We start from the raw sequence: 43,401 nt of genomic DNA on the forward strand, positions 1-43,401 counted from the left end.
CGGTCGGTGAGCACCGCCGGGTGGATGCCGCGGGCCAGGTCGCGCAGCTCCTGCAGGGCCAGCTTCACCTCGCCGTGCGCGTTGTCGACCATCTTCGCGGCGGCCGCCATGTCCTCCTCGGACTCCACCTCGCGCAGCCGCTCCTTGGCCATGCCGAGGTCCATCGCCAGCGCGACCAGCCGGGCCTGGGCACCGTCGTGCAGGTCGCGCTCGATCCGGCGCAGGTCCGCGGCGGCCGTGTCGACGACGGTGCCGCGGTCGTCCTCCAGCTCGCGCACCCGCTCGGCCAGGGCGCCGGGGAAGAGCAGCGACTCGATCAGGATCCGGTCGGTCGCGGCCATCGCGCGGATCATCCAGGGCAGCACCGGCCACATCACCACGACCGAGACCAGGGTCAGGGTGAAGCTGAGGATGCCCCACGGCAGCATCAGCACGTTGTAGAGCGCTGTGCGCCAGTTCAGCAGGTCGGTGACCTGGGCGATGGTGAAACCGACCACGCCCGGTCGGCGCGGGCGCACCGGCTCGGGCTCGTCGATCGCGGACCCGTAGGCGGTCCGCGCCCGGCGGCGGCCCAGCGCGCCCAGGGTGCGCTGGGCGGACAACCCGGCGGCCAGCAGCGGCAGGCCGACCACGGTGACGGCCAGCCCCAGGCCGACCGAGAGCGTCAGGACGGCGAGGACGAAGCCGGCGATGCCCAGCGGCAGGTTCAGCAGCAGCTGCCCGGCCTGGCGCCACATCCGCGCGCCGTACAGCGGCGGGCGCTCCATCCGGGCGTCCTGCTCCTTGATGGCGTCCACGGCGCGGCGGTGCAGCGGCTTCATCCGGTTCTACCGTCCCTCTTGATCGTGCGGCTGGACCAAGCTTCCCGAACCGGGGGCGGTGGATGCCATGGGGGTGATACATCTTCCCGGCCGGGGGTTATCCCCACCCCCCGTCCCGCCCGCCGGGCGTCCACCGGGGTGTCCACGGGCCGTCTTGCGGAGCGGGCAGGGTTCGGGCGGACCGGAGCCGTCCCCTTAGACTCACGCATTGGCCATGGTTGTGATCGTGGTTATGACCGTGCGAGGAAACGTCGTAGAACTGCCTTGAGGGGCGGGTTCACGACCGAGGTGGAGGCGAAGACATGGAGGGGCAGCACGCGGCTGCCGTCGTGGCCGACCCCGCGGTCGGCAGCGGCTACTTCGACGCGTACGCCGCGATGGGCCTGCTGGCCGTCGTCGGGGTGCTCTTCGTCACCGTGGCGTTCACCGCCAACCGTCTGCTGCGGCCGGTGGTCCACTCGCCCGAGAAGCTCCTCGCCTACGAGTGCGGCGTGGACCCGGTGGGCGAGGACTGGGCGCACACCCGGATCCGCTACTACGTGTACGCCTTCCTGTACGTGATCTTCGCGGTCGACGCGATCTACCTGTTCCCGTGGGCGACCGTCTTCGCCGCCGCCGGGTACGGCGCCGGAACGCTGATCGAGATGTTCCTCTTCATCGGCTTCCTCGCGGTCGGGCTGCTCTACGCCTGGAAGAAGGGCGTTCTGGAATGGACGTGACGCACTCCCACTCGCACGGCGCGCAGGGCGGCCCCGTCCCGCTCGGCCTGCCGGACCCGGCGCGCCCGGGCGCCGCCGTCGAGCGCCGCGGCATCGGCCCGCTGGCCCGGCTCGCGCCGGACCCGGTCAAGGTGGTCCTCAACTGGGGCCGCCGCTACAGCCTCTGGTGCTTCAACTTCGGCCTGGCCTGCTGCGCGATCGAGTTCATCGCGGCGTCCATGGCCAAGCACGACTTCATCCGGATGGGCGTCATCCCGTTCGCGCCCGGGCCCCGTCAGGCGGACCTGATGATCGTCTCGGGGACGGTCACCGACAAGATGGCGCCCGCCGTCAAGCGCCTGTACGAGCAGATGCCGGAGCCGAAGTACGTCATCTCCTTCGGCGCCTGCTCCAACTCGGGCGGCCCCTACTGGGACTCGTACTCGGTCACCAAGGGCGTGGACCAGATCATCCCGGTCGACGTCTACGTGCCCGGCTGCCCGCCCCGGCCCGAGGCGCTCCTCCAGGGCATCCTCAAGCTGCAGGAGAAGATCGCCGAGGAGTCCCTGCCCGGCCGCTACACCGCGCCCGCGGCGGCGCTGCGCCGACCGCCGGTGGCGGGGCCTTCGGAGCAGGGAGGGGTCTCGTGAGCGAGCACCGCGAGCGAACCGTCGAGCGGCTCACGGCCGAGCAGTACGCGGCGTCGGTCGGGCAGTGGGCGACCGGCGCCGAGGCGTACGGGTTGGTCACCGTCGACGTCCCGGCCGAGAACTGGATCGAGGCGCTCACCAACGCCCGGGACGTCCTCGGCCTGGCCTACTTCGACTGGCTGAGCGCCGTCGACGAGCTCGCCGAGGGCTTCTCGGTGGTCGCGCACCTGGCCGCCGTCGACGCGCCGGGCGTGCGGCACCTCGCGCTGCGCACCCGGGTGCCGCGCGACGGGGCGGCGCTGCCGACCGCCGTCCCCGTCTACGCCGGTGCCGCCTGGCACGAGCGCGAGACGCACGAGATGTTCGGCATCGACTTCCCCGGGCACCCCCACCTGGCCACCCTGCTGCTGCCGGACGGCTTCGAGGGGCACCCGCTGCGCAAGGAGTTCGTGCTCGCGGCCCGGGTCGCCAAGGACTGGCCGGGCGCCAAGGAGCCGGGCGAGTCGGACCACGGCGGAGGGCCGGCCCGGCGCAAGATGCAGCCGGCCGGTGTGCCGGACCCGAACGAGTGGGGGCCGCTCAAGGGCACCCTGCCGCCGGTCGCCGAGCGGCCCGCGCGCGGTGCGCGGGCGGCGGGCGCGGCGGCGCGCACGCCCCGGGCGGCTGCGGCCGCCGCGGGTGCCGGTGCCGGGGCCGCCGGTTCGGCCGGCGAGGGCGCGCCGGTACGGGCGGACCGGCCGCGGCGCACCCGCTCGGTGTCGGAGGGGTCGGCGAGCCAGGCGGCTTCCGACGCCGCCGAGGCCGCTGCTTCCGACGCCGCTGCTGTCGGCGCCGTCGGCGCGGCGGGCCCCGAGCAGGCGCCCGCGGTGCGGGCGGACCGGCCGCGGCGGACCAGGTCGGTCTCCGACGGGTCGGTCAGCCAGGCCGCCGACGAGCCGAGGACGCCGGTGCGTCCCGCTCCCGCGCGGCCCGCGTCCTCCGACGCGCCCTGGCACAACCCGGTGCCGGCCCACGACGAGAAGCCGTCGGGCGGCAAGCCGTCGGCCGAGGAGCCCTCGGGTGAGCGGGCGTCGGGCGACGCGCCCTCGGGCGACGCGCCCTCGGGCGGCGAGCCCGCAGCCGAGCCGGGCGCCCCCGAGCAGAAGGACGAGACGGCGGCCGCCCCGGCCGACCGGGACGGAGACGGCGCGTGAACCTGCTCGACACGGTGCTGCGCTGCGTCGCGACCCTCGTCGTCTTCCTGGTGTTCCCGCTGGTCATCGGCCAGACCGAGCACAAGGTCATGGCGCACATGCAGGGCCGGCTCGGCCCGATGTACGCGGGCGGCTTCCACGGCTGGGCGCAGCTCGTCGCGGACGGGGTGAAGTTCGCGCAGAAGGAGGACATCGTCCCGGCCGGGGCGGACCGCCGGATCTTCCAGCTGGCGCCCGCCGTCTCGCTGCTGCCGTACCTGTTCGTGCTGCTGGCGATCCCGGTCGGCCCGAACGGCCTCGTCGGCCAGGCGATCGACGCCGGACTGTTCTTCGTGCTGGCCGTGATGGGCGTCGGCGTGATCGGCAAGCTGATGGCCGGCTGGGCCTCGGCGAACAAGTTCTCGCTGCTCGGCGGTCTGCGGACGGCCGCCCAGCTGATGTCCTACGAACTGCCGATGGTGCTGGCGGCGGCGTCGGTGGCGATGGCCGCCGGCACGCTCTCGCTGCCCGGGATCCTGGACTCCTGGCAGTGGTACTGGCTGCCCTGGCAGATCATCGGCGCGTTCGTGTTCTTCACGGCCGGCCTGGCCGAGCTGCAGCGCCCGCCGTTCGACATGCCGGTGGCCGACTCGGAGATCATCTTCGGTGCGTACACCGAGTACACCGGTCTGCGGTTCGCGCTGTTCCTGCTGTCCGAGTACGTCGGCATCCTGGTGGTGTCCGCGCTGACCGCGGTGCTCTTCCTGGGCGGCTGGCACGGGCCGATGGCGGACCAGCTCGGCTGGCTCTGGATGATCCTCAAGACCTTCGCGCTGGCCTTCGTGGTCATCTGGCTGCGGGTCACCTACCCGCGGCTGCGCGAGGACCAGCTGATGCGCTTCGCGTGGACGGTGCTGATCCCGCTCGCCCTGGTCCAGCTGGCCCTCACCGGCATCATCAAGGTGGCGATCTCATGAGTTTTCCCGGTGCCGGCCTCGCGAAGGGCCTGGCCGTGACGCTGCGGACGATGACGAAGAAGAGCGTCACCGCGCAGTACCCCGACGTGCAGCCGGCGCTGCCGCCGCGTTCGCGCGGCGTCATCGCGCTGCTGGAGGAGAACTGCACGGTGTGCATGCTCTGCGCGCGCGAGTGCCCGGACTGGTGCATCTACATCGACTCCCACAAGGAGACGCTGCCCGCCGCCGAGCCGAACGCCCGGGCCCGCACCCGCAACGTGCTGGACCGGTTCGCCATCGACTTCTCGCTCTGCATGTACTGCGGGATCTGCATCGAGGTGTGCCCCTTCGACGCGTTGTTCTGGTCGCCGGAGTTCGAGTACGCCGAGACGGACATCCACGAGCTCACCCACGAGCGGGACAAGCTCCGCGAGTGGATGTGGACCGTCCCGGCGCCGCCGGCGCTGGACCCGGCGGCCGAGGAGCCCAAGGAGATCGCCACCGCGCGCAAGGCCGCGGACAAGCTGGCCGCGGCCGCCGCCGCGGCCCTGGAGGAGAAGGGTGACGACGCATGAGTCCCGCCGGCACGCTTCTCGCGGCGACCGGCTCGTTGGAGCCGGCCGCCCGTTCGTTCCTGTCCCCGACCGGCCAGGAGATCGTCTTCCTGCTGGTCGGCATCGCCGTGCTCGGTTCGGCCGTCGTCGCCGTCACCACCAAGCAGCTGGTGCACGCCGCGCTCTGGCTGGTGGTCGCGCTCGGCGGGCTGGCGGTGGAGTTCCTGCTGCTCACGGCCGAGTTCATCGCCTGGGTGCAGGTGCTGATCTACCTCGGTTCGGTGGTCGTCCTGGTGTTGTTCGGGCTGATGCTCACCAAGGCGCCGATCGGCCGCTCCCCGGACGCCGACTCCAAGAACCGCTGGGTGGCCCTGGTCGTGGCACTGGCCTCGGCCGGGACCCTGGTCACGCTGGTGGTCGACGCCTTCCGGAGCTCCTGGATCGACCTCGGTGCGGGGGGCGGCTCCGCCTCCGTCACCGGGGCCGCCCTGTTCCGGAACTGGGTGCTGCCCTTCGAGGCGCTCTCCGTGCTGCTGCTGGCGGCGCTGGTCGGCGCGATCGTGCTGTCGCGCGGGGACAAGCGGCGGGTGCCGGCGCCGCGGGCGGGCCGGCTGCGGGCCGGGCGGCCGGTCGGGTCGAACGGGACCGTCGCCTCGACGGCTCCCGCGCAGGCCGCGACGGCTCCCGCGCAGGCCGGGTCGGGCTCGGCCGGGTCGGGCTCCGCCGAGTCGGAGGAGAAGAGCTGATGCACCTCGCCTACCCCGTCGTCCTCGCCGCGCTGCTGTTCAGCGTCGGCGTGTACGGCGTGCTCGCCCGGCGCAACGCCGTCCTGGTGCTGATGTCGGTCGAGCTGATGCTCAACGCCGTCAACCTCGACCTGGTCGCCTTCGACGCCTGGCTGCGCGACTCGCTGCACGCCGGACAGGCGCTCACCCTGTTCACCATCACCGTCGCCGCCGCCGAGATCGGCCTGGGGCTCGCCATCGTCCTGCTGCTGTTCCGGGCCCGGGGCACCGCGGACATCGACCGGGCCACCGCGCTCGGCGACCCGGCCGAGACCCTCGCCACCGAGGAGGCGCCGACCGGAGCCGAGGCGCTGAAGGGCCAGGCCGCCGCATGAACCTCGCCCTGCCCGCACTCGTCCCCGCGCTGCCCGCGCTCGGCGCGGCCGCGACCCTGGCCACCGGCAAGAAGGCACCCGGGCTGGCCAGGCCGCTGGCGATCGTCCCGGTCGCCGTCTCGGCGGTGCTCGCCCTGGTGGTCGCCCTCCGGCTCGGCACCGGCCAGACCCTCGACGCGGCCACCCGGCTCACCCCGACCGGCGGCCCGGACATCGCGCTCGCCCTCCACCTGGACGGCTTCAGCTCGCTGATCTCGGTGCTGGTCGGGCTGGTCGCCACCTGCGTCCAGGTCTACTCGACCGCCTACCTGAAGCAGGACCCGCGCTACCCCTCGTACGCCGCACTGGTCTCGCTGTTCACCGCGGCGATGTTCCTGGTGGTCTACTCGGGCGACCTGATCGTGCTGCTGGTCGGCTGGGAGGTCATGGGCCTCTGCTCGTACTTCCTGATCGGCCACCACTGGGAGACCGCGGACGCCCGCTCGGCCTCGCTCAAGGCGTTCCTGGTCACCAAGCTCGGCGACGTGCCGTTCCTGTTCGGGATCTTCCTGCTGGGCGCGGACGCCGGCAGCTTCCGGATCCCGGACGTGCTGGCCGCCGCGGGCGAGGGCCGGCTCGGCCACCCGACGCTGATCGCGCTGCTGCTGCTCGCCGGAGTCGCCGGCAAGAGCGCGCAGTTCCCGCTGCACACCTGGCTCCCGGACGCGATGGCCGGCCCGACCCCGGTGTCCGCCCTGATCCACGCCGCCACCATGGTCGCGGCCGGCATCTACCTGGTCGCCCGGCTGCTGCCGGTCTTCCTGCTGTCGGGGGCCGCGCTGGTCGTGCTCGCGGTGATGGCCGCGGTGACGATGATCGGCTCGGCGCTGTGCGCGCTCGCCCAGGACGACCTCAAGCGGGTGCTCGCCTACTCGACCGTCGGCCAGCTCGGCTACATGGCCGGCGCGCTGGCCAGCGGCGACCGCGAGGCCTCCGTCTTCCACCTCGTCAGCCACGGCGCGTTCAAGGCCCTGCTGTTCCTGGCCGCCGGCGTGGTGATCCACGCCGCGCACACCAACTCGATCTCCGCGATGTCCCGGATCCCGGGGCTGCGCGGGCGCGTCCCGGACGCCTACTGGACGATGGGCATCGCGCTGGTCGCCCTGGTCGGGCTGCCGCCGTTCTCCGGTTTCTTCAGCAAGGAGGCGGTGCTCTCCGCCGCCGAGCACGCCGCCAACGGCGAGGCGCTCACCAACGGCCTCGGCCCGGCCTCGGCCGTGCCGCAGACGGCCGGGTGGATCGTGCTGATCTCCGCCGCGCTCACCGCGCTGCTCACCGCCGCGTACGCGACCAGGCTCTTCCTGGTGGCGTTCCACAGCCCGACCGGTGCCGCCGCGGCCGCACCGCAGGTGCTGCCCGCCGCCGACCGGGCCACCGTGGTGGGCGACCACGAGGCGGACGCGCCGTACTCGCCCGAACTCGACGAGGCCGACCCGGGCAGCGCCGAGCCGTCCGCGATGCGCTGGCCGCTCTGGGTGCTGGCCGTTCCGACCATGGGCTTCGGCGTCGCCGGCCTGCGCTCGGACTGGCTGCCCGCCCTGCTGGACGGCGGCACGCTGCGGCCCTCCGGAGTCACCGCCGTCACCGGCACCGGGCTCGCCGTGGTCGGCGTGCTCGCCGCGTACGGCGCCTGGCGCTCGGCGACCGCCCGGCTGGGCACCGGCAGGCCCGCCCCGGCCGCCGCCGGCCGGGTGCCCGAGCAGGCCGGAGCCCCGGCCGCCGAGGTGATCGTCGCCGACCCCGGGCGCACCCTGCTCGGCCCGCTGTTCGGCCCGGCGCGGCACGGATTCGGCGTCGACCGGCTGTACCGGGCAGTGTTCGTCCGCCCGGTGCTGGGCGCCGCCCGCCTGGTCCGCTTCCTCGACCGCGAGGTCGTCGAGGGCTACGTGCAGGGCAGCGGCATCGGTGCCAACCTGCTCGGCCGGGCCGTCCGGCTCGCGCAGACCGGCAACGCGCAGACCTACCTCAGCGCCCTGCTGGCCGGCGTCGTCCTGCTGGCCGTCCTGGTGGCGGTGTAGCCGGTGCCGTCCTCCACCCCCGCCCCCTCGACCGCCGCAGCACCTAGGAGCCCCCGATGAACGCGGTCCTCATCGCCCTCCTGGTGCTGCCACTGCTCGGCGCCGCGCTCACCCTGGCGCCGGTGTTCGGGCCGGACCGGGCCGTCGCCGACCGGCGGGCCCTGCGGCTGAACAGCGTCGTCACCGGCGCGGTGCTGCTGCTCACCGTCGCCCTCGCGGCCGGCTTCGACCACGACGAACCCGCCCGGATGCAGGCCACCACCGACGTGTCCTGGATCCCGGCCCTGCACGTGCGCCTCCACCTCGGCGTGGACGGCATCTCCTTGCCCCTGGTCGTGCTGACCGCGCTGCTCACCTTCCTCTGCGCGCTGTACTCGGAGAAGCGGCTGCCGGACGGGGAGGGCGTCCCCTCGGCGCAGGCCTTCGTCGGGCTGTTCCTCCTCCTCGAAGTGGGCATGCTCGCCACCTTCGCGGTGCTGGACCTCCTGCTCTTCTTCCTGGCCTTCGAGATCGTGCTGATCCCGATGTACTTCCTGATCGCCCGCTGGGGCAGCGGCGCGAAGACCCCGGCCGCCAACCGGTTCATCCTCTACACGCTGCTCGGCTCAGCCGTGATGCTGCTCGGCTTCCTGCTCATCGGTAGCAAGGCCGGCACCTTCGACATGCAGGCCCTGGCCGCCGCGCACGGCAGCGGCCTGAGCCACACCACGCAGGTGGTCGCCGCCCTGGCGATCCTGGTCGGGCTCGCGATCAAGGCCCCCGCCTGGCCGCTGCACAGCTGGCTCCCCGACGCGCACACCGCCGCCCCGACGGTGGGCTCGGTGCTGCTCGCCGGCGTGCTGCTGAAGATGGGTACGTACGGTCTGGTCCGCGTCCTCCTCCCGGTCGTGCCGGAGGGCACCACCACGCTCGCGCCCTACCTGGGCGCCTTCGCGGCCGTCGGCATCGTCTACGGATCGCTGGCCTGCCTGGCGCTGGCGCGCCCCGGCGCCAAGGGCGACCTCAAGCGCCTGATCGCGTACTCCTCCGTCGGCCACATGGGCTTCGTGCTGCTCGGCATCGCCTCCCTCACCCCGGTGGGCGTCAACGGCGCGCTGTTCGCCAACATCGCCCACGGTCTGATCACCGGTCTGCTGTTCTTCGTCGTCGGCTCGCTCAAGGACCGCTACGGCACGGCGGACCTGGACACCCTCTCCGGGGCGACCGGCGCCGCCCTGTACGGCCGGGCGCCGCGACTCGGCGCGCTGCTCGCCTTCGCCGCCGTGGCGAGCCTCGGCCTGCCCGGCCTGGCCGGCTTCTGGGGCGAGCTGCTCGCCATGTTCGGCGCGTTCGACCCGGCGGCCGGCCTGTCGCGCCCCGCCTTCGTCACCTACATGGTCCTGGCCGGGCTCGGCACCCTCCTCACCGCCGCGTACCTGCTGATCATGGTCAAGCGCGTCTGCATGGGCGACCCCGAGCAGCCCGCGCCGGTGGCCGAGGTGGCCGACGTGCGCCCGTACGAGGCCGTCAGCTGGACGCCGCTGGCCGCGCTCACCCTGCTCGCCGGCCTCTGGCCCGCGCTGCTGCTCGGCCTCTCGAACCCCGCCGTCAAGCACCTCCTCGGGGGTGGCTGACCGTGCTCGCCGCCCAGACCGCCGCACTCGGACCTCACTCCACGGGGCAGCACACTGTGACCTCCCTCGCCGTAGCCAACCCGGGCAGCCTGATCCAGTCCGTGGACTGGGTGGCGATCGCGCCCCCGCTGATCGCCGCCGTGGCCGCCCTCGCCGTGCTGGTCACGGACCTGTTCCTGCCCGAGCGGCACAAGAAGTGGCTCGGCCGCATCACCGCGGCCGGACTCGCCCTCGCCCTCATCGCGCTCCTCCCCCTCACCGGCGGCTCACCCCGAGCGACCTTCTGCGTGCAGAACGTAACAGGGGCCACTGACACTCCGTCGATCGGCGGCTGCTCGTACGTCGCCGACCACTTCGCGCTGGTGTTCCAGCTGCTCGTCCTCGGCGGCGCGCTGATCGCGGCGCTGCTGTCGGCCCACACGGTCGAGGACGAGAAGCTCCCGCGCGGCGAGTACTGGTTCCTGCTGCTCTCCAGCGCCACCGGCGCCGCCCTGCTGCCCGCCTCCCGCGACCTCGCCACCCTGGTGATCGCCCTGGAGGTCGCCTCGCTGCCCGCCTTCGCCCTGGTCGCGCTGCGCCGGGACGGCCGGGGCGCCGAGGCCGCGCTCAAGTTCTTCGTCTCCTCGGTGACCGCGACGGCCGTGATGCTGCTCGGCATCGGCTTCGTCTACGCGGCCGGCGGCAGCCTGCACCTGGGCGCCGTCGCCCAGGGGCTGGAGCACGCCCCCGCACAGCTCAAACCGCTGGCCGAGACGGGCGCGGTGCTGACCCTGGTCGGCTTCGCGTTCAAGGTCGCCGCCGTCCCCTTCCACTTCTGGGTGCCGGACACCTACACCGGCGCCCCGCTGCCGGTGGCCGGCTACCTCTCGGTGGTCGGAAAGGCGGCCGGCCTCTCCGGGCTCGCGCTCGCCACCACCATCGCCTTCCGGCCGTACGCGCACACCTGGGGCCTGGTGCTCGCGGTGCTGGCCGCCGTCACCATGACGGTCGGCAACGTCGGCGCGCTGCGGCAGCGCTTCGACACCCGGTACAGCGCGGTGCGGCTGCTCGCCTGGTCCTCGGTCGGCCAGGCCGGGTACCTGCTGGTGCCGCTCGCCGCGGCCGGCTACGCGCCCACCGGCGCCGACGCCCTCGGCGCCACCGCCGCGTACGCGCTGATCTACGGCGTGGTGAACCTCGGAGCCTTCGCGGTGGTCGCGGCGGTCGGCCGGCGGGCCGGGACCAGCGTGGACGACTTCCGCGGCCTGTTCGCCCGCCGCCGCTGGACGGCGCTGGCGCTCGCCTTCTTCCTGCTCTGCCTGGCCGGACTGCCGCCGGGCGTGATCGGCCTGTTCGGCAAGGTCGTGGTGTTCCGCGCGGCGGTCGACGCCGGACTGGGCTGGCTGGCCGTGGTGATGGCCGTCAACGTGGTCGTCGCTCTGTACTACTACCTGCTCTGGACGGCCCGGCTGTTCGCCCCCGCCGGAGAGCCGGCGGGGGCCGCGACCGCGACCGCGACCGTCACTGCGGCCGAGGGCCGACTGCCGGTGAGCCTCACCGCGACGCTGGGCCTCACCGCCGCGGTGGCGGTGGTCCTCTCGGCGGCGCCGCAGCTGGTGCTGCAGGTCGCCGGCGGTTCGCTGTTCTGAGCCGGCGCGCCTCGTCCGAACCGGGGCCGCTCCCGGGCGGCGCCGTCCGTCCGACGAGGGGGTCGTTCCGCCGGGCTGCCCCCGGCCCCGGTCGGCGGTGCGGCGTGGCCCCGATGCCGTCGCGGTGCCGCGGCGGTGGTGCCGCAGCGGTGGGGCCGCGTCGGCGGCGGTGCCGCTCGGGCGGTGTGGCGGCGGCGGTGTCGCCTCGGTCACAAGGGAACAAGGTCCCCGGCCCCACCCGTTGAGCGGGCAAGAGGGACGAGGCAGAAAGGGCTTCCCCACCGCACCATTGGAGGGCCTGACGTGCACCGCCGGCACAACGGACTGAGGACCGCCGTCCTGCTCGGCGGCCTCTCGGCGCTGATCCTGGTGATCGGCAGCTTCTTCGGCCGCACCGGCTTCGTGATCGCCCTGCTGGTCGCCCTCGGGACCAACGCCTACGCGTACTGGAACAGCGACAAGCTCGCGCTGCGGGCCATGCGGGCCCGGCCGGTCAGCGAGTTCGAGGCCCCCCAGCTGTACCGGATCGTGCGCGAGCTCTCCACGGCCGCCCGCCAGCCGATGCCCCGCCTCTACATCTCCCCGACCCCGGCCCCGAACGCCTTCGCCACCGGCCGCAACCCGCGCAACGCCGCGGTCTGCTGCACGGAGGGCATCCTGCGCCTGCTGGACGAGCGCGAGCTGCGGGGCGTGCTCGGGCACGAGCTGAGCCACGTCTACAACCGGGACATCCTGATCTCCTCGGTCGCCGGGGCGCTCGCCTCGGTGGTGATGTTCCTGGTGAACTTCGCCTGGCTGGTGCCGTTCGGCCGCGACGAGGACGACGACGGGCCGGGCCTGGTCGGGATGCTCGCCATCATGATCCTCGGGCCGCTCGCCGCCGGGCTGATCCAGATGGCGGTCAGCCGCTCCCGCGAGTACCAGGCCGACGCCGACGGCGCCCGGATCACCGGGGACCCGCTGGCCCTCGCCGGCGCCCTCCGCAAGCTGGACGCCGGCACCCGGCAGCTTCCGCTGCCGCCCGAGCCGCAGCTCCAGACGGCGAGCCACATGATGATCGCCAGCCCGTTCCGCCCCGGCGAGGCCGGCGCCCGGCTCTTCTCGACCCACCCGCCGATGGCCGAGCGGATCGCCCGCCTGGAGCGGATGGCGGGGTACGGGCGGTAGCGGTCCGCCGAGGCGTTCCCGCGCCGGGGGCGGCTCGGCTCGGCCCGTCGTCCTCGTGTGAGCCGGTCAGCCCCTCGTCTCCTCGTACGCCAGCCGGAGGCGGTGCACGCCCTCGGCCACCTGGGCGGCACTGTCGGCGGCGGCGTAGCTGAGGCGCAGGTGGGGAGCCGGGGGCTCGGCGGCGTGGTACGGGCGCCCGGGGGTGACCTGGACGCCGGCGCGCCGGGCGGCGGCGGTGAGGGCGCCGTCGTCGGTGCCGTCCGGGAGGCGCAGCCACAGGTGGTAGCCGCCGGGGCGGTGGTGGTCGAGGAGGCCGGGCAGCTCGCGGTGGAGGGCGGCGACGGCGGCGGTGCGGCGGTCGCGCAGTTCGGCGCCGAGGGCGCGCAGGTGGCGGGCCCAGCCGGGGTCGGAGACCAGCTCCAGCGTGGCCTCCTGGAGCGGGCGGGGCACGAAGAAGCTGTCCACCACCTGGGTGGCCCGCAACCGGGCGAGGGCCGGGCCGCGGGCGGTGAGGGCGCCGATCCGCAGGTTGGGGGAGGCGGCCTTGGTGAGCGAGCGCAGGTGCACCACGACCCCGTCCCGGTCGTCGGCGGCGAGCGGGCGCGGCAGCGCGGGGGCGTCCGCGTGGACCAGCAGCCGGGCGAAGTCGTCCTCGACCACGAACGCCCCGGCCGCCCGGGCGATCCGCAGGACCTCCTCCCGTCGGCCGGGGGAGAGCACCGCACCGGTGGGGTTCTGGAACAGCGGCTGGCAGACGAAGACCCGCGCCCGAGTGGCGGCGAAGGCGTCCGCCAGCAGGTCGGTGCGGACGCCGTCGGCGTCGACCGGGACGGGGACGGGGCGCAGCCCGGCGGCCCGGACGACCGCCAGGATGCCGGAGTACGTCGGTGACTCCACCAGCACCGGCGAGCCGGGGGCGGCCAGGGAGCGCATGGCCACGGTGAGCCCGCCCTGCCCGCCGGAGGTGATCAGGACGTCCCCGGTGCCGATCGGCCCGCCGTGGCCGCCGATGTCGCGGGCGAACCAGCCGCGCAGCTCGGTCAGGCCGTCCACGGGCGGGCGGTCCCAGGCGCCGGGGCGCCGGCCCGCCCGGGCGAGGGCGGCGGCGAGCAGGCGTTCGGGCAGCAGGGAGGAGTGCGGGTAGCCGCTGTTGAGGTCGATGACGTCGGGCGGCGGCACCCGGAGGGTGGCGAGGACCGGCTCGGCGAACAGGTCCCGCGGGCCGGAGTCGGCGCTGAGCGCGATCTCCTGCCAGGAGAGGTCGCCGCTGCGGCCGGGCGGCGCGGCGGGGGCGGCCGGGGCGGCGGCGAAGGGGGCCGCCCGGAAGACCCCGGCACCCGGCCGGGAGACCACCAGCCCCTCGGCGACGAGCACCGCGATGGCCCGGGAGACGGTCACCGGGCTGACCTGATGGCGTTCCATCAGCACCCGGCTGGCGGGCAGCTTCCGCCCCTCCGGGTAGCGCTCCACTTCTCGCCGCAGGCTTTCGGCGAGTTCGGCCACACTGCTACGCTCGGTCATGAAGACACAAGATAGCGCTATCCCCGTCCGGGCGATAGCACCGTCGACGGCCCCTCGGTACGGCGCGGCCTCCGGCACCGCCCTCGCCGCTCTCGCAGTGGCCTCCTTCTCGCTCAGTTTCCCGGCCACCGCGTGGTCCCTGAGCGGCTTCGGCCCGTGGTCCGCCACCGGTCTGCGCGGTGCCCTGGCCGGGGTGCTGGCCGCGCTCTACCTGCTGGCTGCGGGCGCCCGGCTGCCGGAGCGGCGGCACTGGTCCGCCCTGCTGGTGGTCTCCGGCGGCTGCGTCCTCGGCTTCCCGCTGCTGACCACGCTCGCCCTGCGGACCTCCTCGACCGCCCACTCGGCGGTGGTGATCGGCGTCCTGCCGCTGGCCACCGCGGTGGTCTCGGCGCTGCGCACCGGCCGTCGGCCGTCCCGGGCGTTCTGGGCGGCGGCGCTGGCGGGCGCGGCGGCCGTGCTCGTCTTCACCCTGGTGCAGAGCCACGGCCGGCCGACCGTCGCGGACCTCTTCCTCTTCGTCGGGCTGGTGGTCTGCGCGGCCGGGTACGCCGAGGGCGGCCGGCTCTCCCGGGACCTCCCGGGCGCCCAGGTGATCGCCTGGGCGGTGGTGGCCGCGCTGCCGGTGATGCTGCTGACCTCCGCGTTCGGGCTGGCCACCGAGCCGGTGCAGATCGGGCCGAAGGCGCTCGCCGGGCTGGCGTACATCGCGGCGGTGTCGCAGTTCGGCGGGTTCGTGCTCTGGTACCGGGGGATGGCCGCGATCGGCGTGCCGCGGGCCAGTCAGCTGCAGCTCGGGCAGCCGCTGCTGACGCTGGTGTGGTCGGTGCTGCTGCTCGGCGAGGACCTGCCGGCCGCCGCGCCGGTCACCGCCGCCGTGGTGCTGGTCTGCATCGCGGTGACCCAGCGGGCCCGGGCCTGAGCCGGGGGCGGCGGGGGCGGATACGGGACTGGTGGGGGCGGTGCTGAGCAGGGGGCGGGGGCGGGGCGGGAGCGGTGACCGGGGCCGGTGACAGGGGGCCGGTCGGGCTCCGTCCGGTCCGGGCGACGGGGCCCGGTCCGTCCGGGGGAGCGCGCAGGGGCGTCCCGCCGGGCGCCGACCCCACCGCCCGTGCGCCCCACCGCCCGTGCGCCCCACCGCCCGTGCGCCCCAGGGCCCTTGCGCCGACCGGTCCGGTGCCGACCCTCGCTCGTTAGGATGAAGCTGCGCCCGTCGGTCCGGGCGCGGCATCCGGAGGGAGTGGGCCGCCATGGCAGACGAGAGGGACGCCCCGGCCGCCGGTGACGCGCCGGCCAGACGCCGCGGCCAGGGCGAGCTGGAGGCGCAGGTGCTGGCGGTGCTCCAGCAGGCACCGGGCCCGGCCACCGCGGGGTGGGTCCAGGAACGTCTGGAGGGCGACCTGGCGTACACCACGGTGATGACCATCCTGTCCCGGCTGCACGCCAAGAACGCCGTCTCGCGCAGCCGTTCCGGCCGCTCCTACCTCTGGCAGGCCTCCTCCGACGCCGCCGGCCTGGCGGCGCTGCGGATGCGCCGGATGCTCGACGGGGAGGCGGACCGGGACGCCGTCCTGGCCAGCTTCGTCAGCGCGCTGCTGCCGCACGACGAGGAACTGCTCCGGGCGCTGCTCGACGCCGCCTCCGCCGATCCGGCAGCGACCGACCGTGAGAGCTGACCCGTGGGCTTCTTCGTCTTCCTCCCGCTCGTCCTGCCGCTCACCGCGGTCCCGATCGCTCGGCTGACCGAGCAGCACCTGCACCCGCGCGGCGCGACCCGGCTGATGACCGCGATCAGCGCGGTGATGGCGGTGTGCAGCGTGCTCTGCCTCGGCCTGATCGGCGTGGTGGGCACCGCGCAGATCCCCGGGAACCCGCTGCCGGACAGCTGGTCCGATCCGGAGGTGCGGGCCGCGCTGCCGTACCACGAGACGGTCGGCACGGCCGCGATGTGGCTGCTCGCCCTGGTCGGCATCGCCTGTGGCCGGACGGTCGTCCGGCACCTGCGGGTGCGCGCCCGGGCCCGGCGGGCGCTGTCCGGGCTGCCCGCGGCCGCCGCGCCGTGCGACGACCTCGCGGTGCTACCGGACCTCAGCCCCTACGCCTACGCCCTGCCCGGTTCGCCGGGGCGGGTGGTGGTCTCCACCGGGATGCTGGACGGCCTGGCGGCGGACGAGCGGGAGGCGCTGCTCGCGCACGAGCGGGCGCACCTGCGCCACCGCCACCACCGGTACCTGCTGACCACCCAGCTCGCCGCCTGCGTCAACCCGTTCCTGCGGCCGCTGCAGAACGCGGTGGCGTACAGCGCGGAGCGGTGGGCGGACGAGGACTCGGCCCAGGTCGTCGGGGACCGCCGGATCACCGCGCGGGCGGTGGCCCGGGCGGCCCTGGTCTCGCGCACCGCCCCGGCGCCCGGCTTCGCGGCCTTCGCCGCCCCGGGCGCGGCGGCCGGGCCGGTGCCGCGCCGGGTCGCCGCGCTGCTCGGGCCGGTGCCGACCTCCCGCAACTGGCCGCCGGCCAAGACCCCGGCGGGCCTGGCGGCGATGGTCGCCGCGATCGGCACGGCGGCGTCGGCGCTGTGCGCGCTCAACGCCGCCGTGGCCCTGCTGGTGGTGCTGAAGGCCGTCACCCCGCTGTAAGGCGTCACCTCGCTGTAAGGCGTCGGCCCGTTGTAGCCGTCATCCCGCAGTAGGTGTCGGCCCCCGCTGCAGCCGTCATCTCGTTGTGGATGGCGGCCCCGGCTGCAGCCGTCACCGTCGCCTTGCCCGGCCGGTGGACGGCGCGGGCGGCTCAGTCCGCGATCCGGACGAGCATCTTGCCGGTGTTGGCGCCGCGCAGCATGCCGAGGAAGGCCTCCACCACGCGGTCGAAGCCGTCCACGACCGTCTCGTCCGGGACGACGGCGCCCGACCGCAGGTGCGGGACGAGGAAGTCGTACAGCTCGGGCCGGGCGTCCAGGTGGTTGCTGACCAGGAAGCCCTCCAGCCGCAGGCTCTTGCCGACCACGTCGTAGAGGTTGCGCGGCGCGGACGGCGGGTCCTGCAGGTGGTTGTACTGGGCGACGGCGCCGCACCAGGCGATCCGGCCGTGGTCGCGCAGGGCGCCGATGGCCGCCTCCAGGTGGTCGCCGCCGACGTTGTCGAGGTAGACGTGCAGCCCCTCGGGGGCGGCCTCGCGCAGCCGTTCGGCGATCGGGCCGTCGTGGTAGTCGAAGGCGGCGTCGTAACCGAGGTGCTCGGTGAGGCGGGCGGCCTTGGCGGCGGAGCCGGTGCTGCCGACGATCCGCCCCGCGCCCAGCAGCCGGGCCAGCTGTCCGGCGGCGGTGCCCACGCCGCCGGCGGCCGCCGAGACGAACACCGTCTCGCCGGGCTGGAGGCGGGCGATCCTGGTCAGGCCGACCCAGGCGGACAGGCCGGTGCCGCCGAGCACCGACAGGTGGGCGCTGAGCGGGACCCCGGCGAAGTCGGGCAGCAGGTTCGCCCGCTCGGCGGTGACCACCGAGTGGGTGCGCCAGGCCTGGCGGTGGAAGACCACCGCCCCGACGGGCAGGGCGTCCGACCGGGACTCCACCACTCGGCCGAGGGTGCGGCCCTCCAACGGGGCGTGCAGCTCCCAGCCGCCCTCGTCCATCAGCTCGCGCATGTACGGGTCGACGGACTGGTAGAGGTTCTCGACCAGGGCCTCACCGGCCGCGAGCGCCGGGACGGTCTCCTCGACGAAGGCGAAGTTCTCGGCGGTCGGCGCACCGGCGGGGCGGGAGACCAGGTGGACGGCGCGGGCGGTGGGGCGGGACATCGGGTGCTCCGGGCTGCTCAGGACGGCGGGACGTGATCACCGTAGGAAGCGGGGGAGCGGCCGGGCAGGGGGCCGGGTCGATGGAACGGCGCCTTCCATGAACGGTATCGATGGATCGACCCAAGGATCGGGACTGGCGGATCGGGACCGACGGATCGGACCGAAGGATCGGCATCGATGGACCGGGGCTAGATTCGGGCGCATGACCGATCTCGCCCCGCAGGAGCTGCGGATCCTGGTCGCCGTCGACGAGGAGCAGAGCTTCACGGCGGCCGCCGCGCGCCTGGCCACGACCCAGTCCGCCGTCTCGCACACCGTGCGCGTCTGCGAGCGGAAGCTCGGCGCGGTGCTCTTCGACCGCGGGCGCCACGGCGCGCGCCCCACCGAGGCCGGTGCCAGGGCGGTCGCGTACGCCCGCCGGATCCTGCGGCTGCTGGACACGATGGGCCCCGAGGTGCGGCGCGCCGGAGCGGACGGTCCGTTGACCGGCACCCTGCGGATCGCCGCTTTCCGCAGTGTCGCCGCCCACCTGCTGCCGGCCGTCCTGGCCCGGCTCGCCGAGAGCCACCCCGGGATCGGCGCGCACGTCCGGATCGTCCGGGAGATCGGCCGCGGCACCGCCGGGGAGGTCGCCGACGGCCGCGCCGACCTCGGGCTGGCCACCCTGGACGCCGACGGCCCGTCGCCCGTCCCCGGCCTGGTCGCGGTGCGCCTGTACGAGGAGACGTACGCGCTGGCGCACCCGCAGGGCCACCCCGCGCCGCGCGAGCTCCCCCTGGTCGACTGGGACGAGAACTGCGGCTCGTACACCCGGGACTGGTGGCAGCGGCAGGACTGGATCCCGCCCGCGACCGTGGACGTGGAGGACGACACGGTGGCCCTGTCGCTCGTCGCCCAGGGCCTCGGCATGGCGATCATGCCCCGGACGGCCCTGCTCGGTGCCCCGGCCGGGCTCGCCGTCACCGATCTCGGGCCGCGCCCGCCCAGCCGCTTCGTCGGGTACGTCACCACGCCCGAGCTGGCCGGGTCGGCGGCGGTCCGGGCGTTGATCCGCGAGCTGCGCGAGGTCCGGCTGCCGGCGGGGCTGGCGCCCGTCGGGGCCCCGCCCGCCCGCACCGCGCCCGCCGGGGCCCCGCCCGCCCGGACCGCGCCCGCCCGCACCGCGCCCGCCCGCACCGCGCCCGCCCGCACCGCGCCCGCCCGCACCGCGAGCGACGGCCGGTGAGCACTCGCCGACGGCCGGGCCCTCGGCGGCCGGTCAGCTCCGGACCGCTGCTCAGCCCCGGAGCGCTGCTGCCCCGCACCGCTGCTCAGTCCTCGTCGTCGGCTGAGCCGTCGACCGCCTCGCGCAGGGTCCGGAACTCCGCCGCCAGCCCGTCCAGGGTGTAGTGCGCGTTGAGGCCGCTGGGGTTGGGCAGCACCCACACCTCGGTGTCGCCGATGCCCTCCGGCTGGCGCCCGATCGCGGCCCGCCGCTGCCCGAAGGCCGTCCGGTAGGCGCCGATGCCGAGGACGGCCAGCACGCGCGGGCGCAGCCGCAGCACCCGCGCGCGGAGCGCGGCGCCGCCTTCGCGGAGCTCCTCGACGGTGAGCTCGTCCGCCTTGGCGGTGGTGCGCGGGGCGACGTTGGTGATGCCCAGGCCGAGCGCGAGCAGCTGGTCCTGTTCGTCCGGGCGGTACTGGCGCTCGGTGAAGCCGGAGCGGTGCAGGGCCGGCCAGAAGCGGTTGCCGGGCCGGGCGAAGTGGTGCCCGGTGGCTCCGGACCACAGGCCCGGGTTGATGCCGCAGAACAGCACCCGCAGCCCGGGCCCGATCACGTCCGGGATGGTGGTGTCCTTGGCGGCGAGCAGCTGTTCGGCGGTGGGCTTCATCGGCGCCGGGGCGGCTTTCCGCGCCGGGACGGTTCCAGGGGCGGGGGCGGGCTGGACCGGGGCGGGCTGCACCGGTTCTCCGGAGGGGTTCGTCGGTGTCTGCGGCTTCACCGGGCCAAGTCTGCCGTGCCCGCCACCGCCACCGCCGCCGTACGGCGGTTGCGCAGCCACCGCAGTCCGAAGACCACCGCGGCCGCGTACGCCCAGCCGACGAAGACGTCGATGATGAAGTGCTCCGCGCCGTAGACCAGGGTGAACGTCATCGCGAGCGGATAGGCGACCAGCACCGCGCGCAGCCAGGGCCGGGCGGTGGGCCAGAAGAAGAACAGCAGCATCGCGGGGTAGGCGGAGTGCAGCGAGGGCATCGCGGCGACGTCGTTGGCGAACTGGCTGCCGTTCTCCAGCAGCGAGTCGGCCTGCGGCAGCCCGCTCACCGAGATCACCTCCCAGACCACCCGGGACAGGTGCGGCATGTTGCCCTCCTGGGCGACCAGCCAGGGCGGGTCGGCCGGGTAGAGCAGGTAGGTGGCGAAGCCCGCGAAGGTGAGCGTCAGGTAGCAGCCCAGCAGCTGCCGGAACCGGTGGTGCGCGCGTCGCCAGAGCACGGCGAGCAGCAGGAAGACCACGAAGAAGTGCGACAGGTAGACGCACACCGCCGCGTAGTCGTACCAGTGCGGCGATCCGGGGGTGTAGAGGGCGTGCTGGAGCCGGACGGTCCAGGTCTCGCCGAAGCCGAGCACCTCGTCGAAGCGCAGCTGCGGCAGCCAGTGCGGGGCCCACGGGGTGTGCGCGCCGAAGCCGCGCAGCAGCGAGTACGCCCAGACCACGGCCATCACCGGCACCCAGTCGCGCAGCACCAGGAGGAAGCCGCGCCGGCCGTGCCCGCTGTGCACGGCGGCGGTGAGCAGGGCGCCGATCAGCCAGAGGAACAGCACGTCGTTGGCGGACGGGATGCCCTCGACGCTCAGGAACCGGGCGAGGCCGGCCAGGTAGAGCGGCCACGCCAGGAAGCGGAGTCTCGACCAGCCCGTCACGCGGGGGCGGGGCGGAGGCACCGGGCGCGGCTGCCCGGTCCGCGGGGTCCGCGGGGCCGGGGAGAGGGTCTTGGTCATGCGCACCGAAATTAGCAAGCCAAACTTGAAGGACTCTGGATGAAGTATGACCGGATCGTAAGAACGCCGGCTCCGATCACCCGAGCAACGGGCATCGCGGCCAGTCCATCCGGGCGCCGGAGCGACCGCATGCGGGCACGTCCGAGCGGGTGACCGTGGGGGCGGCGGCCGTCGGCGGGGTGCCGGTGCGCCCCGGTCGTGGGGGCCGTGGGCACCGCGTCTTCCTGGCCGCGGTCCGTCCGGAACATGACGGTGCTCAGCCTGCTCTACGGTCTCCGGCCGGGCACGGAATCATAAATTCCGGGCCGACTGTCAGTGCGGTGGGACAGCATGTCCGGCATGTCCTACGAACTCCAGGCGCTGATAGGAACATTGGAGCTGCTGCGGGTGGCTGCCGCAGAGGTTCCGGCGGCCCGGCTGGTGCCGCTGGCCCAGGGGCTGGCGCTGATCCCGGTGACCTCCGGAGTCCTCGCCGCGCTCCAGGGCGACGACAGCGTACGGAAACCGGCCGGTGGGGCCGGGTCCGGCTGGTACTCGGACGGCTTCGAACTCCGGCTCGCCGCTTGGTCGAAGGCCGGTCCGGTCGCGTGCGTGGAGGCCGCGTACGTCGGCGGCAGCGGCAGCCAGCGGGCCGCGGTGTGGTCGGACGGCCGCGTCGTCCTCGGCCCGCTCGCCCTCGGCGAGTTCGAGGCCGCGCCGCCCGAGGGGGCCCCGATCTCCCGCGCCCTGCGCCGTCTCGGCGCGCGCACCGAGGAGGGCCGGGCGGACGAGTTCGACTCGGTCGGCCTGGGCGCGTACCGCAGCACCGCGGGCTGGGCCGCCGCCGGCTGAGGCGCCGCGCACCGTTCGGCGTACCAGCGGTGGCCGGGGCAGGACTGCTGCCCGAGCGTGTGATGCAGGCGATCTCGCCTGATCCACAGTGAGAGGAAGCAGTACCCATGCGTGCCATCCGGATGGCCGTCGTGCTGACCGCAGCGTTCGCGCTGACCACGGTCGCCACCGCGTCCGCCACCGCCGCCGGCAGCGAAGCCCCGGCCTCCCGTACCACCGCCTCCACCCGGGCCGTTCCGGCCATGCCCGCGCTGCCCGCCATGCCCGCGCTGCCCGCGATGCCCGCGATGCCCGCCGCGCTCGCCTCGTCCGTCAGCCCCGTGACGGTCCCGGCCGCACCGGACACGCTCCCGGCCGCCGACCCGGCGACCCCGGCGCTCCCGGTCGCGGACCCGGCCGTCCCCGACCTGCCGGCCCTCCCGGCCACGCCGGACCCGAGCGCCGCCCTCGGGGCGGTCGACGACATCGTCAAGCTGGTCACCGGCCTGCTCTCGACGGTGACCTCCGCCGTCCCCGACCTCGGGGCCCTCCAGCAGCTCATCGCCTCCCTGCAGACGATCCTGCAGGGGCTGCTCGGGCAACTGCCGTCCCTGCCGCCGGTGCCCACCCCGACGCCGCCCAAGCTCCCCGGCACCGCGACCTCGACCCACGTGGACGCCGCCACCGTGCAGCACCAGCTGGACGCCCTCCGTGCCCGGGCGCAGGCCCTGGCCGCGGCCCGCTCCCACCCGGCGGCCGCTCGCTGACCTCCCTGTGGACGCGGACGGCCCCGCTCCCTCACCGGGGAGCGGGGCCGTCCGCCGACCGACCGACGGGCCGGCCCGCCGTCAGCGGTAGTTCACGAACTGGATCGCGAAGTCCAGGTCCTTGCCCTTGAGCAGGGCCTGCACGGCCTGGAGGTCGTCGCGGCTCTTCGAGCTGACGCGCAGCTCGTCGCCCTGGACCTGGGCCTTGACGCCCTTCGGGCCCTCGTCACGGATGATCTTCGCGACCTTCTTCGCGTCCTCCGTGGTGATGCCCTCCTTGATGTTGGCGAAGATCTTGTACTCCTTGCCGGAGAGCTGAGGCTCGGCGGCGTCCAGAGCCTTCAGCGACAGGCCGCGCTTGACGAACTTCGTCTGCAGCACGTCGAGGATGGCGCGCACGCGCTCCTCGCCGTTGGCCTTCATCTCGATCTTTTCGCCGGAGCGGCTGATCTCGCCGCCCACGCCCTTGAAGTCGAAGCGCGTCGCGATCTCACGGGAGGTCTGGTTGATCGCGTTGTCGACCTCCTGCCACTCGACCTTCGAGACGATGTCGAAACTGGAGTCGGCCATGGGTGTTGGTCTCCTTGATGCTCTGGCTTCACTGGCACGGCCCGCCCCACCGGGCGTCCGCCGCCCCAGCCTATCCAGCGCCGCCCCGCCCCCGCCCGCGCGGCGGCGTGCCCGTCCTTGATCGTCGCGTCGATCGTCGGATGACCCATCGAGTGGCGGAGCACCCCCCGACATCGGGTATGGTTTACCACGTCGAACGGGGCGAACACCCCGGGCGGCGAACATCCTGGCTGGTTGCCCGAGCGGCCAAAGGGAGCAGACTGTAAATCTGTCGCGCAAGCTACGCAGGTTCGAACCCTGCACCAGCCACAGGATAGAAAAGCGGTCCCTGACCTGCGGAAACGTAGGTGAGGGACCGCTTTTTCGTTGGGTTGACATGCAACGCCGCCGGGACCCCTTTTGGGTGGCTTGTCTCACTTTGCGCCACCCGAATCCCAGCCCTGACCAGGGCACACGGACCAGCTACGGACCAGGATCCGGGGCCGGCGGCGCCAGACGGTTCCGGTTGAGCCGCTTCGAGATCAGCTCGTTGGCGTACTCGACGGTGCCGTGCAGGCACTTCGCGTAGACCCGGAGCATGACAGCCACGCTGTGCCCCGCCCGCCGGGCGACCTCGGTCGGATCGACCCCGGAGTTCAGGCCGAGCGAGATCCCGGCGTGCCGCAGGTCGTACGGCCGCTTGCCGAGCTTCGTGGCGCATTCGGCGGGCGACAGCACCTCGGCGCGGGCCCGCTGCCAGACGACCCCGTACCCGCTCTCCTGCACCATCCCGCCCCGGGACGTCCGGAACAGCCGCCCGTCGGGCGCGGCGCCGAAGGCGGCGACGTGCTCCCGCAGGATCGCCACCAGCTCGGGCGGGATCGGAACGCGGCGGGTCGCCTTCTCGGCCCGGTGCTTCAGCCCACGCTTGTCGTGCGACGTCCCGTCGTCCGTCCAGGACGAGCCGACCCGCGGCCGCGTCTCGTCCAGGACCACGTAGCCCCAGCCCTCGGCGGGCAGGTGGCAGCGGGCGAGCGTGAGGAACACCGCCTCGGCCGGCCGGAGCCAGCCGAAGTAGAGGCAGGCGAAGAAGGCCCGGAGGTGGGCGCCTCGCTTCCCTTGGCGTCCCACCGCCTCGATGAGCGCGGCGGCCTGGTCCTCGTTGACCACCAGGCCCGGGTCGACCTCCTCCTCGGACTCCGGCGGCTGCCACTGGACGGTCGGGAGGGGGTTGGCGGCCAGGTAGCCCTCCTCCACGGCGTAGCCGAAGAGGTGGCCGAGGATGCGGCGCTTGCGCAGGATGACCGAGGGGGCGGCCTTCTTGCCGTCGAGCTTCACAGCGAGGGCGTTCAGCAGACGGCGCACCATCGGCGGCTCCTCGAAGGCGGAGACCGACACGGACTGCTTCTGCACCCACGCCAAGGCCTTGGCCCAGTCCGCCGGCGGCTCATCCCCCCACGCGTTCACGTTGAAGGCCCAGCTGTAGAGCGCCCGCCGGACGATCCGCTTGTCCGGCATGCCGGCCTTCGACTTCACCAGCTCGAACGTGACCGTGGCGAGGGCGTCGGCCCAGGTCGTGCGGGTCTTGGCCGGAGCCCCCTCCCAACGGGCCTCGACGTACCGCCGGCCGAGCTCGTACCAGCTGATCTGCTTCTCCTTGCGGAGCTCGGAGAGCGGCAGGCCACGATCGATGTCGAACGGCTGCCCGTCGCGGAGCGCGGAGATCAGCTCGGACTTCCGGCCGTCGGCCGCGGTCTTGGTCAGGAAGGACTCGGAGAACTCCCGCCCCGCGACGGTCCAGCGGACCATCCAGGGCGCCCGCCGGTCCGGGCGGTGCCGGTGATCCCAGAACTTGACCTTGTACGAGGTGGCCATCAGGCGGCGACCTCGCAGGCTTCGAGCCACGCGTTCAGGTCGGCCCGGTCGACCCGGACCTGGCCGTTGGGGAGCTTGATGAGGCGCGGGGCCTTGCCCCGGGCGCGCATGCGGTAGAAGGCGGCGCGGGACATGCCGAGTTCGGCGAGCACGACGGGGAGCTTGAGCAGTTCGCGCTTGGGCATGGCGAAGTCTCCTGCTGGGGGTGTGAGTGAAGGTCGCGGAGTGTGGCGCGGGCGGGCGCGAGGGGCGGAAGCCGTCAGGGTTGTCAGGGCAACCCGGCGACCTGCGGAAACTGTGCCTGGCGAGATGTCAGGGGCTGTCAGGGCTGTCAGGGGATCTCAGGTATCCCTGACAGCCCTGACGTTCCCTGACCGGCCGTCCGGCGGCGTCTTGGCTGGTCAGGGCTTTGCCCTGGCTTGCCTGACGGCTACCTGATCGCTTCCGCGCCTGTGGGAGTGCTCACGGCTGGATGAACGCGGTAGGTGATGGCCTGGGGGCGGCCGCGCCCGCCGTTGGCGGGCGGCTGGTCGGTGCGGAGCCAACCGTGCTGTTCGAGCAACTGAAGGGCAGGTTCGACGTCCGCGACCTTCTTGAACCTGCGGCTACTGGCGACGGCGTCGTGGGCCTTGATGTGCGTGCGGTGGGTGCCGTCCCGCTTCGGCCGCTGGAGCCACTGGAGGAGCGCGTGGGCGTCCTCAGTCGCGGGGTCGGCTGCGATGAGGTCGAAGACCGCGAGGGTGTGGGCGGTGAAGTACTCGGCGATCTCGGCGGCCCGGTCGACGGCGGCGGCTTGGACAGGCGCGCGCCAGTCGCCAGCGACCTGGTCGCCGAGATGGAGGAGGATGGCGATCCGGGCAATGTGGCCGACGAGCTTTCCGGCCCAGTCCTTGATGTGGGCGAGCGGCTCGTCGGGGCGGAGCTGGACCTCGAACCTCTCCTGGAGCTTCTCCACGGCGAGGTCGGCGGCCTCGGTGAGCACCACGGTGACCGGCTCGTCCAGCGCAGTGAGCGTGCGCAGGAGAGCGGATAGGCGCACGTCGTAGGTGGTGGCGACGGTGTCGGGGACAGGCGCCGTACGGATCTTCCGGTAGCCCAGGTTGGACGGCGGGAGCGAGTACAGGAACCGGGCCAGCAACCCCCGGTCCCGGGCCCCGGGAGCGGCGCCGAGCTCCTGGAGGACGGCCGGCTGCGGGGTGACGCCGATGGTGAGCGCGGGCTTGTCCACAGTGGGCTGCTCGCGGGTGATCCGGTCGGCCTGCAGGCGCTCACCCTTGTGCGCCTGGAGGAACACGCCGAGGTTCGGCTTGCTGCTGTAGCGGCCCACGATGCTGTCGAACAGGTCGCCCTCGGGCGAGAGCGCGGCCAGGCAGCGGTGCACGCCGAGCTGATGGGTGACGGTCTCCGGGGTGATGTCCCCGGACAGGGTCAGCCGCGGACTCGGAGGGACGGTGATCTCCTCCGCCAGCATCCGGGCCGCCGAGATCTCGGCGACCAGGTGGGCGCGGTCGAGGTCGGGGTTCTTGCGGGCCTTCGCCATGAGCGCCTCGACCTCGGCGAGCGCGGCCTCCTTGGCCGTCTCGGCCTCGATGATCCGGGCGCGGGCCTCGGCGCGGAGCTCGTCCTCGATCCGGTAGATCGGCGCGGTCATGAACGCGAACACGTCTGACTTCCGGCTGGCGGGCGGCATCGCGCACACCAGGTAGAGGTTCGACTGCTCGCGCCAGCCGGGCCGGATCTCCACGTTCACCCGCCCGCCGGCGGCGGTCGACAACGCGGCCAGGGCCATGGTGGCCGCCATGTCGGGCGGCGTCTGCGTGAACTCGGCGACCGCCTCCACGTACGCGCCGACCCACTTCGGGAGCGCGTGCACCGGGAAGACCGGGAGCGCGCCGTGGGAACCGAGCGGAACGGGGTCGAGCCAGGTCTCGCCCGATGCGAGATCGGCGAGGGCGGACAACGCGGCGGTGCGGACGGCCTCCAGGTCGGTCTGGTCGTCGCCGGCCATATGGGCGAGGCGGCTGGTGGCGGTGTTGATGCGGCGCCGTTCGGCGGCCACGCGCACGAGCTCGGCGTAGTACTCGCCGTTGGCGGAGGTCGGGGTGGCCTCGACGCAGGCGTGCAGGTAGCCGGCTCCGCCGACGCGGGCCAAGTCACCCTGGGCGCGTAGCACTTCGGCCAGCAGCATCGGGTCCACCGGTCGATCCCCGTTCACCATGCGGGTGATGGCACGCCAGATCGTCTCGTGGGCCGGGTGGTAGAAGGCGCCGGGGTCGCCGAGCTGAGCGGCGAGCACGGGGACCTGGACGGGGTCGAGCAGGGCGGCGCCGATGACGGCCTGCTCGGCGGCCTTCACCTCGGCGGGCTCGGGCCGGAACGGGATCACGTTCGGGGCGTACTCGCTCACCGCTCGTCCTCCGTGGGGAGCTGGTGGTGGTCGAGCCAGGCGAACGCGGAGGTGCTCTGGGCACGGTTGCGGACCTCGGCGTCCGCGCCGGAGACGCTGCCGGGGTAGATCTGGGGGCCGACCAGGCTGGCGTACAGGCGGATGCCGTGGTGCACACAGGCCTTGGCGGCGTCGCCGTGTCGGTCGACGACGGTCACGGCGTCGCGCGGGCCCTCACAGGGGCTGGCGTCGCCGAGGTGGGCGGCCTCGCAGCGGGGCTGCGGCGAGGTGATGTTTCCGGGCATGCTGGACCTCTGGTTCTGAGAGGAATCGGATTGGCCCCGCAGCAACCGCATGTCACCCGGCAAGGTCGGCGGTTGCTGCGGGGCTTCGTGCTGTGTCGGTCAGTCGTCCTCGGGGCCGCAGAGGCAGCTCTCGGGGGTGGCGCCCTGGCCGATCTGGCAGGCGCAGTAGATGAGTCCGAACGGGGTCTCGATGGGCTCGCCGCCGGTGCAGTGGTCGCACTCGCCCGGCGTCCAGTCGCCGGCGTCGAGGTCCTGGTCCATGGAGATCTCCTTCTGGTGATCGACTTCCCCTTCCGGCGGGTGCCGGCGGAAGGGGGTAGGGCGGTAGGTAGGGGAGTGGTAGGGAGGGCGGTAGGGGCGCGCTGACCTGCGGTTCCTACCGCCCTACCGCCACCCGGGAGGGGCCGCGGGAGCGGCCGGGGGAGCGGGGTCAGGCGGCGTCCTGGACGACCGCGGGGACGGTGCCGGGGGCGGTCTCGGGGAGGGCGTTCACGGCCACCGCGAGGCGGTTGCGCTGGCGGCCGTTGAAGGTGAGCTTCTTGCCCTCTACCAGGGCCACCCCCAGTCCCTCCAGGTGGGCCCTCAGATCGGGCAGCTGCCAGCCCTCGAAGAGGCCCCTCGCCTGGCCCTCCTCCAGCACGTGGGCGAGGTGGGCGGCGGTGCCCTGGTCGGACATCTGGGCGACGTACCGGATCAGCGCGTACAGGTCGGCGTCGGCGGGGGTGTCCTGGAGCTCGTCGGCCTGCTTCGCCTCGGCGGGCTCACCGGTCTCGGCCCGGTCACCGGCCTTCGCCTTCTTCGCCTTGTCGGCGGCGGCCTCGGCACGCTTCTCGGCGTCGGCCGTCGCGAGTTCGGCGGCGGCCTCGGTGTTGCCGATCACGACGGCGGCGACCACCCAGAGGACGAGCAGGACGGTGATCGTGGTCGGCGCGTACCGGGCGACGGGGCGGGCCAGGACGGGGGAGAAGAACAGCCCGAGGGCGAGCACTCCTCCGACCTGCTGGCGGGTGACCTTGATGTCCTTGGCGCGGGGCCGGAGGGTCCGGATGATCAGGCGATTGCCCAGGCCGAATGCGGTGACCGATACGCCCGCGAGGTACTGGCGGGGCTTCATCAGGCGCCCACCAGGCCCTTGATGACGGATCCGATCACGGTCAGCGGCAGTGCCCAGATCCCGCCGGCGGCGGCGTAGACGGACGGCACGGTCGCGCCGAGCACCGAGTCCTTGATCGGCGCCGGTTTGGTCCCGAACAGGACGAGGGTCAGGATCGCGGCGACCGCGCCGGCGCCGACGTTGCCGAACGCGGTGCTCTGCGAGGTGAAGGCGTGGGTGAGGCTCTCGCCGACCGTGCCCGGCGCCGAGAAGGCCTGACCCGCCCCGGCGGCGAAGATGCCGAAAACGATCATCAGCCAGGCGGTGTGCTCGTCCTTGTGCTTCTTGGCGAGCTTGCCCTGCTTGTCGGCCTTGCGGCTGCCGAGGATGATCCACACGGCGATGGCCAGGCAGAGGCCGCCGGAGCCGAACGAGCCGAGCAACTGGGTGTCCATGGTCGATCTCCTGCGGTCAGTGGTGGCTGGTGGAGAGGAGGGTGATCAAGGGGGCCAGGCCGAGGGCACCGACCAGGGCGGAGGCGAACGGCACCCGCACGAGGATCAAGATGGTGAGGCCGGGGAAGCCGCGGACCTCGGAGACCCGGACGTGGCCCCACCCGCGCATGCGCAGGTCGACGAGCCAGGCGCCGGCCGCAGCGAGCGCGGCGACGGTCAGGGGCACGCGGGCGGCCAGCTGGACGGCGCCCATCTGGTAGCCGAGTACGGCGGAGGTGGTGGTGAGGATGCACCAGCGGCGGAACCGGCGGGCGCGCTCGGACTGGGGCTGACGCCACAGCACGGAAGCCCGGCGCTGCTCGACGAGCTGCTCGGCGCGGTGGCGGTCCTCGCGCTCGTCGGGGGTCTCCCCCTGCTCCCGGTACTTCTCCTCACGGTCCCTGCGGGCGCGTTCGGCCTGCTCCTCGGGCGTCTGACTGATCAGCAGGCGCAGGCTCTCGGCCACGGTCTGCAGGTCGTACCGCTCCTGGCCGGCCTCGACGGTGGCCTCGGGCTGGTCCTGGTCGTCGTCCTCGACGGCCTGGTCCTCGACCTCGTCGGCGGGACCGGTCGGCTCGGTCTTGCGGAGGCTGACCGGCTCGGGAGCCGGCTGGCTCCACGGGCCGCTCTTGCTCCACCACTTGGCGCCGGGAGGGCCACCGACGGTCGGTGGAACGGTAGGGGGAGGGGGGACGGTCATCGGTTCTCCTCCCGCCGGAGGAGCCACACGGCGATGCCGGCGCCGACCGCGAGGATCGGGTAGAGCAGGCTCAGGAGCCAGTCCATGGTCAGTTCTCCGAGTAGGGGCCCGGCCGGGGAGGCCAGGGCCGGGGAGTGTCAGGAGGAGCGCCACCAGGCGCGGACGGGGTTGGCCTCCAGGGCCGTGGTGCGGCGGGTCTTGGCGTCCATGGCGGCGTGGCCGGCGCGGTCCGCGTCGCGGACCGCCTTGGCCCTGCGCTGCTGACCGGACCGGGTGTCGGCGGCCTTCTTGCCGAAGCCGAGCATCAGTCGCTCCTCCGCCCGATCAGGCCGGTCAGGACGAACGGCTGGCCCTCGACCACGCACATCGCGCGGAACTCGGAGGGGAAGGCCCCGTCGGCGGAGGCGTCGGTGACGGCCACGCGGCTGCACCACGACTCGCGGAGCAGGCCGCTGACGACGTCGAGCGGCACCGGGGCGGCGGCCCGGTAGGCGATGCCGTCGCGGCGGACGAGGCCGACCAGCGGGAGGGTGGTGATCGGCTTCACTTCGCACCGCCGTTCTTGCCGACCTGGACGGTCAGCATGCGGTCGGCGCCGGCGGCGGCGCGGGCGCGGTCCTCGGGGGTGATCGGGGGGATGAGCGGTGCGATCATGGTCAGGGCCATGACAGAGGTCTCCTTGCTGAGATTCAGCCGAGCTGAGTGGGGAGAGATCAGGCCGCGAGGGCGGGGCGCTCGGCGGCGCGCAGTTCCTGGTAGCGGTTGGCGATCCAGCCGGCGGACCAGCCGGTCAGCTCGACCGCCCGGCGCTGCGGAACGCGGGCCACGACGCAGTCCTGGACGGTGAGGCGGGCCTGCTCCTCGGGCAGGCGCTCGTCCACGGCGGGTGCGGCGAGGAGTTCCTGGCGGAGCTGCTCAATGGCTTGCTCGGCGGTCTGCTCACGCTCGCGCTCAAGGCGCTCACGCTCGCTCACCTCGCGCTCACGACGTTCGCGGTCGGCCCGCTCGGCGTCCTGCCGGCGCTGCCGTTCGTCTCGGTCGGCGGCCTCCCGGCGGGCCTGCTCGTCCCGCTTCTCGCGGGCCATGCGCTCCTCGTGCTCACGCTGCTTGTCGGCCATCCGCTCCTCGTGCTCACGGCGCTCACGCTCGACCCTGTCGGCCCGCTCGTACTCGGCCAACCGGTCCTCGCGCTCCCGCCGCCGGCGCTCCTCCTGGAGGCGCTCGCGCTCGGCCCGCTCATCGCGCTCACCGGCCGCTCGCGCGGCCAGCGCGGCGGCGATCGCCCGCCGGTAGGCCAACGAGGTCTCCGTCGTGACGATCAGCAGCAGCGGCGCCACCGCGTGGACCGCCACCCCGACCGCGTCGTGATCCAACGCGCTCTGACCCACGTTGAGCAGCACCGTCATCGCGCCGGTCATCCAGCGCAGCATGACCGGCCACCGGCCGCCGTCGCCGTCCAAGTAGGCGAGCGTGCTGTCCATCCGGACCACGATCACCACCGCCGCGTCCACGACCAGCGGCAGGATCGGCGCCGTCCACTGCCACCCCTTGGGGGTGTGTCCGGACATCAGCGGGGTCACCGTGAGCATGCTGTAGAGGACCGCGCCCAGGGTGATCGTCCACGTCCCCACGGCCAACGCCTTCTCGGCCGAGCGGATCTGCTCCAGGTTCGTCGGCGCCCTCACCGCGAGCACCGTCCGGCGCCCGGTGAGCGCGTCGTGAGCGACGGGTGAGCGGCCGTGAGCGTGCAGTCCGTCATCACGCGGCCACCCGCCCGACGTGGGCGGTGCGGCGGATCACCGAGGGGCGCTGCAGCGGCACCGGCGCCATGCTCAGCAGCCGCTCCGCGTGAGCGGCCAGCTCCGGGTCCTCTCGCTGCAGGTCCGTGAGGACAGCCAGCGCCGCGTCCATCCGGGCGTGGTACTCCGGGGCCGACTCGCCGGGCACCCCGGCGAACAGCTCCTCGTCCACGCCCAACGCCAGCTCTGCGAACTCCCTGGAGTCCATGGCGTGTTGACCTGCAACAATCGACTTCACGGGTCTACCTCTTCCAGTGGGAGGTGAGCCCCAGGGGCCGCCGCGCGCCCGGCCAAGGAAAGCGCGGCGGCCCCGAGCTCGGGGCCGGCTACTCGCCACGAGCAGCCATGGCCGCCGATCCGCCGCAGACTGCGCGGATCGGGGACCAAAGACACTCGTTCGCTGAGATCGCGCCAGTCCGGCGCCGAGGAGTCGGCGGCGAACTGGCGGGGGTGCGTCTTTCAAGGCAGACGCAGACCTTTCGGTCCATGCCATCCGTCTGACAAGGCGCGGTGACCTCGGCCCGATCTGTCCCGGGCCCCTTCGCCTATCCCATAGGCGCATTTGTGCAGCTCAGAGCAGCCCAAAGAAGGCCCCTCCGTGTCGCCCCTGTCTCACTTGGTGCGATACGCACAACATAGGCAACCTGCTTAGGCAGGTCAAGAGAGTTGGGTTTCTCGCGCCTGTTGGGCACCTCCCCTAGCATTGGTCCATGGCCTTGGACCCGGATGACTCTCGCCCCCCGTATCAGCAGGTCGGCAGCTCTCTGCGGGCCTCGATCCTCACGAAGAAGCCAGGCTTCGAAGCCGGAGACAAGCTCCCGTCCGGCCCCGAGCTGGCGAAGCACTTCGGCGTGGCGCGTGGCACGGTGGACAAGGCGCTCGACCTGCTCCGCACCGAGGGACTGATCGTCACCCGGCAGGGGAGCGGCTCCTTCGTGCGGGAGCGCACCTCGCGGCCGGTCGGGCTGCGGCCTCACCTCGAAGCGGCCTTCGAGCAGCAGCAGGTGACCCTCGACTTCGCCGGGTTCTCCAGCGAGACGCTGCACAACGCGCTGCAGGAGCCGCTCGACAAGGTCCGCTCCGGCCGGCTGGCGCCGGAGTCCATCACGGTCCGCCTGCTGCTGCCGGACACCACGGCGCCGATGGCGGTGCCGGTCTTGGTCGACGGGCTCCAGGACGAGGCCGCCCTCCGAGAGCGCGCCCGCAACATCGCGCTGACGAACGCCGGCGGGATCGCGCACTCGGTGGAGATGCTGGCGGAGCTGGGCCTGGTCCAGAAGGCGAGCGTCCAGGTCAGGGTTCACCGGGCGTCCAGCCTGTTCAAGCTGTACATCCTGAACGGTACGGAGGCCTTCTTCGGCTTCTACCCGCTCCGCGAGCGCACCATGACGATCGACGACGCCGCCCACACCTTCTACGACGTCACCGGCAAGGACACCACCCTGTTCCACCACGCCGCCGGCCCGGATGACGCCTCGCTCGGCTCGCAGTACGTGCAGCAGGCCCAGATGTGGTTCGACAGCGTGTGGAGCACGATCGCCTACGAGCGGCAGCCATGACCCCCAGCCCCCAGCAACTCGCCGACGTGCTGCGGCCGGTGAAGCACATCCTCCTCGACTTCGACGGCCCGGTGTGCTCGGTCTTCGCCGGCCTCCCCGCCCCGGAGGTTGCGCGCCGACTCCGTGAGGGCCTGGTCGCCGCCGGCGAGCAGGCCCCGGCCGGGGCGGAGGAGGAGAACGACCCGCTCGCCCTGCTCCGGCTGATCTCGGACGCCCGGCCCGATCTGACGGAGAGCACGGACGCCGCGCTGGCCGCGCTGGAGACCGAAGTCGTTCGGGCCGCCCGCCCGACCCTCGGCGGAGAATCGGTTCTCCATGCTTGTGTCCGCTCCGGTCGGCTGGTCTCGATCGTCAGCAACAACGCCGGCACGGCCATCGAGGCCTACCTCGCCGAGCACGGTCTCAGCGACTACGTGGCTGGCGTCTTCGGCCGCGCCCCGGGCGACCCCTCGTCCATGAAGCCGAACCCGCGCCTGCTGCTCGAAGCGATGGAAGCCGCGGGTGCTGGGCCGGAGCACTGCATCTTCGTCGGTGACGCGGCCCGTGACGTCGAGGCTGGGACGGCTGCCGGAGTTTCGACGATCGGCTACGCCAACAAGCCAGGAAAGGACATCAGGTTGACTGCCGCCGGCGCAGTGGTGGTAGTGGAATCGATGGGGCTCATCGCCGATGCCCTCGCCTGATCTGGCGATGTCGCTCGTCCTTTGCCCGACCCCTCAAGTGAGGCAGTCAAGTCTGGATCGGGTGAAAGATTTGCCTGCTTGGAGACTTGATCGAGTGTTCGCGGGCGGGCCCTTCGGGCCGCTTGCGCCCATGCTAGACCGCCGGGAGTAGAGCATCTGCTCGACTGGCCGCAGGGCCTAGATCTAGTGGCTACAGTCCTCACCGTGCCCACTATTAGTGGTCACGCCGCATGATCAGCTTGCCGTGGGTGGGGTGCGCGATCGTAAACTCGACCTGACGCAAGCGCAGAGGACCTCCGTGGTCACCAGAGTCGGACGGATCGTCATTTCCGTGCCCTGGCGGCTTGAACGGCCGCCACCCCTGGCCAGTGGAGGTCATCTTGTCCCGCTCGCGTCGTTCCCGCCGTCGGAAGACGGCACGCACCGCCCCGGTCACCAAGCGCATGTCCCGCAAGATGCCTCGGCTCGCTCCGACGACCGTCACCCTGCTCGTGCAGATCGTGGTGGCCGTGATCGCAGCCGCGTTTGGCGTTGACACCCACATGGGGCCCGGCCCCATGTAGCAGGACCAGGCCCCACGTGACTGGTTGAAGAAGGTCGTCCGGCTTGCCCTAGGAAAGTGGGCCGGGCGACTTTCTCGCGCTGGACCTCGGATCTGAAGGCGGGCCCACCCTCACTGTAAGGGAGGTCGGCGCCTGGTGCCTAACCTGTCACCGAGCCGATCTTCAGCATCTTGATGTTGCTGTGAGCGGCCCGCAAGCTTCCTTCAAGGACTGGGCGTTGAGACGTTCTGCGGCCTCTCGGCTGGTCGCGATCTTGGCGGAGGAAATGATGCATTTCCAGTAACCGACGGGAAGATCAATACCACATCAAACACATCAATCCTGGTATCGTCGATCGAAGCGCAACGCTTGACAGCGTGAAAGCACAAGCGGATGCGCAGAGAAGGGCCCGCCCCGGCTGGTGGTATGAACACCAGGGGTTCCGAGACGGACCCTCCGTACCTACGGTGTGGCTCCACGGTTGCACTGGTGATGGCTCAGCCGTTGGCGCGGCTGGGCCATCGTGCTGAGCAGCTAGTTCAGGAGGTCCTGGAGCAGCTGCCAGATGTCGTACGCCACCTTCACTGCCCGCCAGGCGGCAAGCAGTTGGCGCACCCCATCCCTGCGGAGCCATCCCGCGTTCTTCGGCTTCGCCTCCGGGTCCTCATCGGCCGGCTGCTGCTGATCGAGCGCGGTCATGCTCCACCCCTTCCCGCCATCCCTGGACCGCGCCTTGCGGTCGGGATCGCGACGTCCGGCCAGGCGGGCGCCGTGATTCCGACCGCACCTTGCAGTCGAGAATCCTGACGGCTGCTCACACATCCGTCAGTGAAGGGGTTTCGCAGCTCTTTCAGGGTAGATGCATGACCGGGCCCCGGGCGAATTCGTCCGGGGCCCTGACACCCCTGGCGTGTCAACCTGAACTGACCGGCAGCTGCACCGCGACCTGCCGAGGTGCAGCTGATGCGTCCTCCGTCCAGCCGACATATATGGGGCCAATTTGGGCTACGTCCCGGCTCGGGACAGCCCACATGATCTGATTCAGTGCGTACGCCAGCAACGGCGTGCAGCGCAGGATGGGACTCGGCCGCAGTAGGGAGGTCCCATGGGGACCTGGATGCGGGGGAGTTCTTCCCGAGGTCGGGCATGCTCGGTAGGTTCTGGGCGGTGATTACTCAGATCGTCACGCTGGTGGGCGTCCTGCTGGGGGCGCTCACCTCGTTCGTGGCCACCGGGTGGGCGGAGCGGGTCAAGCACCGGCGGCTGATGGCCTCGCGGTGGGATGAGCGGAAGCTCGACACCTACGTGCAGTACGCGACCTGCGTGAAGGAGATCGACTCGGTCGCCAAGCGGGCCAGGCAGGCCGAGGCGGGGTCGACGGCGCGGGCGGAGTCCCTGGCGACGATGGAGCGCGCGGAGATCCAGCGGTCGGCGCTCTTCGAGACGCTCGTCCTGCTCGCCAGTCCGGCCGCGGTGGAGGCGGCGAGGGCGGTGAACGTCGTGCTGTGGGAGTCCGAGATAGCCGCCCGCGAGCACACCGAGGTGTCGAATGGGGCGGCCCTGATCGAGTTGCTCAACGCCTACCACGCGCAGGCCCGGCTCGACCTCGGTGTCGGCGGTCCGGCCGGCGGGGCGTGAGCTGAAACACAGAGGGGCCGCGTCGGGCGGTGGAGATCGCTGCCCGACGCGGCCCGTCAGGTGCTTGTCGAGGTGGGGTGGCAGGGGGCTGTCGAGACCATGATCCGGACCGGTGGCGGACCAGATCCGGTCCGTGATCAAGAGTTGCCTGGTCAGAACGTCCCTGGTCAGCGGCCTGTAAATCTGTCGCGCAAGCTACGCAGGTTCGAACCCTGCACCAGCCACAGGATAGAGAACAGGCCCTGATCTGCGGAAACGCGGATCAGGGCCTGTTTTGTTTTCCCCGGCGCGGACGGGTGGAGTTATTGCGCATCGCTTGCAATTACTCGGGGCAGGCAGCAGAGTGGGGGCCGGGGGTGGGAGTCCTTCGACTGAGCTGATCGTCTTCCCAACCGGCGCCCGCCGGGACAACGGCTCGCCCACCCCCGCCAACAGCCCCCGTACGCCGTCGGCCGCGCGTCAAGAGCGCGTCAAGGCCGCTGGTGGCCGCGTCAGGAACGCGTAGGGGCCGGGGAGGGCCGGGAGCGCGGACCGCAGGATCGGAGCAACTACCGACCGCGGAGGTTCCGTCCGATGTCCAGCGCCATCACCACCCCGGCCGTCACGGCCGAACCCGAGCCGCCCGATACCGGCGCGGGGGACGAGCGGCACCGGCTGAGCGTGTTCGGCGGGCTGGCGGCACTGTCGTTGGACGCGATGGCCTCGGTCGCGTACGGGCCGGAGTCGATCGTCCTGGTGCTGGCGGCCGCCGGCGGGTACGGGCTGGGTTTCACGCTGCCGGTCACCGCGGCGATCGCCGTCCTGCTGGCGGTGCTGGTCGCCTCCTACCGGCAGGTGATCGCGGCGTTCCCGGACGGCGGCGGATCCTACGCGGTCGCCAAGGCGCATCTCGGCCGGCGGACGGCGCTGACCGCGGCCGCCTCGCTGGTGATCGACTACGTGCTGAACGTCGCGGTCTCGGTCACCGCCGGCGTGGCCGCGCTGACCTCGGCCGTGCCGGGCCTGTACGGCCAGCGGGTCTGGCTCTGCCTGGGCGTGCTCGCGCTGGTGACCCTGGTGAACCTGCGGGGGATAGCCGAGTCGGCGCGGTGGTTCATGGCGCCGACGGCCGTCTTCGTGCTCTCGATCCTGGCGATCATCGTGGTCGGCCTGTTCCGGGACGCCCCGGCCGACACCGCGGCCGCCGCCGGGCACGCCTCGGCGCTCGCCGAGAACGCCACCGCCGTGGGCGCGCTGCTGCTGCTCAAGGCCTTCGCGGCCGGGTGCTCCGCGCTGACCGGGGTGGAGGCGGTGGCGAACGCCGTCCCCTCCTTCCGCACCCCGAGGGTGAAGCGCGCGCAGCACACCGAAGTCGCGCTCGGCGCGCTGCTCGGCGTGATGCTGATCGGACTGGCGGTGCTGATCGGGCGCTTCCACCTCCAGCCGGTCGAGGGCGTCACCGTGCTCGCCCAGCTCGCCGACGCCTCGCTCGGCCACGGCGCCGGCTTCTACGTCGTCCAGTGCGCCACCGTGGTCCTGCTCGGCCTGGCCGCCAACACCTCCTTCGGCGGCCTGCCGGTGCTGATGGACCTGCTCGCCCGGGACAACCACCTCCCGCACGTGTTCGCGCTGCGCGCCGACCGCCAGGTGTACCGCTACGGCGTGCTGTTCCTGGCCGCGGTGTCGGCGGCGCTGCTGGTCGGCTCCGGCGGGGACGTCAACAGCCTGGTGCCGCTGTTCTCGATCGGCGTGTTCGTCGGCTTCACGGTCTGCCAGGTCGGCATGGTCCGGCACTGGTTCCTGCGCCGCCCGGACGGCTGGCGGTGGAAGGCCGCGCTGAACGGCTTCGGCGCGCTGCTCACCGGTGCGGCCGCGCTGGTCGTCACCGGCACCAAGTTCACCGAGGGCGCCTGGGGCATCGTGGTCGCGCTGCCGCTGCTGGTGGTGCTGTTCGAGGCGGTCCACCGCAGCTACGCGCGGATCGGCGAGCGGCTGGAGCTGGGCCGGGTGCCCGGCCCGGTGACCCGGCAGCGGAGCCTGGTGGTCGTCCCGGTGACGGCGATCACCCGGCTCACCCGGGACGGCCTGTCGGCGGCGCTCTCGCTCGGCGACGAGGTCATGGCGGTCACCGTGGTGCACGAGCCGACCGCCGCGGAGGCGCTGCGCCGGGACTGGGAGCTGTGGCGGCCGGGCGTCCCGCTGGTGGAGATCCCGGACGGCCACCGGCGGCTGGGACGGCCCATCGCCGACTTCGTCGACGAGCTCGGGTCGGAGCACGCCTACGACCGGCTGACCGTGCTGATCCCCGAGGTGGAGCCCGCCCGCTGGTGGCAGCGGGCACTGCAGAACCGGCGCGGCGCCGTGATCGACCGCGCCCTGCGGCGGCACACCGACGCGGTGGTCTGCCGGCTGCGGATGCGGATGTGACGCGGGGAGGCGACCGGCCGGCGCGGGGGTGACGCACCGCGGGTGGTCAGCGGAGGTGACTCAGCGCGGGTGACCAGCGCGGCTGACCAGGGGGGGGACCCGGGCCGACGGCGGCCCCGGACGGCAGGCTGCCGCCCGGGGCCGCCGACCCGCTTCTCCACCCGTTCGCGTCAAGGTCGCGTCAACGCGGAGCCGTCACCCGTATGGAGGGCGTCAGGGGCCCGATAACGCGCCCCTGACGGCTGGTTTGCTGCATCTGCCGGTCTTCCGCCGGTGCCGCGCGAGCCCCTCGGCCCGGGCGCGGCATCTCCCGAACCACGCTGGTGGAGCCCATGTCCGATCTCATCTACGTCGGTGTCACGGTCGCCGTGTTCGCCGTCATCGCCCTGGTCGCGCGGGGGGTGGAGAAGCTGTGAGCGCGGAGAACGTCGCAGGTCTGATCGTGGCCGTCGCGCTGGTCGGCTATCTCGTCGTGGCGCTGATCTACCCGGAGAAGTTCTGACATGGGTTCCACTCTCGCGGGCTGGCTGCAGGCCCTCGCCCTCGTCGGCGCGCTGGCCTTGTGCTACCGGCCCCTGGGCGACTACATCGCCCGCATTCTGACCACCTCGAAGCACCTGAGAGTCGAGCGCGGCGTCTACAAGGTGATCGGTGTCGACGGTGACGCCGACCAGCGCTGGCCGGTGTACCTGCGCTCGGTGCTGGCCTTCTCGGCCGTCTCCGTCCTCTTCCTGTACGGGCTGATCCGCCTGCAGGGCTACCTGCTGCTGAACCTGGGTGTTCCGCAGATGGAGGGCCACCAGGCCTGGAACACCGCGATCTCGTTCGTCACCAACACCAACTGGCAGTCCTACGGCGGCGAGTCCGCGATGGGCCACCTGGTGCAGATGGCGGGCCTGGCGGTGCAGAACTTCGTCTCCGCGGCCGTCGGCATCGCCGTCGTCGCCGCGCTGATCCGGGGCTTCACCCGCAACCGGACCGACCGGCTGGGCAACTTCTGGGTCGACCTGGTCCGGATCAACCTGCGCCTGCTGCTGCCGATCGCGTTCGTCTTTGCGCTTGTGCTGGTCGCGAACGGTGTGGTGCAGAACTTCCACGGCTTCCACGAGGTGACCGGCCTCGCGGGCGACGTGCAGAGGATCCCGGGCGGTCCGGTGGCCTCGCAGGAGGTCATCAAGGAGCTGGGCACCAACGGTGGCGGGTTCTTCAACGCCAACTCGGCGCACCCGTTCGAGAACCCGACCGGGTTCACGAACTGGCTGGAGATCTTCCTGATCCTGCTGATCCCGTTCGCGCTGCCGCGGGCTTTCGGCCGAATGGTGGGGGACGACCGCCAGGGCTACGCGATCGCCGCGGTGATGGGCCTGTTCTGGGTGGCTTCGGCCGCGCTGATCACGTTCGCGGAGTCGCAGCACTCCGGGAGCGCGCTGCAGGCCGCGGGGGCGGCGATGGAGGGCAAGGAGCAGCGGTTCGGCATCGCGGCGTCGGGGTTGTTCGCGGCTTCGACGACATTGACGTCGACGGGTGCGGTGAACTCCTTCCACGACTCGTTCACGCCGTTCGGCGGCGGGATCACGATCTTCAACATGATGCTGGGCGAGATCGCGCCCGGCGGTGTGGGTTCGGGTCTGTACGGGATGCTCGTGCTGGCGGTCGTGGCGGTGTTCGTGGCGGGGCTGATGGTGGGGCGCACGCCGGAGTACCTGGGCAAGAAGCTCGGCGGCCGGGAGATGAAGTTCGCCTCGCTGTACATCCTGACCACGCCGACGATCGTGCTGGTCGGCACGGGTGTGGCGATGGCGCTGCCGGGTGAGCGGGCCGGGATGCTCAACGCGGGTGCCCACGGCTTCTCCGAGGTGCTGTACGCGTTCACCTCGGCCGCGAACAACAACGGTTCGGCGTTCGGCGGGATCACCGTCAACACGGACTGGTACGACACGGCGCTGGGGCTGGCGATGGTCTTCGGCCGCTTCCTGCCGATCGTCTTCGTGCTGGCGCTGGCCGGCTCGCTCGCCCAGCAGCAGCCGGTGCCGGCCACTCCGGGCACCCTGCCCACCCACAAGCCGCTGTTCGTGGGCCTGCTGTCGGGCGTGATCCTGATCGTCGTCGGCCTCACCTACTTCCCGGCCCTGGCCCTTGGGCCGCTCGCGGAAGGTCTCACCTCCTGATGTCCACCCCCACCCTCAACCCCGCACCGGCCGACCCGACCGACCAGGCCGCCGCCGAGCCCGCCGCGCCGCACAGAGTGTCCAGCGGGCTGCTCGACCCGAAGCTGATCGTCGCGTCCCTGCCGGACGCGGTGAGGAAGCTCGACCCCCGGGTGATGGTCAAGAACCCGGTGATGTTCGTGGTCGAGGTCGGCTCCGTCGTCACCACGGTCTCCGCGGTCGCCAGTCCGTCGGTGTTCGCCTGGGCCATCACCGTGTGGCTGTGGCTGACCACGATCTTCGCCAATCTGGCCGAGGCCGTCGCCGAGGGCCGCGGCAAGGCCCAGGCCGACACCCTGCGCAGGACCAAGACCGAGAGCGTCGCCCGCCGGCTGACGAACTGGCCCGCCACCCAGGACGAGGAGGAGGTGCCCGGCACCGCGCTCCGGCTCGGCGACCACGTGGTGGTCGAGGCCGGACAGGTCATTCCCGGCGACGGTGACGTGGTCGAGGGCGTCGCGTCGGTCGACGAGTCGGCGATCACCGGTGAGTCCGCGCCGGTGATCCGGGAGTCCGGCGGTGACCGCTCCGCGGTGACCGGCGGCACCAAGGTGCTGTCCGACCGGATCGTGGTGAAGATCGCCGCGGAGCCCGGCAAGTCGTTCATCGACCGGATGATCGCCCTGGTCGAGGGCGCCGCCCGGCAGAAGACGCCGAACGAGATCGCGCTCAACATCCTGCTGGCCTCGCTGACCATCGTCTTCCTGGTCGCCGTGGTGACCCTGCAGCCGATGGCCACCTACGCGGGTGCCCCGCAGTCGATGATCGTCCTGGTCGCCCTGATCGTGGCGCTCATCCCGACCACCATCGGCGCGCTGCTGTCCGCGATCGGCATCGCCGGCATGGACCGGCTGGTGCAGCGCAACGTGCTGGCGATGTCCGGGCGCGCCGTCGAGGCCGCGGGCGACGTCAACACCCTGCTGCTGGACAAGACCGGCACCATCACCCTGGGCAACCGCCAGGCCGCCGAGTTCCTCTCGGTGAGCGGAGTCTCCACCGACGAGCTCGCCGGTGCCGCGCAGCTGTCCTCCCTCGCGGACGAGACCCCCGAGGGCCGCTCGATCGTGGTCCTGGCCAAGACCGAGTACGGCCTGCGGGCCCGCGCCCAGGGCGAGTTGACGCACGCCACCTGGGTGCCGTTCACCGCCCAGACCCGCATGTCGGGTGTCGACCTGGAGGAGGCCGACGGCGTCCACCAGGTCCGCAAGGGCGCCGCCGCAGCCGTGTCCGCCTGGGTCACCGAGAACGGCGGCCGGGTCACCGACGAGGTGTCCACCCTGGTCGACGGGATCTCCGCCGCCGGTGGCACCCCGCTGGTCGTGGCCACCCGGATCGGTGACCTGCCCGCCCGGGTCCTCGGGGTCATCCACCTCAAGGACGTGGTCAAGGAGGGCATGCGGGAGCGCTTCGACGAGCTGCGCCGGATGGGCATCAAGACCATCATGATCACGGGTGACAACCCGCTGACCGCCAAGGCGATCGCGGAGGAGGCGGGCGTGGACGACTTCCTCGCCGAGGCCACCCCCGAGGACAAGATGGCGCTGATCAAGAAGGAGCAGGAGGGCGGCAAGCTGGTCGCGATGACCGGCGACGGCACCAACGACGCCCCCGCGCTCGCCCAGGCCGACGTCGGCGTCGCGATGAACACCGGGACCATGGCGGCCAAGGAGGCCGGCAACATGGTCGACCTGGACTCCAACCCGACCAAGCTGATCGAGATCGTGGAGATCGGCAAGCAGCTGCTGATCACCCGCGGCGCGCTGACCACCTTCTCCATCGCCAACGACGTGGCCAAGTACTTCGCGATCATCCCCGCGATGTTCGCCGGGGTCTACCCGGGCCTGAGCCACCTCAACATCATGGGCCTGCACAGCCCGCAGTCCGCGATCACCTCGGCGATCGTCTTCAACGCCCTGGTCATCATCGGCCTGATCCCGCTCGCCCTGCGCGGCGTGCGCTACCGGCCGTCCGACGCCGGCTCGCTGCTGCGCCGCAACATCGGGATCTACGGGTTCGGCGGCCTGGTGGTGCCGTTCGTCGGCATCAAGCTGATCGACCTGATCGTCCAGTTCGTCCCCGGCCTCAGCTGACGCAGGGGAAAGGAGAGGAACACCATGTCCAAGCCCTTGCCCGCCGCCGTGCGGACCCATCTCACCGCCCTGCGCGTCCTCCTCGTCCTGACCGTCATCCTGGGGGTCGCCTATCCGCTGCTGGTCACCGGCATCTCCCAGGTGGCCTTCAGCGAGAAGGCCGACGGCTCGATCGTGAAGGCCGACGGCAAGGAGATCGGGTCCAGCCTGATCGGCCAGAACTTCAACCTCCCGAAGAAGAACCCCGACGACCCGAAGGAGGAGGCGCAGCCGGACCCGAAGTGGTTCCAGCCCCGACCCTCCGCCGCCGGCACCGGGTACGACGCCTCCTCGTCGGGCGCCTCCAACCAGGGCCCGAACAGCGAGGACCTGCTGAAGGCCGTCAACGACCGCCGCGCCGCCGTCGCCGCGTTCGACGGTGTCGACCCGGCGAGCGTGCCGGCCGACGCGCTGACCGCCTCCGGCTCCGGCCTCGACCCGCACATCTCCACGGCCTACGCCAAGGAGCAGGTCGACCGGGTCGCCAAGGCCCGCAACCTTCCGGTGGAGAAGGTGGCCGCACTGGTCGACACGTACACCGAGAGCCGCTCGCTCGGCTTCCTCGGACAGGAGGGCGTCAACGTCGTCCTGCTCAACAAGGCACTGAGTGAGCAAAAGTGACGCCACGTCAGGCATCCGAGTGATCGGGCCGGCCCGGGGGGGGGGGGGGGGGGGGTGGGGGGGGGGGGGGGAGGGGAGAGAAAAGGGGGGGAAACGGGGGTGAGAGTCT

Annotated in this window: 45 protein-coding genes and 1 tRNA gene (1 of these 46 cut by a window edge); 26 read left to right on the forward strand and 20 right to left on the reverse strand. The window is 72.7% G+C overall.

The genetic code is table 11. The annotated features are described in order from the left end of the window. On the reverse strand, nt 1–821 hold the 5' portion of the coding sequence (locus tag ACZ6Y7_RS03880; protein WP_465756239.1) for a sensor histidine kinase. It extends 403 nt beyond the left edge of the window; 821 of the gene's 1,224 nt are visible here — the first part of the coding sequence; its start codon is at nt 819–821; the stop codon falls past the left edge of the window. Between the two features lie 302 nt (nt 822–1,123). Between ACZ6Y7_RS03880 and ACZ6Y7_RS03885 the strand changes: the two genes are divergently transcribed. From ACZ6Y7_RS03885 to htpX, 11 genes are all read left to right on the forward strand, one after another. Beyond that, on the forward strand, nt 1,124–1,540 hold the full coding sequence (locus ACZ6Y7_RS03885; RefSeq protein ID WP_465756240.1) for an NADH-quinone oxidoreductase subunit A: 417 nt from the start codon (nt 1,124–1,126) through the stop codon (nt 1,538–1,540). Then, nucleotides 1,531–2,169 carry an NADH-quinone oxidoreductase subunit B gene (locus tag ACZ6Y7_RS03890; RefSeq protein ID WP_465756241.1) on the forward strand — a complete coding sequence of 213 codons (639 nt, stop codon included), beginning with the start codon at nt 1,531–1,533 and terminating at the stop codon, nt 2,167–2,169. The genes ACZ6Y7_RS03885 and ACZ6Y7_RS03890 overlap by 10 nt, the downstream gene beginning before the upstream one ends. Continuing rightward, nucleotides 2,166–3,362, forward strand: a complete 1,197-nt coding sequence (locus tag ACZ6Y7_RS03895; RefSeq protein ID WP_465756242.1) for an NADH-quinone oxidoreductase subunit C — start codon at nt 2,166–2,168, stop codon at nt 3,360–3,362. The genes ACZ6Y7_RS03890 and ACZ6Y7_RS03895 overlap by 4 nt, the downstream gene beginning before the upstream one ends. Next, complete coding sequence (gene nuoH, locus ACZ6Y7_RS03900) at nt 3,359–4,318, forward strand: NADH-quinone oxidoreductase subunit NuoH (RefSeq protein WP_465756243.1); 960 nt, start codon at nt 3,359–3,361, stop codon at nt 4,316–4,318. Before ACZ6Y7_RS03895 ends, nuoH begins: the two co-directional genes overlap by 4 nt. Continuing rightward, entirely contained in the window at nt 4,315–4,872 is a 558-nt protein-coding gene (locus tag ACZ6Y7_RS03905; protein WP_465756244.1) for a NuoI/complex I 23 kDa subunit family protein, read from the forward strand. The genes nuoH and ACZ6Y7_RS03905 overlap by 4 nt, the downstream gene beginning before the upstream one ends. Next, nucleotides 4,869–5,597, forward strand: a complete 729-nt coding sequence (locus ACZ6Y7_RS03910; RefSeq protein ID WP_465756245.1) for an NADH-quinone oxidoreductase subunit J family protein — start codon at nt 4,869–4,871, stop codon at nt 5,595–5,597. The genes ACZ6Y7_RS03905 and ACZ6Y7_RS03910 overlap by 4 nt, the downstream gene beginning before the upstream one ends. Further along, on the forward strand, nt 5,597–5,971 hold the full coding sequence (nuoK, locus tag ACZ6Y7_RS03915; RefSeq protein ID WP_465756246.1) for an NADH-quinone oxidoreductase subunit NuoK: 375 nt from the start codon (nt 5,597–5,599) through the stop codon (nt 5,969–5,971). The genes ACZ6Y7_RS03910 and nuoK overlap by 1 nt, the downstream gene beginning before the upstream one ends. Next, entirely contained in the window at nt 5,968–8,028 is a 2,061-nt protein-coding gene (locus tag ACZ6Y7_RS03920) for an NADH-quinone oxidoreductase subunit 5 family protein (protein ID WP_465756247.1), read from the forward strand. The genes nuoK and ACZ6Y7_RS03920 overlap by 4 nt, the downstream gene beginning before the upstream one ends. Nucleotides 8,029–8,084: 56 nt before the next feature. Continuing rightward, nucleotides 8,085–9,641, forward strand: a complete 1,557-nt coding sequence (locus ACZ6Y7_RS03925; RefSeq protein ID WP_465756248.1) for a complex I subunit 4 family protein — start codon at nt 8,085–8,087, stop codon at nt 9,639–9,641. A 56-nt stretch (nt 9,642–9,697) separates the two neighbouring features. After that, nucleotides 9,698–11,269 (forward strand): NADH-quinone oxidoreductase subunit N, encoded by a 1,572-nt coding sequence (locus ACZ6Y7_RS03930; RefSeq protein ID WP_465756249.1) that lies wholly within the window; start codon nt 9,698–9,700, stop codon nt 11,267–11,269. Between the two features lie 303 nt (nt 11,270–11,572). Next, nucleotides 11,573–12,436 (forward strand): zinc metalloprotease HtpX, encoded by an 864-nt coding sequence (gene htpX, locus ACZ6Y7_RS03935; RefSeq protein WP_465756250.1) that lies wholly within the window; start codon nt 11,573–11,575, stop codon nt 12,434–12,436. A gap of 66 nt (nt 12,437–12,502) precedes the next feature. On the opposite strand, the gene ACZ6Y7_RS03940 is transcribed toward htpX, so the two are convergent. Beyond that, the gene (locus tag ACZ6Y7_RS03940) at nt 12,503–13,957 is read right to left on the reverse strand and encodes an aminotransferase-like domain-containing protein (RefSeq protein WP_465756251.1); all 1,455 of its coding nucleotides are present in this window, start codon (nt 13,955–13,957) and stop codon (nt 12,503–12,505) included. Between ACZ6Y7_RS03940 and ACZ6Y7_RS03945 the strand changes: the two genes are divergently transcribed. The 3 genes from ACZ6Y7_RS03945 to ACZ6Y7_RS03955 all read left to right on the forward strand — a co-directional run bounded on the left by ACZ6Y7_RS03945 (nt 13,956) and on the right by ACZ6Y7_RS03955 (nt 16,590). Further along, nucleotides 13,956–14,876 (forward strand): DMT family transporter, encoded by a 921-nt coding sequence (locus tag ACZ6Y7_RS03945; RefSeq protein WP_465756252.1) that lies wholly within the window; start codon nt 13,956–13,958, stop codon nt 14,874–14,876. The two genes, ACZ6Y7_RS03940 and ACZ6Y7_RS03945, sit on opposite strands and share 2 nt — an antisense overlap. A gap of 328 nt (nt 14,877–15,204) precedes the next feature. Beyond that, nucleotides 15,205–15,630: a BlaI/MecI/CopY family transcriptional regulator gene (locus tag ACZ6Y7_RS03950; protein WP_465756253.1), complete on the forward strand. Its 426-nt coding sequence runs from the start codon at nt 15,205–15,207 to the stop codon at nt 15,628–15,630. Nucleotides 15,631–15,633: 3 nt separating this feature from the next. Continuing rightward, the gene (locus ACZ6Y7_RS03955) at nt 15,634–16,590 is read left to right on the forward strand and encodes a M48 family metalloprotease (protein ID WP_465756254.1); all 957 of its coding nucleotides are present in this window, start codon (nt 15,634–15,636) and stop codon (nt 16,588–16,590) included. A gap of 151 nt (nt 16,591–16,741) precedes the next feature. Here ACZ6Y7_RS03955 and ACZ6Y7_RS03960 read toward each other — a convergent pair whose 3' ends face one another. After that, nucleotides 16,742–17,746: an NADP-dependent oxidoreductase gene (locus ACZ6Y7_RS03960; protein ID WP_465756255.1), complete on the reverse strand. Its 1,005-nt coding sequence runs from the start codon at nt 17,744–17,746 to the stop codon at nt 16,742–16,744. Nucleotides 17,747–17,948: 202 nt separating this feature from the next. On the opposite strand from ACZ6Y7_RS03960, the gene ACZ6Y7_RS03965 reads away from it, so the two are divergent. Continuing rightward, nucleotides 17,949–18,971, forward strand: a complete 1,023-nt coding sequence (locus ACZ6Y7_RS03965) for a LysR family transcriptional regulator (RefSeq protein WP_465756256.1) — start codon at nt 17,949–17,951, stop codon at nt 18,969–18,971. Nucleotides 18,972–19,056: 85 nt separating this feature from the next. Here ACZ6Y7_RS03965 and mug read toward each other — a convergent pair whose 3' ends face one another. Together mug and ACZ6Y7_RS03975 are read right to left on the reverse strand one after the other, a co-directional pair. Continuing rightward, entirely contained in the window at nt 19,057–19,617 is a 561-nt protein-coding gene (gene mug / locus ACZ6Y7_RS03970) for a G/U mismatch-specific DNA glycosylase (RefSeq protein ID WP_465756474.1), read from the reverse strand. A gap of 107 nt (nt 19,618–19,724) precedes the next feature. Next, complete coding sequence (locus ACZ6Y7_RS03975) at nt 19,725–20,729, reverse strand: phosphatase PAP2 family protein (protein WP_465756257.1); 1,005 nt, start codon at nt 20,727–20,729, stop codon at nt 19,725–19,727. Between the two features lie 339 nt (nt 20,730–21,068). Here ACZ6Y7_RS03975 and ACZ6Y7_RS03980 point away from each other — a divergent pair, with 339 nt between their 5' ends. Together ACZ6Y7_RS03980 and ACZ6Y7_RS03985 are read left to right on the forward strand one after the other, a co-directional pair. Then, entirely contained in the window at nt 21,069–21,560 is a 492-nt protein-coding gene (locus ACZ6Y7_RS03980) for a hypothetical protein (protein ID WP_465756258.1), read from the forward strand. A gap of 107 nt (nt 21,561–21,667) precedes the next feature. Continuing rightward, the gene (locus tag ACZ6Y7_RS03985) at nt 21,668–22,306 is read left to right on the forward strand and encodes a hypothetical protein (protein ID WP_465756259.1); all 639 of its coding nucleotides are present in this window, start codon (nt 21,668–21,670) and stop codon (nt 22,304–22,306) included. An 81-nt stretch (nt 22,307–22,387) separates the two neighbouring features. On the opposite strand, the gene ACZ6Y7_RS03990 is transcribed toward ACZ6Y7_RS03985, so the two are convergent. Beyond that, the gene (locus tag ACZ6Y7_RS03990) at nt 22,388–22,876 is read right to left on the reverse strand and encodes a YajQ family cyclic di-GMP-binding protein (protein ID WP_045693084.1); all 489 of its coding nucleotides are present in this window, start codon (nt 22,874–22,876) and stop codon (nt 22,388–22,390) included. Nucleotides 22,877–23,104: 228 nt separating this feature from the next. Here ACZ6Y7_RS03990 and ACZ6Y7_RS03995 point away from each other — a divergent pair. Then, nucleotides 23,105–23,185, forward strand: a tRNA-Tyr gene (locus ACZ6Y7_RS03995). A gap of 153 nt (nt 23,186–23,338) precedes the next feature. Here ACZ6Y7_RS03995 and ACZ6Y7_RS04000 read toward each other — a convergent pair. From ACZ6Y7_RS04000 to ACZ6Y7_RS04060, 13 genes are all read right to left on the reverse strand, one after another. After that, complete coding sequence (locus tag ACZ6Y7_RS04000) at nt 23,339–24,730, reverse strand: tyrosine-type recombinase/integrase (protein ID WP_465756260.1); 1,392 nt, start codon at nt 24,728–24,730, stop codon at nt 23,339–23,341. After that, nucleotides 24,730–24,915 carry a helix-turn-helix transcriptional regulator gene (locus ACZ6Y7_RS04005; protein WP_380412776.1) on the reverse strand — a complete coding sequence of 62 codons (186 nt, stop codon included), beginning with the start codon at nt 24,913–24,915 and terminating at the stop codon, nt 24,730–24,732. The genes ACZ6Y7_RS04000 and ACZ6Y7_RS04005 overlap by 1 nt, the downstream gene beginning before the upstream one ends. 245 nt (nt 24,916–25,160) lie before the next feature. Next, nucleotides 25,161–27,137 (reverse strand): YfjI family protein, encoded by a 1,977-nt coding sequence (locus ACZ6Y7_RS04010; protein WP_465756261.1) that lies wholly within the window; start codon nt 27,135–27,137, stop codon nt 25,161–25,163. Beyond that, on the reverse strand, nt 27,134–27,421 hold the full coding sequence (locus ACZ6Y7_RS04015; protein WP_465756262.1) for a hypothetical protein: 288 nt from the start codon (nt 27,419–27,421) through the stop codon (nt 27,134–27,136). The genes ACZ6Y7_RS04010 and ACZ6Y7_RS04015 overlap by 4 nt, the downstream gene beginning before the upstream one ends. 99 nt (nt 27,422–27,520) lie before the next feature. After that, nucleotides 27,521–27,682 carry a hypothetical protein gene (locus ACZ6Y7_RS04020; protein ID WP_465756263.1) on the reverse strand — a complete coding sequence of 54 codons (162 nt, stop codon included), beginning with the start codon at nt 27,680–27,682 and terminating at the stop codon, nt 27,521–27,523. 169 nt (nt 27,683–27,851) lie between these two features. After that, entirely contained in the window at nt 27,852–28,535 is a 684-nt protein-coding gene (locus ACZ6Y7_RS04025) for a hypothetical protein (protein WP_465756264.1), read from the reverse strand. Continuing rightward, the gene (locus ACZ6Y7_RS04030; RefSeq protein ID WP_380412784.1) at nt 28,535–28,969 is read right to left on the reverse strand and encodes a hypothetical protein; all 435 of its coding nucleotides are present in this window, start codon (nt 28,967–28,969) and stop codon (nt 28,535–28,537) included. The genes ACZ6Y7_RS04025 and ACZ6Y7_RS04030 overlap by 1 nt, the downstream gene beginning before the upstream one ends. 16 nt (nt 28,970–28,985) lie before the next feature. Further along, nucleotides 28,986–29,708 carry a hypothetical protein gene (locus ACZ6Y7_RS04035; protein WP_380412786.1) on the reverse strand — a complete coding sequence of 241 codons (723 nt, stop codon included), beginning with the start codon at nt 29,706–29,708 and terminating at the stop codon, nt 28,986–28,988. 137 nt (nt 29,709–29,845) lie between these two features. Beyond that, nucleotides 29,846–30,013: a hypothetical protein gene (locus ACZ6Y7_RS04040; protein WP_380412787.1), complete on the reverse strand. Its 168-nt coding sequence runs from the start codon at nt 30,011–30,013 to the stop codon at nt 29,846–29,848. Then, nucleotides 30,013–30,255 carry a hypothetical protein gene (locus ACZ6Y7_RS04045; RefSeq protein WP_465756265.1) on the reverse strand — a complete coding sequence of 81 codons (243 nt, stop codon included), beginning with the start codon at nt 30,253–30,255 and terminating at the stop codon, nt 30,013–30,015. Before ACZ6Y7_RS04045 ends, ACZ6Y7_RS04040 begins: the two co-directional genes overlap by 1 nt. After that, a complete protein-coding gene (locus tag ACZ6Y7_RS04050) occupies nt 30,252–30,374 on the reverse strand; it encodes a hypothetical protein (protein ID WP_465756266.1) in 123 nt (40 codons plus the stop codon). The genes ACZ6Y7_RS04045 and ACZ6Y7_RS04050 overlap by 4 nt, the downstream gene beginning before the upstream one ends. 47 nt (nt 30,375–30,421) lie before the next feature. Next, a complete protein-coding gene (locus tag ACZ6Y7_RS04055; RefSeq protein WP_465756267.1) occupies nt 30,422–31,393 on the reverse strand; it encodes a DUF2637 domain-containing protein in 972 nt (323 codons plus the stop codon). 73 nt (nt 31,394–31,466) lie between these two features. After that, complete coding sequence (locus tag ACZ6Y7_RS04060) at nt 31,467–31,715, reverse strand: hypothetical protein (protein ID WP_465756268.1); 249 nt, start codon at nt 31,713–31,715, stop codon at nt 31,467–31,469. A gap of 502 nt (nt 31,716–32,217) precedes the next feature. On the opposite strand from ACZ6Y7_RS04060, the gene ACZ6Y7_RS04065 reads away from it, so the two are divergent. Further along, nucleotides 32,218–33,066, forward strand: coding sequence for a GntR family transcriptional regulator (locus ACZ6Y7_RS04065; RefSeq protein ID WP_465756269.1), 849 nt, complete (start codon nt 32,218–32,220; stop codon nt 33,064–33,066). Further along, on the forward strand, nt 33,063–33,749 hold the full coding sequence (locus ACZ6Y7_RS04070) for an HAD family hydrolase (protein ID WP_465756270.1): 687 nt from the start codon (nt 33,063–33,065) through the stop codon (nt 33,747–33,749). The genes ACZ6Y7_RS04065 and ACZ6Y7_RS04070 overlap by 4 nt, the downstream gene beginning before the upstream one ends. Nucleotides 33,750–34,825: 1,076 nt before the next feature. Here ACZ6Y7_RS04070 and ACZ6Y7_RS04075 read toward each other — a convergent pair. Next, nucleotides 34,826–34,990, reverse strand: coding sequence for a hypothetical protein (locus ACZ6Y7_RS04075; RefSeq protein WP_465756271.1), 165 nt, complete (start codon nt 34,988–34,990; stop codon nt 34,826–34,828). Between the two features lie 468 nt (nt 34,991–35,458). Between ACZ6Y7_RS04075 and ACZ6Y7_RS04080 the strand changes: the two genes are divergently transcribed. The 6 genes from ACZ6Y7_RS04080 (at nt 35,459) to kdpC (ending at nt 43,292) form a co-directional block, all read left to right on the forward strand. Beyond that, complete coding sequence (locus ACZ6Y7_RS04080; protein WP_465756272.1) at nt 35,459–35,929, forward strand: hypothetical protein; 471 nt, start codon at nt 35,459–35,461, stop codon at nt 35,927–35,929. 573 nt (nt 35,930–36,502) lie between these two features. Further along, nucleotides 36,503–38,335: an APC family permease gene (locus tag ACZ6Y7_RS04085; RefSeq protein ID WP_465756273.1), complete on the forward strand. Its 1,833-nt coding sequence runs from the start codon at nt 36,503–36,505 to the stop codon at nt 38,333–38,335. Nucleotides 38,336–38,747: 412 nt separating this feature from the next. Then, a complete protein-coding gene (kdpF, locus tag ACZ6Y7_RS04090) occupies nt 38,748–38,837 on the forward strand; it encodes a K(+)-transporting ATPase subunit F (RefSeq protein WP_238863773.1) in 90 nt (29 codons plus the stop codon). 1 nt (nt 38,838) lies between these two features. Further along, nucleotides 38,839–40,503, forward strand: a complete 1,665-nt coding sequence (gene kdpA / locus ACZ6Y7_RS04095) for a potassium-transporting ATPase subunit KdpA (RefSeq protein ID WP_465756274.1) — start codon at nt 38,839–38,841, stop codon at nt 40,501–40,503. After that, entirely contained in the window at nt 40,503–42,632 is a 2,130-nt protein-coding gene (gene kdpB, locus ACZ6Y7_RS04100) for a potassium-transporting ATPase subunit KdpB (protein ID WP_465756275.1), read from the forward strand. Before kdpA ends, kdpB begins: the two co-directional genes overlap by 1 nt. Nucleotides 42,633–42,656: 24 nt before the next feature. Then, on the forward strand, nt 42,657–43,292 hold the full coding sequence (gene kdpC, locus ACZ6Y7_RS04105; RefSeq protein ID WP_465756276.1) for a potassium-transporting ATPase subunit KdpC: 636 nt from the start codon (nt 42,657–42,659) through the stop codon (nt 43,290–43,292). The last annotated feature ends 109 nt before the right edge of the window (nt 43,293–43,401 follow it).

The sequence above is a fragment of the Kitasatospora sp. NPDC053308 genome (assembly GCF_055585785.1).

Excerpts from the sequence above, each read along its gene's own strand:
- ACZ6Y7_RS03985 (WP_465756259.1), top strand. The coding sequence starts at position 21,668 with ATGCGTGCCATCCGGATGGCCGTCGTGCTGACCGCAGCGTTCGCGCTG.
- ACZ6Y7_RS04085 (WP_465756273.1), top strand. The coding sequence starts at position 36,503 with ATGTCCAGCGCCATCACCACCCCGGCCGTCACGGCCGAACCCGAGCCG.
- ACZ6Y7_RS04065 (WP_465756269.1), top strand. The coding sequence starts at position 32,218 with ATGGCCTTGGACCCGGATGACTCTCGCCCCCCGTATCAGCAGGTCGGC.
- ACZ6Y7_RS04035 (WP_380412786.1), bottom strand. The coding sequence starts at position 29,708 with ATGACCGTCCCCCCTCCCCCTACCGTTCCACCGACCGTCGGTGGCCCT.
- ACZ6Y7_RS04005 (WP_380412776.1), bottom strand. The coding sequence starts at position 24,915 with ATGCCCAAGCGCGAACTGCTCAAGCTCCCCGTCGTGCTCGCCGAACTC.
- ACZ6Y7_RS04025 (WP_465756264.1), bottom strand. The coding sequence starts at position 28,535 with ATGAAGCCCCGCCAGTACCTCGCGGGCGTATCGGTCACCGCATTCGGC.
- ACZ6Y7_RS03950 (WP_465756253.1), top strand. The coding sequence starts at position 15,205 with ATGGCAGACGAGAGGGACGCCCCGGCCGCCGGTGACGCGCCGGCCAGA.
- ACZ6Y7_RS03905 (WP_465756244.1), top strand. The coding sequence starts at position 4,315 with ATGAGTTTTCCCGGTGCCGGCCTCGCGAAGGGCCTGGCCGTGACGCTG.
- ACZ6Y7_RS03885 (WP_465756240.1), top strand. The coding sequence starts at position 1,124 with ATGGAGGGGCAGCACGCGGCTGCCGTCGTGGCCGACCCCGCGGTCGGC.
- ACZ6Y7_RS03890 (WP_465756241.1), top strand. The coding sequence starts at position 1,531 with ATGGACGTGACGCACTCCCACTCGCACGGCGCGCAGGGCGGCCCCGTC.
- kdpB (WP_465756275.1), top strand. The coding sequence starts at position 40,503 with ATGTCCACCCCCACCCTCAACCCCGCACCGGCCGACCCGACCGACCAG.
- ACZ6Y7_RS03980 (WP_465756258.1), top strand. The coding sequence starts at position 21,069 with ATGTCCTACGAACTCCAGGCGCTGATAGGAACATTGGAGCTGCTGCGG.
- kdpC (WP_465756276.1), top strand. The coding sequence starts at position 42,657 with ATGTCCAAGCCCTTGCCCGCCGCCGTGCGGACCCATCTCACCGCCCTG.
- ACZ6Y7_RS03920 (WP_465756247.1), top strand. The coding sequence starts at position 5,968 with ATGAACCTCGCCCTGCCCGCACTCGTCCCCGCGCTGCCCGCGCTCGGC.
- ACZ6Y7_RS03965 (WP_465756256.1), top strand. The coding sequence starts at position 17,949 with ATGACCGATCTCGCCCCGCAGGAGCTGCGGATCCTGGTCGCCGTCGAC.
- ACZ6Y7_RS04020 (WP_465756263.1), bottom strand. The coding sequence starts at position 27,682 with ATGGACCAGGACCTCGACGCCGGCGACTGGACGCCGGGCGAGTGCGAC.
- mug (WP_465756474.1), bottom strand. The coding sequence starts at position 19,617 with ATGAAGCCCACCGCCGAACAGCTGCTCGCCGCCAAGGACACCACCATC.
- ACZ6Y7_RS03975 (WP_465756257.1), bottom strand. The coding sequence starts at position 20,729 with ATGACCAAGACCCTCTCCCCGGCCCCGCGGACCCCGCGGACCGGGCAG.
- ACZ6Y7_RS03910 (WP_465756245.1), top strand. The coding sequence starts at position 4,869 with ATGAGTCCCGCCGGCACGCTTCTCGCGGCGACCGGCTCGTTGGAGCCG.
- kdpA (WP_465756274.1), top strand. The coding sequence starts at position 38,839 with ATGGGTTCCACTCTCGCGGGCTGGCTGCAGGCCCTCGCCCTCGTCGGC.
- ACZ6Y7_RS04070 (WP_465756270.1), top strand. The coding sequence starts at position 33,063 with ATGACCCCCAGCCCCCAGCAACTCGCCGACGTGCTGCGGCCGGTGAAG.
- ACZ6Y7_RS04060 (WP_465756268.1), bottom strand. The coding sequence starts at position 31,715 with ATGGACTCCAGGGAGTTCGCAGAGCTGGCGTTGGGCGTGGACGAGGAG.
- ACZ6Y7_RS04040 (WP_380412787.1), bottom strand. The coding sequence starts at position 30,013 with ATGCTCGGCTTCGGCAAGAAGGCCGCCGACACCCGGTCCGGTCAGCAG.
- ACZ6Y7_RS03960 (WP_465756255.1), bottom strand. The coding sequence starts at position 17,746 with ATGTCCCGCCCCACCGCCCGCGCCGTCCACCTGGTCTCCCGCCCCGCC.
- ACZ6Y7_RS03925 (WP_465756248.1), top strand. The coding sequence starts at position 8,085 with ATGAACGCGGTCCTCATCGCCCTCCTGGTGCTGCCACTGCTCGGCGCC.
- ACZ6Y7_RS04015 (WP_465756262.1), bottom strand. The coding sequence starts at position 27,421 with ATGCCCGGAAACATCACCTCGCCGCAGCCCCGCTGCGAGGCCGCCCAC.
- ACZ6Y7_RS04030 (WP_380412784.1), bottom strand. The coding sequence starts at position 28,969 with ATGGACACCCAGTTGCTCGGCTCGTTCGGCTCCGGCGGCCTCTGCCTG.
- ACZ6Y7_RS03940 (WP_465756251.1), bottom strand. The coding sequence starts at position 13,957 with ATGACCGAGCGTAGCAGTGTGGCCGAACTCGCCGAAAGCCTGCGGCGA.
- ACZ6Y7_RS04075 (WP_465756271.1), bottom strand. The coding sequence starts at position 34,990 with ATGACCGCGCTCGATCAGCAGCAGCCGGCCGATGAGGACCCGGAGGCG.
- ACZ6Y7_RS03945 (WP_465756252.1), top strand. The coding sequence starts at position 13,956 with ATGAAGACACAAGATAGCGCTATCCCCGTCCGGGCGATAGCACCGTCG.
- ACZ6Y7_RS03990 (WP_045693084.1), bottom strand. The coding sequence starts at position 22,876 with ATGGCCGACTCCAGTTTCGACATCGTCTCGAAGGTCGAGTGGCAGGAG.
- ACZ6Y7_RS04050 (WP_465756266.1), bottom strand. The coding sequence starts at position 30,374 with ATGGCCCTGACCATGATCGCACCGCTCATCCCCCCGATCACCCCCGAG.
- ACZ6Y7_RS04000 (WP_465756260.1), bottom strand. The coding sequence starts at position 24,730 with ATGGCCACCTCGTACAAGGTCAAGTTCTGGGATCACCGGCACCGCCCG.
- nuoK (WP_465756246.1), top strand. The coding sequence starts at position 5,597 with ATGCACCTCGCCTACCCCGTCGTCCTCGCCGCGCTGCTGTTCAGCGTC.